General features: G+C 53.1%; 55 protein-coding genes, 3 pseudogenes and 1 other annotated feature (1 of these 59 only partly in view). Of the genes and pseudogenes, 38 read left to right on the forward strand and 20 right to left on the reverse strand.

Annotated elements, in window-relative coordinates; genetic code table 11:
- Positions 1-66 precede the first annotated feature (66 nt).
- From rsmG to U9O48_RS00050, 10 genes are all read left to right on the forward strand, one after another.
- Positions 67-690 (forward strand): 16S rRNA (guanine(527)-N(7))-methyltransferase RsmG, encoded by a 624-nt coding sequence (gene rsmG, locus U9O48_RS00005; protein ID WP_285151076.1) that lies wholly within the window; start codon positions 67-69, stop codon positions 688-690.
- A 616-nt stretch (positions 691-1,306) separates the two neighbouring features.
- On the forward strand, positions 1,307-1,687 hold the full coding sequence (gene atpI / locus U9O48_RS00010; protein ID WP_282494076.1) for a F0F1 ATP synthase subunit I: 381 nt from the start codon (positions 1,307-1,309) through the stop codon (positions 1,685-1,687).
- Between the two features lie 8 nt (positions 1,688-1,695).
- On the forward strand, positions 1,696-2,511 hold the full coding sequence (atpB, locus tag U9O48_RS00015; RefSeq protein ID WP_282494075.1) for a F0F1 ATP synthase subunit A: 816 nt from the start codon (positions 1,696-1,698) through the stop codon (positions 2,509-2,511).
- A 50-nt stretch (positions 2,512-2,561) separates the two neighbouring features.
- A complete protein-coding gene (gene atpE / locus U9O48_RS00020; protein ID WP_000429386.1) occupies positions 2,562-2,801 on the forward strand; it encodes a F0F1 ATP synthase subunit C in 240 nt (79 codons plus the stop codon).
- 47 nt (positions 2,802-2,848) lie between these two features.
- Positions 2,849-3,319, forward strand: a complete 471-nt coding sequence (gene atpF, locus U9O48_RS00025; RefSeq protein ID WP_095284091.1) for a F0F1 ATP synthase subunit B — start codon at positions 2,849-2,851, stop codon at positions 3,317-3,319.
- A gap of 14 nt (positions 3,320-3,333) precedes the next feature.
- A complete protein-coding gene (atpH, locus tag U9O48_RS00030; protein WP_282494074.1) occupies positions 3,334-3,867 on the forward strand; it encodes a F0F1 ATP synthase subunit delta in 534 nt (177 codons plus the stop codon).
- Positions 3,868-3,879: 12 nt separating this feature from the next.
- Entirely contained in the window at positions 3,880-5,421 is a 1,542-nt protein-coding gene (gene atpA / locus U9O48_RS00035; protein WP_100778298.1) for a F0F1 ATP synthase subunit alpha, read from the forward strand.
- A gap of 50 nt (positions 5,422-5,471) precedes the next feature.
- Positions 5,472-6,335, forward strand: a complete 864-nt coding sequence (atpG, locus tag U9O48_RS00040) for a F0F1 ATP synthase subunit gamma (RefSeq protein WP_095284095.1) — start codon at positions 5,472-5,474, stop codon at positions 6,333-6,335.
- A 26-nt stretch (positions 6,336-6,361) separates the two neighbouring features.
- Positions 6,362-7,744: a F0F1 ATP synthase subunit beta gene (gene atpD / locus U9O48_RS00045; RefSeq protein ID WP_095284097.1), complete on the forward strand. Its 1,383-nt coding sequence runs from the start codon at positions 6,362-6,364 to the stop codon at positions 7,742-7,744.
- 20 nt (positions 7,745-7,764) lie between these two features.
- Positions 7,765-8,184 (forward strand): F0F1 ATP synthase subunit epsilon, encoded by a 420-nt coding sequence (locus U9O48_RS00050; protein ID WP_003023809.1) that lies wholly within the window; start codon positions 7,765-7,767, stop codon positions 8,182-8,184.
- A gap of 302 nt (positions 8,185-8,486) precedes the next feature.
- Here the strand turns inward: U9O48_RS00050 and U9O48_RS00055 are convergent, their stop codons facing one another.
- Positions 8,487-10,580, reverse strand: coding sequence for a right-handed parallel beta-helix repeat-containing protein (locus U9O48_RS00055; protein ID WP_324723258.1), 2,094 nt, complete (start codon positions 10,578-10,580; stop codon positions 8,487-8,489).
- Positions 10,581-10,924: 344 nt separating this feature from the next.
- Between U9O48_RS00055 and glmU the strand changes: the two genes are divergently transcribed.
- The 7 genes from glmU (at position 10,925) to phoU (ending at position 19,210) form a co-directional block, all read left to right on the forward strand.
- A complete protein-coding gene (gene glmU / locus U9O48_RS00060; RefSeq protein WP_285151074.1) occupies positions 10,925-12,295 on the forward strand; it encodes a bifunctional UDP-N-acetylglucosamine diphosphorylase/glucosamine-1-phosphate N-acetyltransferase GlmU in 1,371 nt (456 codons plus the stop codon).
- Between the two features lie 211 nt (positions 12,296-12,506).
- Positions 12,507-14,336, forward strand: coding sequence for a glutamine--fructose-6-phosphate transaminase (isomerizing) (gene glmS / locus U9O48_RS00065; protein ID WP_285155066.1), 1,830 nt, complete (start codon positions 12,507-12,509; stop codon positions 14,334-14,336).
- Between the two features lie 300 nt (positions 14,337-14,636).
- Entirely contained in the window at positions 14,637-15,677 is a 1,041-nt protein-coding gene (gene pstS, locus U9O48_RS00070; protein WP_324723259.1) for a phosphate ABC transporter substrate-binding protein PstS, read from the forward strand.
- A 124-nt stretch (positions 15,678-15,801) separates the two neighbouring features.
- Positions 15,802-16,761 (forward strand): phosphate ABC transporter permease PstC, encoded by a 960-nt coding sequence (gene pstC, locus U9O48_RS00075; protein ID WP_282494069.1) that lies wholly within the window; start codon positions 15,802-15,804, stop codon positions 16,759-16,761.
- Complete coding sequence (gene pstA / locus U9O48_RS00080) at positions 16,761-17,651, forward strand: phosphate ABC transporter permease PstA (RefSeq protein ID WP_282494068.1); 891 nt, start codon at positions 16,761-16,763, stop codon at positions 17,649-17,651. Before pstC ends, pstA begins: the two co-directional genes overlap by 1 nt.
- 46 nt (positions 17,652-17,697) lie before the next feature.
- Positions 17,698-18,471 carry a phosphate ABC transporter ATP-binding protein PstB gene (gene pstB, locus U9O48_RS00085; protein ID WP_282494067.1) on the forward strand — a complete coding sequence of 258 codons (774 nt, stop codon included), beginning with the start codon at positions 17,698-17,700 and terminating at the stop codon, positions 18,469-18,471.
- A 13-nt stretch (positions 18,472-18,484) separates the two neighbouring features.
- Positions 18,485-19,210: a phosphate signaling complex protein PhoU gene (gene phoU, locus U9O48_RS00090; RefSeq protein ID WP_095284109.1), complete on the forward strand. Its 726-nt coding sequence runs from the start codon at positions 18,485-18,487 to the stop codon at positions 19,208-19,210.
- 57 nt (positions 19,211-19,267) lie between these two features.
- Here the strand turns inward: phoU and yieH are convergent, their stop codons facing one another.
- Positions 19,268-19,933 (reverse strand): 6-phosphogluconate phosphatase, encoded by a 666-nt coding sequence (gene yieH / locus U9O48_RS00095; protein ID WP_285151071.1) that lies wholly within the window; start codon positions 19,931-19,933, stop codon positions 19,268-19,270.
- A gap of 167 nt (positions 19,934-20,100) precedes the next feature.
- Here yieH and adeP point away from each other — a divergent pair, with 167 nt between their 5' ends.
- Positions 20,101-21,438: an adenine permease AdeP gene (adeP, locus tag U9O48_RS00100; protein ID WP_285146299.1), complete on the forward strand. Its 1,338-nt coding sequence runs from the start codon at positions 20,101-20,103 to the stop codon at positions 21,436-21,438.
- 94 nt (positions 21,439-21,532) lie between these two features.
- Here the strand turns inward: adeP and U9O48_RS00105 are convergent, their stop codons facing one another.
- The 4 genes from U9O48_RS00105 to U9O48_RS00120 form a co-directional block, all read right to left on the reverse strand.
- Complete coding sequence (locus tag U9O48_RS00105) at positions 21,533-22,099, reverse strand: NADPH-dependent FMN reductase (RefSeq protein ID WP_324723260.1); 567 nt, start codon at positions 22,097-22,099, stop codon at positions 21,533-21,535.
- A gap of 37 nt (positions 22,100-22,136) precedes the next feature.
- On the reverse strand, positions 22,137-22,883 hold the full coding sequence (locus U9O48_RS00110) for a 4'-phosphopantetheinyl transferase family protein (protein ID WP_285151070.1): 747 nt from the start codon (positions 22,881-22,883) through the stop codon (positions 22,137-22,139).
- 142 nt (positions 22,884-23,025) lie between these two features.
- A complete protein-coding gene (yidZ, locus tag U9O48_RS00115) occupies positions 23,026-23,988 on the reverse strand; it encodes an HTH-type transcriptional regulator YidZ (RefSeq protein ID WP_282494062.1) in 963 nt (320 codons plus the stop codon).
- Complete coding sequence (locus U9O48_RS00120; protein ID WP_282494061.1) at positions 23,957-25,132, reverse strand: MFS transporter; 1,176 nt, start codon at positions 25,130-25,132, stop codon at positions 23,957-23,959. The genes yidZ and U9O48_RS00120 overlap by 32 nt, the downstream gene beginning before the upstream one ends.
- A gap of 432 nt (positions 25,133-25,564) precedes the next feature.
- On the opposite strand from U9O48_RS00120, the gene U9O48_RS00125 reads away from it, so the two are divergent.
- From U9O48_RS00125 to U9O48_RS00145, 5 genes and pseudogenes are all read left to right on the forward strand, one after another.
- The gene (locus tag U9O48_RS00125; RefSeq protein ID WP_285146297.1) at positions 25,565-25,720 is read left to right on the forward strand and encodes an ash family protein; all 156 of its coding nucleotides are present in this window, start codon (positions 25,565-25,567) and stop codon (positions 25,718-25,720) included.
- A 35-nt stretch (positions 25,721-25,755) separates the two neighbouring features.
- Positions 25,756-25,944 (forward strand): annotated as a pseudogene (locus U9O48_RS00130) (hypothetical protein); the annotation flags it as partial.
- A gap of 320 nt (positions 25,945-26,264) precedes the next feature.
- A complete protein-coding gene (locus U9O48_RS00135) occupies positions 26,265-26,471 on the forward strand; it encodes a hypothetical protein (protein ID WP_324723261.1) in 207 nt (68 codons plus the stop codon).
- Positions 26,468-27,406, forward strand: coding sequence for a hypothetical protein (locus tag U9O48_RS00140; protein WP_285146295.1), 939 nt, complete (start codon positions 26,468-26,470; stop codon positions 27,404-27,406). Before U9O48_RS00135 ends, U9O48_RS00140 begins: the two co-directional genes overlap by 4 nt.
- Position 27,407: 1 nt before the next feature.
- Positions 27,408-28,016, forward strand: a complete 609-nt coding sequence (locus tag U9O48_RS00145; protein ID WP_285146294.1) for a hypothetical protein — start codon at positions 27,408-27,410, stop codon at positions 28,014-28,016.
- A 357-nt stretch (positions 28,017-28,373) separates the two neighbouring features.
- On the opposite strand, the gene U9O48_RS23305 is transcribed toward U9O48_RS00145, so the two are convergent.
- The 12 genes and pseudogenes from U9O48_RS23305 to rpmH form a co-directional block, all read right to left on the reverse strand.
- Complete coding sequence (locus U9O48_RS23305; protein WP_416382119.1) at positions 28,374-28,643, reverse strand: AAA family ATPase; 270 nt, start codon at positions 28,641-28,643, stop codon at positions 28,374-28,376.
- Positions 28,618-28,980, reverse strand: coding sequence for an AAA family ATPase (locus tag U9O48_RS23310; protein ID WP_416382120.1), 363 nt, complete (start codon positions 28,978-28,980; stop codon positions 28,618-28,620). The genes U9O48_RS23305 and U9O48_RS23310 overlap by 26 nt, the downstream gene beginning before the upstream one ends.
- The gene (locus U9O48_RS00155) at positions 28,901-29,383 is read right to left on the reverse strand and encodes a toprim domain-containing protein (protein WP_285151067.1); all 483 of its coding nucleotides are present in this window, start codon (positions 29,381-29,383) and stop codon (positions 28,901-28,903) included. The genes U9O48_RS23310 and U9O48_RS00155 overlap by 80 nt, the downstream gene beginning before the upstream one ends.
- A 534-nt stretch (positions 29,384-29,917) precedes the next feature.
- Positions 29,918-30,940 (reverse strand): RES family NAD+ phosphorylase, encoded by a 1,023-nt coding sequence (locus U9O48_RS00160; RefSeq protein ID WP_285146292.1) that lies wholly within the window; start codon positions 30,938-30,940, stop codon positions 29,918-29,920.
- Between the two features lie 2 nt (positions 30,941-30,942).
- Positions 30,943-31,875: a sce7725 family protein gene (locus tag U9O48_RS00165; RefSeq protein WP_285146290.1), complete on the reverse strand. Its 933-nt coding sequence runs from the start codon at positions 31,873-31,875 to the stop codon at positions 30,943-30,945.
- A gap of 6 nt (positions 31,876-31,881) precedes the next feature.
- Positions 31,882-32,769 (reverse strand): sce7726 family protein, encoded by an 888-nt coding sequence (locus U9O48_RS00170; protein ID WP_285146289.1) that lies wholly within the window; start codon positions 32,767-32,769, stop codon positions 31,882-31,884.
- Between the two features lie 262 nt (positions 32,770-33,031).
- Positions 33,032-34,226: pseudogene (locus U9O48_RS00175) on the reverse strand (tyrosine-type recombinase/integrase).
- Positions 34,227-34,471: 245 nt separating this feature from the next.
- A complete protein-coding gene (gene mnmE / locus U9O48_RS00180; protein WP_095284122.1) occupies positions 34,472-35,836 on the reverse strand; it encodes a tRNA uridine-5-carboxymethylaminomethyl(34) synthesis GTPase MnmE in 1,365 nt (454 codons plus the stop codon).
- Between the two features lie 102 nt (positions 35,837-35,938).
- The gene (gene yidC, locus U9O48_RS00185; RefSeq protein WP_282494060.1) at positions 35,939-37,585 is read right to left on the reverse strand and encodes a membrane protein insertase YidC; all 1,647 of its coding nucleotides are present in this window, start codon (positions 37,583-37,585) and stop codon (positions 35,939-35,941) included.
- 2 nt (positions 37,586-37,587) lie between these two features.
- Entirely contained in the window at positions 37,588-37,845 is a 258-nt protein-coding gene (gene yidD / locus U9O48_RS00190) for a membrane protein insertion efficiency factor YidD (protein ID WP_100778281.1), read from the reverse strand.
- Positions 37,809-38,168 (reverse strand): ribonuclease P protein component, encoded by a 360-nt coding sequence (gene rnpA, locus U9O48_RS00195; protein ID WP_095284128.1) that lies wholly within the window; start codon positions 38,166-38,168, stop codon positions 37,809-37,811. The genes yidD and rnpA overlap by 37 nt, the downstream gene beginning before the upstream one ends.
- A gap of 16 nt (positions 38,169-38,184) precedes the next feature.
- Positions 38,185-38,325, reverse strand: coding sequence for a 50S ribosomal protein L34 (gene rpmH, locus U9O48_RS00200; RefSeq protein ID WP_003023858.1), 141 nt, complete (start codon positions 38,323-38,325; stop codon positions 38,185-38,187).
- 599 nt (positions 38,326-38,924) lie between these two features.
- Here rpmH and dnaA point away from each other — a divergent pair.
- The 11 genes and pseudogenes from dnaA to U9O48_RS00255 all read left to right on the forward strand — a co-directional run bounded on the left by dnaA (position 38,925) and on the right by U9O48_RS00255 (position 52,247).
- Positions 38,925-40,319 carry a chromosomal replication initiator protein DnaA gene (dnaA, locus tag U9O48_RS00205; RefSeq protein ID WP_324723263.1) on the forward strand — a complete coding sequence of 465 codons (1,395 nt, stop codon included), beginning with the start codon at positions 38,925-38,927 and terminating at the stop codon, positions 40,317-40,319.
- A gap of 4 nt (positions 40,320-40,323) precedes the next feature.
- Positions 40,324-41,424 (forward strand): DNA polymerase III subunit beta, encoded by a 1,101-nt coding sequence (dnaN, locus tag U9O48_RS00210; protein WP_282494059.1) that lies wholly within the window; start codon positions 40,324-40,326, stop codon positions 41,422-41,424.
- Positions 41,424-42,497, forward strand: a complete 1,074-nt coding sequence (gene recF / locus U9O48_RS00215; protein WP_282494058.1) for a DNA replication/repair protein RecF — start codon at positions 41,424-41,426, stop codon at positions 42,495-42,497. Before dnaN ends, recF begins: the two co-directional genes overlap by 1 nt.
- Positions 42,498-42,525: 28 nt before the next feature.
- Positions 42,526-44,940, forward strand: a complete 2,415-nt coding sequence (gene gyrB, locus U9O48_RS00220; RefSeq protein ID WP_285146281.1) for a DNA topoisomerase (ATP-hydrolyzing) subunit B — start codon at positions 42,526-42,528, stop codon at positions 44,938-44,940.
- A gap of 172 nt (positions 44,941-45,112) precedes the next feature.
- On the forward strand, positions 45,113-45,925 hold the full coding sequence (gene yidA / locus U9O48_RS00225; protein ID WP_282494056.1) for a sugar-phosphatase: 813 nt from the start codon (positions 45,113-45,115) through the stop codon (positions 45,923-45,925).
- Positions 45,926-46,148: 223 nt separating this feature from the next.
- Positions 46,149-46,838, forward strand: a complete 690-nt coding sequence (gene dgoR, locus U9O48_RS00230; protein ID WP_095284130.1) for a D-galactonate utilization transcriptional regulator DgoR — start codon at positions 46,149-46,151, stop codon at positions 46,836-46,838.
- Entirely contained in the window at positions 46,835-47,713 is an 879-nt protein-coding gene (locus U9O48_RS00235) for a 2-dehydro-3-deoxygalactonokinase (protein WP_324723265.1), read from the forward strand. Before dgoR ends, U9O48_RS00235 begins: the two co-directional genes overlap by 4 nt.
- The gene (locus U9O48_RS00240) at positions 47,697-48,314 is read left to right on the forward strand and encodes a 2-dehydro-3-deoxy-6-phosphogalactonate aldolase (protein ID WP_285157746.1); all 618 of its coding nucleotides are present in this window, start codon (positions 47,697-47,699) and stop codon (positions 48,312-48,314) included. Before U9O48_RS00235 ends, U9O48_RS00240 begins: the two co-directional genes overlap by 17 nt.
- A complete protein-coding gene (dgoD, locus tag U9O48_RS00245; RefSeq protein ID WP_324723266.1) occupies positions 48,311-49,459 on the forward strand; it encodes a galactonate dehydratase in 1,149 nt (382 codons plus the stop codon). The genes U9O48_RS00240 and dgoD overlap by 4 nt, the downstream gene beginning before the upstream one ends.
- A 174-nt stretch (positions 49,460-49,633) precedes the next feature.
- Positions 49,634-50,969: pseudogene (locus U9O48_RS00250) on the forward strand (MFS transporter).
- 51 nt (positions 50,970-51,020) lie between these two features.
- Positions 51,021-52,247, forward strand: a complete 1,227-nt coding sequence (locus U9O48_RS00255; protein ID WP_324723267.1) for a DUF3748 domain-containing protein — start codon at positions 51,021-51,023, stop codon at positions 52,245-52,247.
- Here the strand turns inward: U9O48_RS00255 and U9O48_RS00260 are convergent, their stop codons facing one another.
- A complete protein-coding gene (locus U9O48_RS00260) occupies positions 52,248-52,580 on the reverse strand; it encodes a YceK/YidQ family lipoprotein (protein WP_282494051.1) in 333 nt (110 codons plus the stop codon).
- A gap of 246 nt (positions 52,581-52,826) precedes the next feature.
- Positions 52,827-52,899: a sequence feature (ROSE (Repression Of Heat Shock gene Expression) occurs in the 5'-region of heat shock genes and acts as an RNA thermometer to modulate expression.), on the forward strand.
- Here U9O48_RS00260 and ibpA point away from each other — a divergent pair.
- The 3 genes from ibpA (at position 52,893) to U9O48_RS00275 (ending at position 55,702) form a co-directional block, all read left to right on the forward strand.
- A complete protein-coding gene (ibpA, locus tag U9O48_RS00265) occupies positions 52,893-53,303 on the forward strand; it encodes a small heat shock chaperone IbpA (RefSeq protein ID WP_282494050.1) in 411 nt (136 codons plus the stop codon). It overlaps the preceding feature by 7 nt.
- A gap of 133 nt (positions 53,304-53,436) precedes the next feature.
- Positions 53,437-53,865: a small heat shock chaperone IbpB gene (ibpB, locus tag U9O48_RS00270; RefSeq protein ID WP_282494049.1), complete on the forward strand. Its 429-nt coding sequence runs from the start codon at positions 53,437-53,439 to the stop codon at positions 53,863-53,865.
- Between the two features lie 175 nt (positions 53,866-54,040).
- Positions 54,041-55,702: a putative transporter gene (locus tag U9O48_RS00275; protein ID WP_324723268.1), complete on the forward strand. Its 1,662-nt coding sequence runs from the start codon at positions 54,041-54,043 to the stop codon at positions 55,700-55,702.
- Here the strand turns inward: U9O48_RS00275 and U9O48_RS00280 are convergent.
- Positions 55,670-56,416 carry a GntR family transcriptional regulator gene (locus U9O48_RS00280; RefSeq protein ID WP_282494047.1) on the reverse strand — a complete coding sequence of 249 codons (747 nt, stop codon included), beginning with the start codon at positions 56,414-56,416 and terminating at the stop codon, positions 55,670-55,672. The two genes, U9O48_RS00275 and U9O48_RS00280, sit on opposite strands and share 33 nt — an antisense overlap.
- 221 nt (positions 56,417-56,637) lie before the next feature.
- On the opposite strand from U9O48_RS00280, the gene U9O48_RS00285 reads away from it, so the two are divergent.
- Positions 56,638-56,916: the beginning of an alpha-glucoside-specific PTS transporter subunit IIBC gene (locus U9O48_RS00285; protein ID WP_285155044.1), read on the forward strand. 1,338 nt of this gene lie beyond the right edge of the window; the window shows 279 of its 1,617 coding nt (coding positions 1-279); it begins with the start codon at positions 56,638-56,640; the stop codon falls past the right edge of the window.

Raw genomic sequence — 56,916 nt, forward strand, 5'->3', positions numbered from 1 at the left:
AGTTCGTATCGTAGGCCCGGTAAGCGCTAGCGCCACCGGGCTCATTATTTCAAACAGGTATTCACCGTGCTCAACAAACTCTCTCGTCTGCTGGATGAAGCAGGTATTTCGCTCACCGATCACCAGAAAAATCAGCTGGTGGCCTATGTCGATATGCTGAACAAATGGAACAAGGCGTACAACCTCACGTCGGTACGCGATCCCAACGAGATGCTGATTCGTCATATCCTCGACAGCATTGTGGTGGCGCCTCACCTGCAGGGTGAACGTTTTATCGATGTCGGTACTGGCCCGGGTCTGCCCGGTATTCCGTTATCCATCGTGCGCCCGGAGTGCCATTTCACGCTGCTGGACAGCCTGGGTAAGCGCGTGCGCTTCCTGCGTCAGGTCCAGCATGAGCTGAAGCTCGAGAACATTGAGCCGGTCCAGAGCAGGGTAGAGGCGTTTCCGTCCGAGCCACCGTTCAACGGCGTGATCAGCCGCGCGTTTGCCTCGCTCAACGACATGGTGAGCTGGTGTAAGCATTTGCCTGCGCAGGAAGGCCGTTTTTACGCGCTCAAAGGACTGGTTCCTGACGATGAAATCGCCCAACTCCCTGATGGATATACCGTCGAGTCCATTGTTAAACTGCGAGTACCGCAACTCGATGGTGAACGCCATTTGGTGATAATTAAGCCAAACAATTTTTAAAAATCTTATAAAAAATGCGGAATTCGTGCTGTTCTTAGAGTGTTAAAAAGCAGCACGAAGTCGGGCTTCACCCTGAACTGAATTTAACCTTGTTGTTACCGGGGATTACCCAAACGTTAAACTGAATTCGTTTGTTCACCCAAAAGATAGTCAACACTGAAAATATCAGTCTGCTAAAAGTGGAATTCAGTAACGAGATTGCGATGTTAAATATTTATTAAAAATGTCAATGAAAGGTTTTTGTCGTGTACGGGGCTGTTTTGAAAATAGTTACTGGCATTTGTGTTTAATATCATAAAGATGAATTAAACCAAATTATTGATTTGATAAATATGACCTTATCGTAAATGTGTATTTTGTGATCTTGTGCACGCTTTGTCGCCAACGTTTCTACGCGGTTTGCAGTTTTCCCGGATTACGTGGGGTTTGGCGAAAAGTTAAAAAATAGCGGTGGGGAAAATTATTTAAACATTTATTCACCTTTTCGCTACTTAATGTTTGAATTCACGGGTGCGCACCGTATAATTTGACCGCTTTTTGATGCTTGACTCTGAGCGTTAAAGGACGTTTTATACGACACGCGACATACCTCGAAGGGAGCAGGAGTAAAAACGTGATGTCTGTGTCGCTCTTGAGTCGAAACGTTGCTCGTAAGCTTCTGTTCATTCAGTTTCTGGCTGTGATAGCAAGTGGACTGCTGTTCTGCCTCAAAGACCCCTTCTGGGGCATCTCCGCAGTGTGTGGAGGTTTGGCAGTGGTTTTGCCAAACATGTTGTTTATGATTTTTGCCTGGCGTCATCAGGCGCATACACCTGCCAAAGGCCGCGTGGCCTGGTCCTTCGCTCTTGGCGAAGTGTGTAAGGTGTTGCTGACCTTCGCCTTCCTGGTGGTGGCGCTGGCTGTTTTGAAAGTGGTATTTTTGCCGCTGATCGTGACGTGGGTTTTGGTGCTGGTGGTACAAATTCTGGCGCCAGCTGTAATCAACAACAAAGGGTAAAAGGCATCATGGCTTCAGAAAATATGACGCCGCAGGATTACATAGGTCACCATCTGACGAACCTTCAGATGGACCTGCGTACATTCTCGCTGGTGGATCCGCATAACCCCCCGGCCACCTTCTGGACGCTCAACATTGACTCCATGTTCTTCTCGGTGGTGTTGGGTCTGTTGTTCCTGGCCATGTTCCGTAGCGTTGCTAAAAAGGCGACCAGCGGTGTTCCAGGGAAATTCCAGACGGCTATCGAGTTAGTCATCGGCTTCGTTCATGGCAGCGTCAAAGACATGTATCACGGTAAGAGCAAGCTGATTGCTCCGCTGGCGCTGACTGTCTTCGTCTGGGTCTTCCTGATGAACCTGATGGACCTTCTGCCTATCGACCTGCTGCCGTACATCGGTGAGCATGTTCTCGGCCTGCCGGCACTGCGTGTGGTTCCGTCTGCTGACGTGAACATCACCCTGTCCATGGCGCTGGGCGTATTCATCCTGATTCTTTTCTACAGCATCAAAATGAAAGGCGTAAGCGGCTTTGTGAAAGAGCTTACCTTGCAGCCGTTCAACCACTGGGCGTTCATTCCGGTCAACCTGATCCTGGAAGGCGTAAGCCTGCTGTCCAAACCGGTTTCACTCGGTCTGCGACTGTTCGGTAACATGTATGCGGGTGAGCTGATTTTCATTCTGATCGCGGGTCTTCTGCCGTGGTGGTCACAGTGGATTCTGAATGTGCCATGGGCCATTTTCCACATCCTGATCATTACGCTGCAAGCCTTTATCTTCATGGTTCTGACGATCGTCTATCTGTCGATGGCGTCTGAAGAGCACTGATTTTTTAACCACCACTACTACGTTTTTATTGAAACAAACTGGAGACTGTCATGGAAAACCTGAATATGGATCTGCTGTACATGGCTGCCGCTGTGATGATGGGTCTGGCGGCTATCGGTGCTGCGATCGGTATCGGCATCCTCGGGGGCAAATTCCTGGAAGGCGCTGCGCGTCAACCGGATCTGATTCCTCTGCTGCGTACTCAGTTCTTTATCGTTATGGGTCTGGTGGATGCAATCCCGATGATCGCTGTAGGTCTGGGTCTGTACGTGATGTTTGCTGTCGCGTAACTCGTTTTTAAAAACCCAAGCCACAGAAATTAAAGAGGTATTGTGCTGTGAACATGAACGCAACAATCCTCGGCCAGGCCATCGCGTTTATTCTCTTTGTCTGGTTCTGCATGAAGTATGTATGGCCGCCTTTAATGGCAGCCATCGAGAAACGTCAGAAAGAAATTGCTGACGGTCTGGCTTCCGCAGAGCGCGCTAAGAAAGATTTGGACCTTGCACAGGCCAACGCGACAGACCAGCTGAAAAAAGCGAAAGGTGAAGCTCAGGTAATCATTGAACAGGCTAACAAACGCCGTGCTCAGATCCTGGACGAAGCCAAAGCTGAAGCAGAACAGGAACGTACCAAGATCGTTGCACAAGCTCAGGCTGAAATTGATGCTGAGCGTAAACGTGCTCGTGAAGAACTGCGTAAGCAGGTTGCGATTCTGGCTGTTGCTGGCGCCGAGAAGATCATCGAACGTTCCGTGGATGAAGCTGCTAATAGCGACATCGTGGACAAACTTGTCGCTGAACTGTAAGGAGGGAGGGGCTGATGTCTGAATTTGTTACGGTAGCTCGCCCCTACGCCAAAGCAGCTTTTGACTTTGCTGTCGAACACCAAAATGTCGATCGCTGGCAGGATATGCTGGCGTTTGCCGCTGAGGTAACGAAAAACGAGCAAGTGGCTGAGATGCTTTCCGGTGCGTTAGCACCCGAAACCCTTGCTGCATCGTTTATCGCCATTTGTGGTGAGCAACTGGATGACAACGGCCAGAACCTGATTAAGGTCATGGCTGAAAATGGTCGTCTGCGAGTGCTCCCTGATGTTCTCGAGCAGTTCCAGCACTTACGTGCCCTCAGTGAAGCTACCGCCGAAGTTGAAGTAACCTCTGCGAATGAACTGAGTGAAGAACAGCTTGCGAAGATCTCCGCCGCGATGGAAAAACGTCTGTCACGCAAAGTTAAGCTGAATTGCAAAATCGATAAGTCTGTAATGGCAGGCGTAATCATCCGAGCGGGTGATATGGTCATTGATGGCAGCGTACGCGGCCGTCTTGAACGCCTTGCAGACGTCTTGCAGTCTTAAGGGGACTGGAGCATGCAACTGAATTCCACCGAAATCAGCGAACTGATCAAGCAGCGCATTGCTCAGTTCAGTGTTGTGAGCGAAGCTCATAACGAAGGTACTATTGTTTCTGTAAGTGACGGTGTTATCCGCATCCACGGCCTGGCCGATTGTATGCAGGGTGAGATGATTTCCCTGCCGGGTAACCGTTACGCTATCGCACTGAACCTGGAGCGCGACTCCGTAGGTGCTGTAGTGATGGGTCCGTACGCTGACCTTGCCGAAGGCATGAAAGTCAAATGTACTGGTCGTATTCTGGAAGTTCCAGTCGGCCGTGGCCTGCTGGGTCGCGTGGTGAACACCCTGGGTGCACCAATCGACGGTAAAGGCCCGGTTGATAACGATGGCTTCTCGCCAATCGAAGTTATCGCACCTGGCGTTATCGAACGTCAGTCCGTTGATCAGCCAGTTCAGACGGGTTATAAATCCGTTGATGCCATGATCCCAATCGGTCGTGGTCAGCGTGAACTGATCATCGGTGACCGTCAGACCGGTAAAACCGCGATGGCAATCGATGCGATCATCAACCAGCGCGATTCCGGCATCAAATGTGTGTACGTGGCTATCGGCCAGAAAGCGTCCACCATTTCTAACGTGGTTCGTAAACTGGAAGAGCATGGCGCGCTGTCAAACACCATCGTGGTGGTTGCAACCGCTTCTGAATCTGCTGCACTGCAATACCTGGCACCATATGCCGGTTGTGCAATGGGCGAATACTTCCGTGACCGCGGTGAAGATGCACTGATCGTGTACGATGACCTGTCTAAACAGGCTGTTGCTTACCGTCAGGTTTCCCTGCTGCTCCGTCGTCCACCAGGACGTGAAGCCTTCCCGGGCGACGTATTTTACCTCCACTCCCGTCTGCTGGAGCGCGCATCCCGCGTTAACGCTGAGTACGTTGAGAAGTTCACCAATGGTGAAGTTAAAGGTAAAACCGGCTCCCTGACTGCACTGCCGATTATCGAAACTCAGGCGGGTGACGTTTCTGCGTTCGTTCCGACCAACGTAATTTCCATTACCGATGGTCAGATCTTCCTCGAAACCAACCTGTTCAACTCCGGTATTCGTCCTGCGGTTAACCCAGGGATCTCCGTATCCCGTGTGGGTGGTGCTGCTCAGACTAAGATCATCAAGAAACTGTCCGGTGGTATCCGTACCGCTCTGGCACAGTATCGTGAACTGGCTGCGTTCTCTCAGTTCGCTTCCGATCTGGATGAAGCGACCCGTAAGCAGTTAAGCCATGGTCAGAAAGTGACCGAGCTGCTGAAACAGAAACAGTATGCCCCAATGTCTGTTGCACAACAGGGCCTGGTGCTGTTCGCGGCTGAACGCGGTTACCTCGAAGATGTGGAACTGGCGAAAATCGGTAGCTTTGAAGCCGCACTGCTGGCTTACGTTGACCGTGATCACGCTCCGCTGATGCAAGAGATTAACCAGTCCGGTGGCTATAACGACGAAATCGAAGGCAAGCTGAAAGCTATCCTCGATTCCTTCAAAGCAACCCAGTCCTGGTAACGTCCGGCGGCTTGTCTTAGGACAGGCCGCAAGGCATTGAGGAGAAGCTCATGGCCGGCGCAAAAGAGATACGTAGTAAGATCGCAAGCGTCCAGAACACGCAAAAGATCACTAAAGCGATGGAAATGGTCGCCGCTTCCAAAATGCGTAAATCGCAGGAGCGCATGGCGGCCAGCCGTCCTTATGCAGATACCATGCGCAAAGTGATTGGTCACCTTGCGAACGGTAATCTGGAATATAAGCATCCTTACCTGGAAGAACGCGACGTTAAACGCGTGGGCTACCTGGTGGTGTCTACCGACCGTGGTCTGTGCGGTGGCTTGAACATTAACCTGTTCAAAAAGCTGCTGGCTGAAATGAAAGTCTGGTCCGACAAAGGCGTTCAGAGCGATATCGCGATGATCGGCTCCAAGGGCGTTTCTTTCTTTAATTCAGTAGGTGGCAACATTGTCGCTCAGGTGACCGGCATGGGTGATAACCCGTCCCTGTCCGAACTGATCGGCCCGGTAAAAGTGATGTTGCAGGCCTACGATGAAGGCCGTCTGGACAGACTGTACGTTGTCAGCAACAAATTTATTAATACCATGTCTCAGGTTCCGACCCTCACTCAGCTGCTGCCATTGCCGGCATCAGAAGATGAAGAGTTAAAACATAAAGCCTGGGATTACCTGTATGAACCCGATCCGAAACCGCTGCTGGATACCCTGCTGCGTCGTTACGTTGAATCTCAGGTTTATCAGGGCGTGGTAGAAAACCTGGCCAGCGAGCAGGCCGCACGTATGGTGGCGATGAAAGCCGCGACCGACAATGGCGGCAGCCTGATTAAAGAGCTGCAGTTGGTATACAACAAAGCTCGTCAGGCCAGCATTACTCAGGAACTCACCGAAATCGTCGGTGGTGCATCCGCGGTATAACCAGGTTAATTCGTAGAGGATTCAAGATGGCTACTGGAAAAATTGTCCAGGTAATCGGCGCCGTGGTTGACGTCGAATTCCCTCAGGATGCCGTACCGCGCGTGTACGATGCTCTTGAGGTTCAGAATGGTAATGAGAGCCTGGTGCTGGAAGTTCAGCAGCAGCTCGGTGGTGGTATCGTGCGTACCATCGCCATGGGTTCTTCTGACGGTCTGCGTCGTGGTCTGGAAGTTAAAGACCTTGAGCACCCGATCGAAGTCCCGGTTGGTAAAGCAACGCTGGGTCGTATCATGAACGTGCTCGGTCAGCCGATCGACATGAAAGGCGACATCGGCGAAGAAGAGCGTTGGGCGATTCACCGCGAAGCGCCTTCCTACGAAGAGCTGTCAAGCTCTCAGGAACTGCTGGAAACCGGTATCAAAGTAATGGACCTGATCTGCCCGTTTGCAAAAGGCGGTAAAGTCGGTCTGTTCGGTGGTGCGGGTGTAGGTAAAACCGTAAACATGATGGAGCTGATCCGTAACATCGCGATCGAGCACTCCGGTTACTCCGTGTTTGCAGGTGTGGGTGAGCGTACTCGTGAGGGTAACGACTTCTACCACGAAATGACCGACTCCAACGTTCTGGATAAAGTATCCCTGGTTTACGGCCAGATGAACGAGCCACCAGGAAACCGTCTGCGTGTGGCACTGACCGGCCTGACTATGGCTGAGAAGTTCCGTGACGAAGGTCGTGACGTACTGCTGTTCGTTGATAACATCTACCGTTACACCCTGGCCGGTACTGAAGTATCTGCACTGCTGGGCCGTATGCCATCAGCGGTAGGTTATCAGCCGACTCTGGCGGAAGAGATGGGCGTTCTGCAGGAACGTATCACTTCTACCAAAACCGGTTCTATCACCTCCGTACAGGCGGTATACGTACCTGCGGATGACTTGACTGACCCATCTCCAGCCACCACCTTTGCTCACTTAGATGCAACCGTGGTACTGAGCCGTCAGATCGCGTCTCTGGGTATCTACCCGGCCGTTGACCCGCTGGACTCCACCAGCCGTCAGCTGGATCCACTGGTTGTTGGTCAGGAACACTACGACACCGCGCGTGGCGTTCAGTCCATCCTGCAGCGTTACCAGGAACTGAAAGACATCATCGCGATCCTGGGTATGGACGAACTGTCTGAAGAAGACAAACTGGTGGTAGCACGTGCGCGTAAGATTCAGCGCTTCCTGTCCCAGCCGTTCTTCGTTGCAGAAGTCTTTACCGGTTCTCCGGGTAAATTCGTATCGCTGAAAGATACCATCCGTGGCTTTAAAGGCATCATGGAAGGCGAATACGATCACCTGCCAGAGCAGGCGTTCTATATGGTTGGCACCATCGATGAAGCTGTCGAGAAAGCCAAAAAACTTTAACGCCTTTATCGGAGGGTGATATGGCAATGACTTACCACCTGGACGTCGTCAGCGCAGAGCAACAAATGTTCTCTGGTCTGGTCGAGAAAATCCAGGTAACGGGCAGTGAAGGTGAACTGGGTATTTTCCCAGGGCACGCACCGCTGCTCACCGCCATTAAGCCTGGTATGATCCGCATCGTAAAACAGTTCGGTCATGAAGAGTTTATCTATCTGTCCGGCGGCATTCTTGAAGTGCAGCCTGGTAGTGTGACCGTTCTTGCTGATACCGCTATTCGTGGACAGGATCTCGACGAAGCACGAGCTCTGGAAGCGAAGCGTAAAGCAGAAGAGCACATTAAGAGCTCTCATGGCGACGTGGATTACGCACAGGCCTCAGCTGAGCTGGCTAAAGCGATCGCAAAACTGCGCGTTATCGAGTTGACCAAAAAAGCGATGTAACACCGGCTTGAAAAACACAAAAGCCAGTCTGGTTTTCAGACTGGCTTTTTTTATGGCTGCGTTTCAGATTTTAAGGAACTGAAAAGGTGTTTTAATATTTTGTGATTTTCGTCACAAAAATATTGATCGGTTAAATGTTGAGGAGTAGACTTCTTTTTGTGATGTGTGTCACATAATTAAATCCAACAACAGGGGATACCCACATGAAACTGATCAATAAAGTCATCGCTCTCTTCAGCAACATGAACGTCTCTTTCGGTACGTTCAACCTGTAATCTGCTGTATGCCGAGTGGCGCCACGCTTACCGTGTGATAAGCGAAGCGCCATCTGGCAGCACTTCCCCGCCGTTATTCACGCTCTTCCCGTCTGCGATAAAATAGTTCGTCCCATCAATATTCCCGATCACCGCATCGTCATAGCGACCAGGCTGCGTGCGCACGGATTTGTTGGCGCTGAAAATGCCTTGTGTTGAAGCATCCCCATACGGGCTCGGACGGAAGATAAAGTTAAAGCGCTGATTGTCCACCGCCACATTGTTGGTCACCACCAGCTTGCCGGGATTGAAGTTGTCGGTAAAACCATCCAGCTGATTCCCTTCCGCCTTGCTGTTTCGCACCTCATGCGCCACCGGCTGCCCTTCTCCGCCGAGTTTAAATCCGTTGCTGGTGTTGTTGCGGGCGATTGAATTCTCGATCACCACAACCCCGTTCGCACCGTCCTCGATCTTATTGAACAGGTCGAAACCGTCGTCGATGTTGTCGTGGGAATAGCAGTTCTCCAGACGATTGCCCTCACCCACGCGCATCTTCACGGCAAAACCATCGGCGTTGATTTTGCCGGGATCGACATTGGCGTAAGACTCAGAATGTATTACCCGGTTATGGCTTGCCCATAGTGCCCGGCCCACGTTGTCCGGGGACGATATCTGAATGCCCGTATCGTCGTTTCGGTAGGCGGTCACATTCTCAATCAGGTTGTGGCTGCCCTGAATGCGCAGGCTTTTGTCGGTAATGTCGATGCCCTTGATGTGCCAGTAGCTGGCATCCACCAGCAGACCATGAATCACGGCCTTGCCGTCTGCCTGCAATGTTTTGCTTAGATCGGCATTGCCGCTGGCAGCCAGTGGGATCTCGCTGCGCGGATACTCTCCGGCTTTGAGGATAATCGTTCCGCCAGGTGCGAGCAGATCAATTGCGGAGGCTAAATCCAGCGGCGAGGCGAGCGTACCTTTCCCGTCGGCTTTGCCGTCAGGGGCGGCGTGCAGCGTCGTAGCCGTAAATCCATCCACCTTTTCAACGCTAAATGGCTGATGAATGGTTTCGCCGCTGGCGGGCGTAAAGCTCAGGCTGAAGGCGTTATTTTCCGTCAGAGTCGCTGGCAGGCCGTACATCTCTCCGGCTTTCACCGCTTTATCGTTACCGATCACCACTTCGTTCTGACGCACACTGAAAACACCGTCATGGTTCGCACGCGCCTGAACGAGGTACTTATCCGATGTACTTTTCCCTGAGGATGCCAGCTGCACCACCGTCGGGAGTGCTTTGGCCTGCCAGGGTTTTGAAGATATGGTTTCTGCGGCGGAGGTGGTCAGTGAGGCGTTCGATACGGTGATTTTGGCGTTACGCGAGGCGAAAAAGCCGACGTAATAGCGATCTTTATTTTGCACAGCGATCAGGTCCGCACGCGGTACGCTTTGGCTCACCCACGCGTCACTCCCGACGGGCGACCAGGCGGTGATAAAGCCGTCGTTAGTCCGCTGCAGTTTCAGACGGAATTCCGGCGTCTGGCTCAGGTCGATCTCTTCTTTATAGCTCTGCTTTTTGATCGCTGCGCCCGCGTTACCCCAGGGCTGGGAAATCCCTTCGCGGGTGATGGCCTGCATTTTGACCCGCTGGTGGTCCTTTTTATCCTGGGTCATGATTGCATTCATCACCAGGTTTGAGGCGGCCGGAAATTCTTCATAGCCCTCTTTCAGCGGCTGCTGGCGTGGCACGCCAATCACGTCCCGCACCAGCAGCCCTGCGCCCTCCTGCGCGGCAGGTTTTGCGCCATTCTCCGGGCCAAACTGCTCAACTTTAACGGTGGCCAGCAATTCGAAATTCTCACGAGTCGGCAGCTCGGTATAGAAAAAGGTTAACCCGTCGTGTGAGTTGGCGATCTTGCCGCCCCGGCTTTCAATGGTGATGGGTTTTGAGAGATCGGCGGTGTCCTGCGGCGTCAGTTTTTTGCCGTCGATGGTCACGTCGTTGACGCCGATTTTTTCCGGCAACACGTTAGAGGAAAAATTCAGATCGGTAGACTGCCCAAAGGCAATCGCTTTCCAGACGTGCTGCCCGGCAGCCGAGACAGCAAAGGAGCTACACATCATTAGGGCCAGAGGTATTTTATAGTTCATCTTATTCTCCTGATTGATAAGTGAGCGCCATTATCATCAAGATGAAACAGTGTTTCTTTTTTAAGTGTCACAATATTGAATAATTAAAACGCTGTTTTGCTTTAAGCGGATCTTTATTCTTGAGGCGAAAAAATCGCTAACCTGTTGTGAACCCTTGCGACTTGCCTTAAGAAAGCTATTTTCCAGAGAAAAAGTGATTTACTCTGACCGCAAAACTATCCTCAAATAGCGAATATCGCCGGATGTTGAACGTTTTACGAGCGGTCCATTTTATGACGCAAAATATGTAGAATTTTCAACGTCAAAGGGTTTTACTTCTCACTCAAATTACAGTCAGGACGCGTATGTTGAACAATACGATGAGCGTGGTCATCCTTGCCGCTGGCAAAGGCACCCGCATGTATTCCGATCTTCCTAAGGTGCTTCACACACTGGCAGGAAAGCCAATGGTGCAGCATGTCATTGATGCCGCAGGGGAACTTGGCGCAAGCAAGGTCCATCTGGTGTATGGCCACGGCGGCGATCTGCTCAAGCAAACGCTGCGCGATGACAAACTCAACTGGGTCCTTCAGGCAGAACAGCTGGGAACGGGCCATGCGATGCAGCAGGCCGCGCCGTTCTTTGCGGATGACGAAGACATTCTGATGCTCTACGGCGATGTCCCGCTGATCGCAGTAGAAACCCTGACGCGCCTGCGTGAAGCCAAACCGCAGGGCGGCATCGGTTTATTGACTGTTAAACTCGACGATCCGACAGGCTATGGCCGCATCACCCGTGAAAACGGCAAAGTGACCGGCATCGTTGAGCACAAAGATGCGACTGACGAACAGCGTCAGATTCAGGAAATCAATACCGGTATCCTGATCGCCAACGGCGCGGACATGAAACGCTGGCTGGCAAAACTGAACAACAATAATGCCCAGGGTGAATACTACATCACCGATATCATTGCTCTGGCGCACCACGAAGGAAATGAGATCGTGGCGGTTCATCCCGATCGCCTGAGCGAAGTGGAAGGCGTGAACAATCGTCTGCAGCTCTCTCGTCTTGAGCGCGTTTACCAGTCCGAGCAGGCGGAAAAACTGCTGCTGGCGGGCGTGATGCTGCGCGATCCGGCGCGTTTTGATCTGCGCGGGGCGCTGAATCATGGGCGCGATGTGGAAATCGACACTAACGTTATTATTGAAGGTCAGGTCACGCTTGGGAATCGCGTCAAAATCGGTACCGGGTGTGTGATTAAAAACAGCGTGATTGGCGATGACTGCGAAATCAGTCCGTACAGCGTGGTGGAAGATTCACATCTGGAAGCGGCCTGCACCATCGGCCCGTTCGCGCGTCTGCGTCCTGGCGCCGAGCTGCTGGAAGGTGCGCACGTGGGCAACTTCGTTGAGATGAAAAAAGCGCGTCTCGGCAAGGGCTCGAAAGCGGGTCATCTGAGCTATCTGGGCGACGCGGAAATTGGCGACAACGTGAACATCGGTGCGGGTACGATCACCTGTAACTACGATGGCGCGAACAAGTTTAAAACCATTATCGGTGATGATGTGTTTGTCGGCTCCGACACGCAGCTGGTGGCGCCGGTCACCGTCGGTAAGGGTGTGACCATCGCCGCCGGAACGACCGTGACGCGCGATGTGGCGGATAATGAGCTGGTGCTCAGCCGCGTACCGCAGGTGCATAAGCAAGGCTGGCAGCGTCCGGTGAAGAAGAAGTAACAACCAGGCGGGTGGCGCTTCGCTTACCCGCCCTACCATTTTGTCTGTCGGCATCGCCGATGGATGTGGGATGAGGGGATAACATAATCCTCCGCCCAAAGGCAGTACCTAAAAATATAACCCCACTCTCTACAAGGCTCGGGGCGCCCTAAAAGGGCAATACAGGTCAGCGACAACGCATGGCATTACGCCATTATCAGGAAATCTAACTATGTGTGGAATTGTTGGCGCAGTTGCGCAGCGTGATATTGCTGAAATCCTTCTCGAAGGTTTACGTCGTCTGGAATACCGTGGCTATGACTCTGCCGGTCTGGCAGTAGTGGATGCAGAAGGTCATATGACCCGTCTGCGCCGTCTCGGTAAAGTGCAAATGCTGGCGCAAGCCGCGGAAGAAACTCCGCTGCACGGCGGAACCGGTATCGCACACACCCGCTGGGCAACCCACGGCGAACCGTCTGAAGGCAACGCCCACCCGCATGTGTCTGAACACATTGTGGTGGTGCATAACGGCATTATCGAAAACCACGAACCGCTGCGCGAAGAGTTGAAAGCGCGTGGCTACACCTTTGTCTCTGAAACTGACACCGAAGTTATCGCTCACCTGGTTCACTGGGAGCTGGAGCAGGGCGGTACGCTGCGCGAAGCGGTGCTGCGCGCCATTCCTCAGCTACGCGGCGCGTACGGTACAGTGATCATGGATTCTCGCGATCCGAGCACTCTGCTGGCGGCACGTTCCGGTAGCCCGATGGTCATCGGTATGGGGATGGGCGAGAACTTCATCGCTTCCGATCAGCTGGCACTCCTGCCGGTCACCCGTCGTTTTATCTTCCTCGAAGAGGGCGATATCGCGGAAGTGACCCGTCGCAGCGTGACGGTCTTTGATAAATCCGGCGCGCAGGTGAAGCGTCAGGAGATCGAATCGAATCTGCAGTACGATGCGGGCGACAAAGGCGCGTACCGTCACTACATGCAGAAAGAGATCTACGAGCAGCCGAACGCCATCAAGAACACCCTGACCGGGCGCATCAGCCACGGCGAGGTGGATCTGAGCGAGCTGGGCGCGAACGCCAACGAGATGCTGGCGAAGGTCGAGCATATCCAGATTGTGGCCTGCGGCACCTCTTACAACTCAGGTATGGTTTCGCGCTACTGGTTTGAAGCCCTGGCGGGCGTGCCGTGCGATGTCGAAATCGCCTCGGAATTCCGCTACCGCAAATCTGCCGTGCGCCGTAACAGCCTGATGATCACCCTTTCCCAGTCCGGTGAAACGGCGGATACCCTGGCGGCCCTGCGTCTGTCGAAAGAGCTGGGCTATCTCGGTTCTCTGGCGATCTGTAACGTCCCTGGCTCGTCGCTAGTGCGTGAATCCGATCTGGCGCTGATGACCAAAGCGGGCACTGAAATCGGCGTGGCATCGACCAAAGCCTTCACCACTCAGCTGACCGTGCTGTTGATGCTGGTGGCGAAACTGGCGCGTCTGAAAGGCCAGGATGCGTCCATTGAGCAGGATATCGTTCACGGGCTGCAGGCGCTGCCGAGCCGTATCGAGCAGATGCTCTCCCAGGACAAGCGCATCGAAGCGCTGGCAGAAGATTTCTCTGACAAACACCACGCCCTGTTCCTTGGCCGTGGCGATCAGTACCCAATCGCGCTGGAAGGCGCACTGAAGCTGAAAGAGATCTCTTACATCCATGCGGAAGCCTACGCCGCAGGCGAGCTGAAACACGGCCCGCTGGCGCTGATTGACGCGGATATGCCGGTGATCGTGGTTGCCCCGAACAACGAACTGCTGGAAAAACTGAAATCGAATATCGAAGAAGTGCGCGCCCGTGGCGGCCAGCTGTACGTCTTCGCCGATCAGGATGCCGGGTTTGTCAGCAACGACAACATGCACATTATCGAGATGCCGCATGTTGAAGAGGTGATTGCCCCGATCTTCTACACCGTTCCGCTGCAGCTGCTGGCGTATCACGTCGCGCTGATCAAAGGCACCGACGTCGACCAGCCGCGTAACCTGGCGAAGTCCGTCACCGTAGAATAATCCCTTCAGGCTCCACCTTCGGGTGGAGCTTTTTTTATCCCTTCCCGACGTTTTTATTTATGACAATCTGTCATCTTCAGCTACTTTTTTCAGTGTCACAGAAAGAAAATTTTTCTGAAATCGCACTGTCATATAAGCGGCTAACACGATGATTATTAATGCTAATTTTGCAGATTCTTAAGTGAAACTTTCAGTGTCATAAAACTGTCATAATTCGTACATTTATCTGTCACCTGTTTGTCCTATTTTGCTCATCGTAGCCACTCAAACAATGATTTACGAAATCTTGCAGGAGACATTATGAAAGTTATGCGTACCACTGTCGCAACTGTTGTCGCCGCGACCTTATCTCTGAGCGCTTTCTCTGTATTCGCAGAAGCAAGCCTGACTGGTGCTGGTGCAACATTCCCTGCGCCGGTGTATGCCAAATGGGCTGATACTTACCAGAAAGAAACCGGTAACAAGGTTAACTATCAGGGTATCGGCTCCTCCGGTGGCGTGAAACAGATTACCGCGAACACCGTCGATTTCGGCGCATCAGACGCTCCGCTGTCTGATGACAAACTGGCGCAGGAAGGTCTGTTCCAGTTCCCGACCGTTATCGGTGGTGTTGTGCTGGCCGTGAATATCCCTGGCCTGAAATCTGGCGAACTGGTGCTGGATGGCAAAACCCTGGGTGATATCTATCTCGGCAAAATCAAAAAATGGGATGACGAAGCCATCACCAAACTGAACCCGGGCATCAAACTGCCTTCGCAGAACATCGCAGTGGTTCGTCGCGCTGACGGTTCCGGTACCTCCTTCGTCTTCACCAGCTACCTGGCGAAAGTGAACGAAGAGTGGAAATCCAAAATCGGTTCTGGCTCTACCGTTAACTGGCCGACCGGTCTGGGCGGTAAAGGTAACGACGGTATCGCCGCGTTCGTCCAGCGTCTGCCTGGCTCAATCGGCTACGTAGAGTACGCTTATGCTAAGCAGAACAACCTGGCTTACACCAAACTGATCTCTGCCGATGGCAAACCGGTTAGCCCGACTGAAGAGAACTTTGCGAACGCTGCCAAAGGCGCAGACTGGAGCAAATCCTTCGCTCAGGACCTGACCAACCAGAAAGGTGACGAGGCGTGGCCAATTACTTCCACCACCTTCATCCTGGTCCACAAAGATCAGAAGAAACCTGATCAGGGCGCAGAAGTGCTGAAGTTCTTCGACTGGGCGTACAAAAACGGCGGCAAACAGGCTAATGACCTGGATTACGCCAGCCTGCCAGACAGCGTGGTTGAGCAGATTCGTGCTGCATGGAAAACCAACGTGAAAGACAGCAGCGGTAAAGCATTGTACTGATTTAGAATTCTGACGAAAATGGCGGGTGGCGCAAGCTTACCCGCCCTACGGTTCTGACTGTAGGCCTGATAAGCGTTAGCGCCATCCGGCAATTCGTGAAACGTATTTAACAGAAGAGTGATTTATGGCTGCAACCAAGCCTGCTTTTAGCCCTCCGGGGAAACATGGTGACAAGATTTTCAGCGCGCTGGTCAGACTGGCTGCGCTGATTGTGCTATTGCTGCTGGGCGGCATTATCGTGTCACTGATTTTCTCCTCCTGGCCGAGCATCCAGAAATTCGGTTTTGCCTTCCTGTGGACCAAAGAGTGGGACGCGCCAAACGATATCTACGGTGCGCTGGTGCCGATCTACGGCACGCTGATGACCTCGTTCATCGCCCTGCTGATTGCGGTTCCTGTGAGCTTTGGTATTGCCCTGTTCCTGACGGAGCTGGCGCCAGGCTGGCTGCGACGCCCGCTGGGTATCGCGATTGAACTGCTGGCGGCGATCCCGAGTATCGTTTACGGCATGTGGGGCCTGTTTATCTTTGCGCCGCTGTTCGCGAAGTACTTCCAGGAGCCGGTGGGGAATATCCTCTCCAACATTCCGTTTGTCGGTGCGCTGTTCTCCGGTCCGGCCTTCGGGATTGGTATCCTGGCCGCAGGCGTGATCCTCGCCATCATGATTATTCCGTACATTGCGGCGGTCATGCGCGATGTCTTCGAACAAACCCCGGTGATGATGAAAGAGTCGGCCTACGGCATCGGCTGCACCACCTGGGAAGTTATCTGGCGTATCGTTCTGCCGTTCACCAAAAACGGTGTCATCGGCGGCATTATGCTGGGCTTAGGTCGTGCGCTGGGTGAGACCATGGCCGTGACCTTTATCATCGGCAACACCTACCAGCTCGACAGCATATCGCTGTACATGCCGGGCAACAGTATCACCTCAGCGCTGGCGAATGAGTTCGCCGAAGCTGAATCCGGGCTGCACGTGGCGGCACTGATGGAGCTGGGTCTGATTCTGTTTGTGATCACCTTCATTGTTCTGGCGATCTCTAAGTTTATGATCATGCGCCTCGCAAAAAGTGAGGGGGCACGCTAATGACAACTCTCGAAATGCAATCCACCGCGGAACTGGCTGAATCCCGCCGCAAAATGCAGGCGCGTCGCCGCATGAAAAACCGTCTGGCGCTGACGCTGTCGATGGCGACCATGGCGTTCGGTCTGTTCTGGCTGGTGTGGATCCTGTTTTCTACCGTGACGCGCGGTATTGACGGTATGTCCCTTGCGCTGTTCACCGAAATGACCCCACCGCCGAATACCGCTGGTGGCGGGTTAGCGAACGCCCTGGCGGGCAGCGGACTGCTGATCCTGTGGGCGACCGCCGTAGGTACACCGCTCGGCATCATGGCGGGGATTTATCTGGCGGAATATGGCCGTAAATCCTGGGTCGCAGAAGTGATTCGTTTCATCAACGACATTCTGCTCTCCGCGCCTTCTATCGTTGTCGGTCTGTTCGTCTACACCATCGTGGTGGCGCAGATGGAGCACTTTTCCGGCTGGGCGGGCGTGATTGCGCTGGCGCTGCTGCAGGTGCCTATCGTGATTCGTACCACCGAGAACATGCTGAAACTGGTCCCGGACAGCCTGCGTGAAGCGGCTTACGCACTCGGCACACCGAAATGGAAGATGATTTCGGCGATCACCCTGAAAGCGTCGGTCTCGGGGATCATGACCGGTATCCTGCTGGCGATTGCCCGTATCGCGGGTGAAACCGCGCCGCTGCTGTTCACCGCGCTCTCCAACCAGTTCTGGAGCACGGACATGATGCAGCCGATCGCCAACCTGCCGGTCACCATCTTTAAATTTGCGATGAGCCCGTTCGCGGAGTGGCAGCAGCTGGCCTGGGCCGGGGTGCTGATTATTACCCTTTGCGTACTGTTGCTGAACATTCTGGCGCGCGTCATTTTCGCGAAGCAGAAACACGGTTAATTTTGACGGCGCGGCACAACGCGGCGCCGAATGAGGAAATGAGTCAATGAGTATGGTTGATACTGCACCGGGTAAGATTAAGGTTCGTGATTTGAACTTCTACTACGGTAAATTCCATGCCCTGAAAAACATCAACCTGGATATCGCCAAGAACCAGGTCACGGCATTTATCGGCCCATCAGGCTGTGGCAAGTCCACCCTGCTGCGTACCTTTAACAAGATGTTTGAGCTGTACCCTGATCAGCGCGCGGAAGGCGAAATTCTGCTGGATGGCGACAACATTCTGACCAACACCCAGGATATCGCCCTGCTGCGTGCCAAAGTGGGGATGGTGTTCCAGAAACCGACGCCGTTCCCGATGTCGATCTACGACAACATCGCCTTTGGCGTGCGTCTCTTCGAAAAGCTCTCGCGTGCTGATATGGACGAGCGCGTGCAGTGGGCTTTGACCAAGGCCGCATTATGGAACGAAACCAAAGATAAACTGCACCAGAGCGGATACTCTCTCTCCGGTGGTCAGCAGCAGCGTCTGTGCATTGCGCGCGGTATCGCCATTCGCCCGGAAGTGCTGCTGCTGGATGAGCCGTGCTCGGCCCTCGACCCGATCTCCACCGGTCGTATCGAAGAGCTGATCACCGAGCTGAAACAGGATTACACCGTGGTGATCGTGACCCACAACATGCAGCAGGCTGCGCGTTGTTCCGACCATACGGCGTTTATGTACCTGGGCGAGTTGATTGAGTTTAGTGACACAGATGCTCTGTTCACCAGGCCCGCGAAGAAACAAACCGAAGATTATATTACTGGCCGCTACGGTTGATTTGGAGTGAATCATGGACAACCTCAATCTTAACAAACACATTTCCGGCCAGTTCAACGCAGAGCTGGAAAGTATCCGCACCCAGGTGATGACGATGGGCGGCATGGTCGAGCAGCAGCTGTCTGATGCGATCACCGCCATGCATAACCAGGACAGCGAGCTGGCGAAGCGCGTTGTCGAAGGCGACAAAAACGTCAACATGATGGAAGTGGCAATCGACGAAGCCTGCGTGCGCATCATCGCGAAACGTCAACCGACGGCCAGCGACCTGCGTCTGGTGATGGCGATCATCAAAACCATCGCCGAGCTGGAACGTATTGGCGACGTGGCGGATAAAATCTGCCGCACCGCGCTGGAGAAGTTCTCCCACCAGCACCAGCCGCTGCTGGTGAGCCTGGAATCCCTGGGCCGTCATACGGTGCAGATGCTGCATGACGTGCTGGATGCGTTCGCGCGCATGGATCTTGATGAAGCGGTACGTATTTACCGTGAAGATAAAAAGGTCGACCAGGAATATGAGGGCATCGTGCGTCAGCTGATGACCTACATGATGGAAGATCCGCGCACCATTCCAAGCGTACTCACCGCGCTGTTCTGCGCGCGCTCTATCGAGCGTATCGGCGACCGCTGCCAGAACATTTGTGAATACATCTTCTACTTCGTGAAAGGACAGGATTTCCGTCACGTAGGCGGGGATGAGCTGGACAAGCTGCTGGCGGGGAAAGACCCGAAAGAGTGATCGGTTCAGGCAGGTTTTGTAGGCCGGATAAGCGCAAGCGCCATCCGGCTTTTTTCATTAACGCGTAATATCCCACCCGCGCGCCTTCCACAGCTCCGGCAACTGCGCCAGATCGGTAAAGGTCGTCACTTTCGGATGGCTTATCGGCTGGTTATGCGGATCGGCGCAGAAGTAAAACACCTCCATCCCCGCATCAATCCCTGACTGCGCGCCGGCGCTGGAATCATCCACCAGAATGCAGTTTTCCACGTTCACGTTCATCGCTTTCGCGGCGTGGAACATCAGGGCCGGATCCGGCTTCCAGCGCTGGATATCGTAGCCGCTGAACAGTTTTTCCGGGAAATGGTGCAACATGTCCAGCTTGCCGAGGGAGTGCTGCATTTTGCTGACCGGGCCGTTGGAGACCACGCACATTGGCACCGTCATTGAATCGAGCAGCGCATTCGCTCCGGCGATCACTTCCAGCTCCGAGTCGAAAAGGCGTGCGACCTCGGCGCGGTAAACTGGTTCTAAGTCGGCTTTCGCCAGACTGACGCCGTGCTCAGCGTTGATAATGTCGATGATCTCGTACAGTTTGACGCCTTTGAAGCGTTTAAACGTCTCTTCGAGATCGAGCGTAATGCCAAATTCCTGGAACATGCTGACATACGCGCGGGAACAAATGACCTCACTGTCGACCAGCGTACCGTCGCAGTCGAAAAATACCGCTTCAATTCCGGACATGCCTTTCCCTTTTAACAAGTTTAACGTTTACGTAATGCAGTTTTGCGAGACGCAATCGTTGCCGTATAAGCAAAATCAATGAAAAAAAGTATCTCGCAAACGCGCCTATTGTCGCATTTTGGTATAGGATAGCGACGGATTTTTCCCTCCTTGTTCGGAAACTGATGATGAGCCAACAACACACTACCCAGACGTCTGGTCAGGGTCTGCTTGAGCGCGTGTTTAAACTGCGCGAGCACGGCACAACGGCACGCACCGAAGTGATCGCCGGTTTTACCACCTTCCTGACGATGGTTTATATCGTTTTTGTTAACCCTCAAATTCTGGGCGTTGCTGGCATGGATACCAGCGCCGTCTTCGTGACCACCTGTCTGATCGCCGCCCTCGGCAGCATCCTGATGGGCGTGTTCGCCAATCTTCCGGTCGCTCTGGCACCGGCAATGGGTCTGAACGCATTCTTCGCCTTCGTGGTGGTGCAGGCGATGGGCCTGCCGTGGCAAGTGGGGATGGGCGCCATCTTCTGGGGCGCGGTCGGCCTGCTGCTGCTGACCATTTTCCGCGTGCGTTACTGGATGATTGCTAATATCCCGGTGAGCCTGCGTGTGGGTATCACCAGCGGTATCGGTCTGTTCATCGGCATGATGGGCCTGAAAAACGCGGGCGTGATCGTTGCCAACCCGGAAACCCTGGTGAGCATCGGCAACCTGACCTCGCACAGCGTCCTGCTGGGCGTGCTGGGCTTCTTCATCATCGCTATTCTGGCGTCCCGTAACATTCACGCTGCGGTGCTGGTCTCGATTATCGTGACCACCCTGCTGGGCTGGATGCTGGGCGATGTGCATTACAGCGGCATTGTCTCTGCACCACCAAGTGTGACCACCGTGATTGGCCACGTCGATCTGGCGGGTTCGTTTAACCTTGGCCTGGCAGGCGTGATCTTCTCCTTCATGCTGGTAAACCTGTTCGACTCCTCCGGTACCCTTATCGGTGTGACCGATAAAGCGGGTCTGGCAGATGAGAAAGGTAAATTCCCGCGCATGAAGCAGGCGCTGTATGTGGACAGCATCTCGTCGGTAGCCGGTTCTTTCATCGGTACTTCTTCCGTCACGGCGTATATCGAGTCCTCTTCCGGCGTCTCCGTCGGTGGCCGCACCGGTCTGACCGCTGTGGTCGTGGGCCTGCTGTTCCTGCTGGTGATCTTCCTTTCTCCGCTGGCGGGTATGGTTCCACCGTACGCGGCTGCAGGCGCGCTGATCTACGTCGGCGTGCTGATGACCTCGAGTCTGGCGCGCGTGAAGTGGGAAGATTTAACCGAAGCGGTTCCAGCGTTTATTACCGCCGTGATGATGCCGTTCAGCTTCTCCATCACCGAAGGTATCGCCCTGGGCTTTATCTCCTACTGCGTGATGAAAATCGGTACCGGTCGTTTCCGCGAACTGAGCCCATGCGTGATCGTGGTGGCACTGCTGTTCGTGCTGAAGATTGTATTTATCGACGCGAAATAAACAGCAAGGCCTTCCCGAATGGGAAGGCCTTTAGTGTTTGCGCCCTCTCCCCGTGGGAGAGGGTTGGGGTGAGGGCATCAGACCGCACTCACCCCTAGGCTTTAACTCGCTGAATATATTCGCCAAACGCGGTCAACTGACCGGTCAGATGATCCAGCGTGCTTTGATCGACCACTTCGCCCGTCTGGATATCGACTTTGTTCTGAATCACCCCGCCCATAAATTCCGGCTTGTTCATCACCATCGCATCCAGGAACACCAGAATCTGACGCAGATGATACTGGCAGCGTGCGCCGCCAATCGCGCCCATCGAGCTGGTCTGGATCAGCACCGGCTTGCCGGACAGCGGCTGTTCCGGCAAACGGGAGAGCCAGTCGATCGCATTCTTCAGGCCACCTGGCACCGAATAGTTGTATTCCGGAGTCACAATCACCACGCCATCGGCCTGGCGGATCTGCTCGGCCAGCGCTTCGACACTTTGCGGGAACCCTTCTTCCTGCTGAACATCGGCGTCGTACAGAGGGATATCGCCAATCGACGGCAGCGCGGTCACGTCCATCCCAGCCGGTGCCAGCTTAGGCAGCGTGCGGGCAACCATCCCGTTAAATGAACCTTTGCGCAGGCTTCCCAGTAACGTAACAACTTTCAACGTATCAGACATGATTACTCCTTTTTCATCATGATGGCCCATCAGCGGGTCAGTTAAGGGTAAGAGCTTTTTCTGCCGGTAAACTGGTTAATCTCATCAGGCGCGCGGCGGGCTCGTTGGCGCGCGCGGGGACATCAGGAAGGCTACGCCATCCGTCGCGGCTGTCAAATTCCCAGATTTTCAAGCGCTCAATGGCGGGCGTGACGGCAATCGACCAGATCAGCACGTCTTCGGCGTCGCTGAGGGCTTCCACCCGTGCGGCTTTAGTCGCCCGCAGACGGCCTGAGCCCGGCAGCAACTGGAGCAGGCTGGCATCGTCCACGGCACAACCCGAGAGCTTCTGAATGCTCTGACGCAGGGTGATGAGCTGTGCTTTGGCTTCGTTAGGGTCGTTTTGATTACGCACCCACAGCTTTTCGTTGCTCGAGAGCGGGTAGTCGTCGTGGGCGTGAGGGCCGTGGAAACCGCGAGTCGCGCGCTGGAGTTCCATATCCAGTCCACAATCGCCTTCCGTTGTGAGGGCCACGCCGACGATGTTTCCGGTGTAGGCGATGGAAAAACGCGGCAGTTCAGGGTCAGCAAAAACCGGGCGGCCTTCAGGCTGGGTGATCATTTCTGGCAGTTCGGTCGTGCCGTAGAGCATAAACAGCAGCTCGGAGAGTAAGGCCCGGGAGGCCAGAAAGCGCGAGCGTCGGTGATCGGGAAGCTTGCGCACTTCGTTGTGACAGGATGAGGAGAGTCTGACTGACACCAGTCGTCCTTCGGTCAGGATCCCTCTTGCAAAATGCGTTGCCATTTTTCGCTCCATGATAATGGTCAGTGACAGGTTAAACGGTTACATGATTATCGCTTAACTTCGCATCTGTTTTAATCGGTAAATCCACGAATGAGAAGCCTGGGGACCGAACTTTACATTTTTAGAGGAAAAAATTGGATCTCTAACGCAGGGAATCGCAGTACAACGCCTTAATCGTCTCTTTCAGCCAGATGATTTTCGGGTTGTGGCTGTTCCGTTTATGCCAGATCAGAGTGAAGGGAACGTTGAGCTTTTCGGCCAGCGCTTCGTCGATGGGGATAGGGCGGCGCACCAGCTTGCGCTGGTGGAGTTGATTGTAGTGATGACAGTAGTGCGGCGCGGTGGCGATATAGTTGTGGTCCGGCTGCGCGGCCATAAACATCGACTGCTCAAAGCCCGGCAGGCTCAGGGCAATGTTGCGCTCGAGCCCCATCTCCCTCAGCACTTCGTCCAGCGCCCAGGTATCGCTGCGCTCCCAGAAGATGCTGATGTGGGGATAGCGCAAAAATGTCTCGAGATTCCACTCTTCGTTTAGCGCCGGGTGATCCTCGCGTAAATAGACACAAGGCCGGTCGCTGAAGAGGATTTCGTGGTCGATAAACCACGGGAGCAGCTTCAACAGTTCGCGCGAGCGTGGATGGGTTTCGCGCCCGGTAAAACCGATGTCCACTTCGCCGCGGGTGATGGCATCCAGCGAGTCGTAATCCCAGTGGCGCATTCTCACCGTCGCCTGCGGATAGCGCTGATTCACCTGATCTAACAGGGCGTTAAAGCGGATCAGCATCAGCGGCGTTTCCGCCGCCAGCTCGAATTTCAGCCCGCTGAGGGAATCGTGATGCGGTTTATCGAGGATCTGATTGCCGATCTGCATCCAGTCCGTCAGGTTTTGCTCAAGACTGACGGTCAGCGGCGTCGGCAGCAGACCCAGCGGGGTTTTCACAAACAGCGGGTCGTCGAACCAGTCGCGCAGTTTCGCCAGCGATTTACTCACCGCCGATGGCGTGACGTTCATCCGTTTCGCGGCTTTGGTGACGCTGCGTTCCTGCAGCAACAGCTGCAGGCACAGTAACAGGTTAAGATCGAGGCTGCTGATGGGCTTCTTCATAGTGCGCTGCGGGCTGTATCGCCATGATTAACAGGATGCAGACCATGCTACAGCCAATCAGAATCCCGATCAGCATATTCAGCGCATTAAGACCGATCACCGCCGCCAGCCAAATCCACAGGGACGAGCCGCACACCTGAGCAATGCCGAGCGCGGAGCTGGCCACACCGGCGCGCAGGGAGAACGGCCCCAGCGCCTGACTCATTGCCACGCCAAATCCCACTGAGAACCCGGCGCAGATCAGGGTGATACCCGCCAGCATAATGGCGTGAGAACTCGCCGTCGCCAGCACAACGCCCGCAATCAGGAACAGGATCTGCGAGGTCATCATCAGCGTACGCTGGCTAAACACATTGAGGGCAAACGGCGTCGAGAACGACACCGCCATGCTCACCATCGCGGTCAACGCCATCACCGTGGAGTACTCCCCGCGATCAAACCCCATGGTTTCCATCAGTAAAACAGGGGAAACGTTTACATAGGTGAGGATGACCACGACGCTCAGGGTGGTGATCAGCAGACGGCTGATGAAAAAGCGGTTCAGGAGTTTCTCAGCCGGGTGAATCGTCGCGGCATTCCCCGCGTGATGCGAACCAGGATGCGTCTCTTTCAGTACCGTGATCGAGAGGATAAAGACCAGCAGGCCCATTGCCGCCATCGTCCAGAACAGGCTCTGCCACGGCAGCTTGAGCATAATCAGATAACCGATCACCGGAGCCAGCACCGGAATAATGCAGGTGATGCCGTTGAGCATGGAGAGCACTTTCGCGCGGCGCTGGGCGCTGAGGGTATCGCGCAAAATAGCAAACGCCACCACATAACAGCCGCCCGCCCCGATGCCCTGAATGAAGCGTCCGGTCAGGAACAGCGTGCTGTCCTGCGCCATCGAGCACAGCACCGACGCCAGCGCAAAGATCACCGCCCCGGTAATCGCCACAGGCTGCCGCCCGGCTTTGTCGGCAATCTTACCGGCAAATACCATCGACGATGCCATTCCCGCCAGATAAGCCGAAAATGCGATATGCAGTTGCGCTTCGCTGGCCCCCAGATCGCGTGCGATGTGCGGCAGGCCGACCAGATACATATCAATGCCCGACGGATAAAGCAGAACCAGTGCAAAACTACAGAACAGAAAACGCGCCATAAATCCCCCATGTAAGGCAGGCTGGAAGCATAGGGGGAGAACGGGGAAGATGCGAGTTGCCATTTGGACAAAGGTGATTTCCTGATAGGAAATCACCTTGATGCAGATGCTGGAAAGTTGTGCTAACTCGTTAATCTGTCAGCGATACGTTGCCTTCAAAACATGGCTATGGGCACATTCAAGTACACAAAAACCAAAAAGGTGGTGGAACCACGGTTGAACAGAATGAGAACCGAACCATCACTCTATGAGGACTTAGGGCATTTCAGCTTTTATTACGGTGTTCCCGAAACGGCAATAGTTTTTGCCAATGAATTTCGCCTTATTAATAACTGAGAATAAGATTTTATACGGCTCGCATAAACCCTCTGTTATGAGGAGATAAGCATAGTTTTTGCGTTATGACTTGCGCGGCCTGCGCTCGCCCCTTCAATGGTGGCCCTGGCAGGGGCTTCGAAAGAAGCGCCGGGTCGTGATAACCGGTACGCCAACCCTGTCTGGGTCACCACCAGTGAGCCTGGCGTATCCGGTGGTGGCGTAAACCTGCTTATCACGAAGCGGAGCGCAGCGGATGTGTCCTTTTCCTGAATCTCTCGTTGCACCAGCCTCCGCCGGAGGTATCTATGAAAATCACCGTAGAACAACCCTCAGCCAGAGAACTGGTCGATCGCTCGCGAGTCCTGGTGCATGTAATGCTCGAGCATCCTGACGATATCGGCCCGAATTATGCGTTGCTTCTCATCCTTGCCGCCCAGCTACAACTGTTAAGAGATGCTTTTGAAGAAGATGAGGTGAGACGGCTTAGAGACGAAAATTTCCTCAATAATTTTTACAGCGACCCTAGCATCAGGGATAGATGTTGTGGTGTGTTTTGGCACAATTCGGAATCCAGCGATACATTCATTATCTGAATCCTTCAAGTTCCCCCATTTATTGTCTACTAAGTAAAAAGAAAGCGGGGGGATGTGTTTTGCAATCTAAGGCTACAATAATATATTGATTTTATTAGACTATATTATAAATTTAGTTCTCAAATTTGCTCTGGCTAATAAGTGTTGTATGTTTTAATTGAAAACTGATAGATAGTATTTTACTATAAATTGGTAAATAACTTTTTATATAAAGGATTATGATGAAACAAGAGCATGTACTAATACATTTTTCTACGAAAAAGCCTTTTTCTAATAAACCTGAAATGCCAGAAGGTGCAGTTTATAATAAGGAAAAGGGTTATTGGATTAGAAATGGGGAACCTTTAGTGTCATATAATTCAGAATATGGAACTAGGGCTACCAAGAAGTGTGATGTTGAAACTGGAGAGGATCAAAAAGGAGAATGAAAAATTATGTATTGATTCTATCAAGCATGTATGATTTTTCCACGGATTTGGTTGTTCAGCGCCTGGAAAATAATGGCGATGCTTTTATTAGACTAAACAAAGAGCAATTAAGTGATTATGAGATTTTTTTAGATCCCGTAAATACAATCCTAAGGGTGAAAGGTGAATATGTTGATGTGGAGACATCTAATGTAAAATCAGTTTGGTTTCGACAACCTGTTTTTCTAAGAAATACTCCAGGGCGGAGTATTGATATAAATGAGCAGCTTTCATTATCGCAATGGAATGCTTTTCTTAGGGGATTAATGGTTTTTGATAAGGCGTATTGGATGAATTGGCCACAAGCAACATATGCTGCTGAATCTAAGCCATATCAGCTAATGATTGCAAAAAAGATGGGTTTTTCTGTACCTCAAACGATTATTAGTAACTCTCTTGGTTTTGAAAGACTCCCTTCAACGAATTTTATTATAAAGTCGATGGATACCGTTTTACTTAAAGAAAATGATGATTGCTATTTTACATACACATCGAAAGCTAATCCTGAGGACTTTTCTTTAGACAAAACCAAACAGGCACCGATAACATTTCAAGAATATATTGAGGATAAGTTAGATATTAGAGTTACTATTGTTGGCTCCAAAGTATATGCCGTTGCAATAAAATCTAATGGTAATGCTATCTCTGATGATTGGAGAACTGTAAAAAAAGAAGATCTTGAATATGTCGATATTGAACTTCCTGTTATGATTAAAAAACTTTGCATAGAGTATGTTAAGTTTCTTGGGTTAAATTATGGTGCCATTGATTTTATCAAAACAAAAGACGAATATATATTTATTGAAATAAATCCAACTGGAGAGTGGGGATGGCTTTCTAATGATAAAAGAGAAATTGATTACGCTATTGCAAAGAAATTATCTGAGGCTAATTAAAATGATCTCTAGGATTATTGAGGAGGTTTTCCCATTTCTTTACTTTTACTATATTGCGAACAAAAAAACAGTTAGTGTGTATGATATCACCTTTTCAAATTTTGAGTTTTACTCAGGATTATCGGATGAAAAAATAGTCGTGAGACTTGAAAGCGAGCATAATAGAGCCAAGGAGATAGATGATAAGACTTTTAAATTCACATTAGCATTAAGTATATCATTAAGTATTATAAGTGCCGGTGCTAGTGGAGTTGTTAAATTTCTTCCTGAAAGTCCCTTGAGTCCATATATATCGTTTGTGTTTTTTCTTTCTTCTTTTTATATGCTATGTGGTGGCCTTATCTCATTGGGTTCATTAAAAACCCTACCAAAATTTGGGTATGGAACGTATTTTGAGATCAACAAAAGTAGAGAATCCTTAATTAAAGCCATCGTTGGTCAAGAAAAGGTTAATATAATACGGCATATAAGAAATGAGCTTTCTTATATGAGTTTACGAAATGGTTTTTTACTAATCCTCTTTGCTCTTATTTTGTGTTTATTTATATTGGCTACCAGTTTTTTTGTGAGTCACTTACGATTTGAACCGTTGACATATTACTGTCTATGAATAGTTAATATAATTCTAGTGATTGAGTTTAACTTCCTCACCATTTACAAATATTAATCCTTCACGAATAAGTTTCTCCAGCCAACGCGAAAATTTCTTCTCGACGTTAATTCCCTTAACCCGTAGATCGTCGCGCAAGAGCGTGCGGGTACAAGGCTTATTCTGGCTGATGCGTTGGTTAATACAGCGCCATAACGCCGTATGGTTGCGGGTGATATGAGGAACGTCGGGTGGTATACCACTACTCAGTAAGTCATCGGCTGGTTACCGGGGCTCGTCGTTCAGTATTAGCGAGGTCACTGGTTCGCCATCACTATCGGTATAGATAACGACTTCCTCAAGATCGTAGGCGGTGACCTACGGCATCTCCGCATGTTTCATCTTTGTACAACTCAAGGTGATAGCGTTGCGACGTCCCTCACGCCTAACGTTAAACTCGGCATCCAGCGCGGCCTGAAAAGCACTTGAACCGCGTGCGCCTCGTTCCTGATCCTTACCTGAGTGATGAACGATCATCATAGCTGCGCGCGTATGATACCGAATGGCGTCGCAACCCTGGATAAATGCGCCCCTATCCCGCGCGGTGTTTTCATCTGAGTTCCTAGGCGCGGATCCGCCGCGATACACTGGTTCCTCCTTCTCCGAAGATAAACAGCACAGCCCCTTGATTGATTCGCCTTCCGCCCCATGACGTACCGCTGGCAATATGGCACGCCAGCGATACTGCCAGAAAGGATTTAAAAGAGCCGCCGGGGCCGTAAATACTGCACAGCGCCCCGGCGGGAATAAGTCCTTTAACCTGATAATCCTGACTGGTGTTAAACCCTTGAGCCCCGGCGCAGCGGAAGGGAGGTGGTAAGAGTAGAGTCTGATGCTGCCATGACTTACGACCTGAGATTTGCAGGAAGTTGCTGGTTGAACACAATCCGGGAAATGGATTCACCGTAGTGACGGTAAAATTCATCCCAGTCGCTCAATGTGGTGTCTACAGGGAGAACCACACAGCCCTTCACTACTTCCGCAGCGGCGGTTGCATTCAGCAGCCCGGTATTTTTCTCCTGACTGCAATCATTATCGCCAGCCAGGATAAGGTGGCATTCAGGCCACTGCCCCCGGAAAGCGATGGCCACATTTTTCAGGTTGTGCGCCGACAGGGCAGCAACGACAGGAAAATGGCGAAGGCATGAGACCGCAAGCGCGGTTGCATATCCTTCGGTAATGATGATGCCTTCCGGTGGTTTGTTGTCCGGTGCCCAGGGTTCCGGTCTACCGTTGCGGCTCGCCTGATGTACCGGGCAAAAAAAATCCTTCAAATGGCTACCGGGCAGCAAGTACTTTTTCCCTCCTGGTAAGTGAATTACTGACATCTGTTTGACTGTCAGCCTGTTTGTTGCAGTGAATTTTCAGGCAGTAGCTGGGTTGAAGATGATCTGTGTGCTGGCGTCACTTTTAAGAGCGTAAGCGAGTGAAAGTGACGCTGCGTTTTGCACATTCAGCAGGAAGTACGGACGCAAAGCCTTCGGCAATGCCGTCCGACTTCTCTACAGCGTTCTGTCTGTCGCTACGCTTGCAACAGGGTAGCGATAAAGGGTGTGGTCACCTGTATCGAGACAGGAGGTCAGTTTCAGACCACGCTTCGTTCCCTGGATGACCGGGGGCTGACCGCCAAAGGCGCTTCTTACAGGTCGCAGTTCGTCTTAGAACAGGAAGCTTTTAGGGGGGCTGCTATGAGTTGGGATAGGGTAGATCTGGGGGAGGGGGAAAGCTGCGGGAAACTGTTTTTGGGAATTGAAAATTCTAAATTACAACAAAGTTAATCGTTACAATGGCAGAAAAATTGTAATGCCAATAATAAATTTAAATTAATATTACTGGCATCATTTTTTTAAAATCCATTGTAACTACTTTGCTTGTACTTCAACACTTACGCGAGAAACGTCATATTGTGATGTTGAAATAGGGGTTGCTAACGTTGGATCGAACAAGGCTAAGTTTATTCCCTCACTAACAGAACTTCTGTAAATTACACCATGAAAACCAATTTTTTTAATGAATTCGCATAAATATTGACTGGGGATATAATCAATAGCAGCACTTCGAGGTAACACAGGACGAGTTAATTCCTCTCCTAATTTTTCTAGAAAAGGTATATCTGCCCGCATTTTTCCTATTTCTTGTGCATCAGATAAGACAAAGGGAGAAACATGTTTTCTCGGCTCTCTTAAATCGACAATGATTAATTCTTCTGGTATTTCAAATTTAGCTACTGTTGCTATTTCACCTGTATGTGGTCTAATCTCAGAGACCGCTGTATTCGGCATAGATCCTAAATATAAATATGGAATGCCTGTGGGGTTCGCTCGTCCATGACTAGCATACCGACTTGGAGGTGCTCCCATATCTTCAATTTTATATGGAGTATCTGTTTGGTTTATCCTTGCTCTGAACCATATTCGTGGGATATCAAATGCCTTTAAATGGTTAAGTAATTCCTGTAATCTTTGAGTATCAATTTTCTCATCAAGGAAGTATCTGTTTTTGTGAAGGATCTCATCTCGTAATGTATCCCATTGCGCAAGGCCAGTGCTTTTGTAATTTTCGGAGGGAGAGAAGTTCTTTCGTACTATATCTCCGTCATCGAGAATTTCTCCCAATAACTCTTTAGCATGAGCATTGTCCATTGTTGGATGGGAAAATAAACACCAATCTTCTTTTAGCCATTCAACAAGGTTTTTTCCTTCAGGATTTATTTCATAGATATTTATCAGCAGTTCAAAATAATCCAACAAGAGTTTAGGGTCAATAATATCAACATCTTGACTGTTACAAAAAGAACAGTTTCCTTTTTGTGGCGTCAATGTAGGGATTATATTATTTCGCAATCCGTTATCATTGAAACATTCAGCACAACACATTCTAATCATTTTTAGCTCCTAAAATAATTAGCTAATGTTTCAACATGATGTCTCATTGAGAGTTTTTTGACTGTTCCCAATCCAGGAAAATGGCCTTTTGCATGCAAAGCTCGAAATTCTAAAATAGCTGAGGTCTCCAATACAGGAGAATTATCCTCGTTTATTGTTATAATGAGTTTTTCAAGTGCCTGTCCGAATTTCCCTGCAGGATCTGTTGGTGTATCTCTTGTTGTTGAAACAAAGTGGTAAATATACATGACATTTTCTTTTTTAGATTCTAAGAACGTGAGATGTATTGCTACCGCATATGCCGGGCCACCTCCTTCAGTATAGTCATCCCCAACGATTAAAAAATCGCCAAATCCATCCATTCCTTCTTCCCCGAAGGTTATATGAAGGTCAGAAAACTCTTCAATAGGAGGGTAATCAGCATTTTTTCTCTTTTTAAAACCATCGCGAATTAATATTCTGTCGCAGTCATTAAAATGTTTTCTATAAAGTTTACCGCAGTAGAGTTCTAAGAATATATGTTTAAATACTCGACCATTTGTTTTTTCTGATAAAGAGCGAGGCTCAGAAAATCCAGAGTGGATGAAACAAGGTTGATGTTCGGCATGTTCATCAAGCAACTCTATTATATCTTCTTCATCCATCCCTTCATTTAATAGTATCCCTGCAAAAATGTTTTCATGTCCATGAAAACTATCTTTCAATAATTGAGAGATATTATGCCCATTTGTTGAATGGTCACCATATGAAGGATTTACTATTACAATAGCTTTACCTTTAGCTTCACAGATCGCTTTTAGTGTTTTTTCTAATCCATTCAGGGTTTCTTTAACTGGTTCAATAATTGGAATGAAACCAGCCTGAGCCATTGTCTCTGCTGTCTCACGAATCGCTATTAATTCAAACTGCTTACCTCTAAAATATGGATAGTACATAAGTTTTTAAACCCATTTAAATGCTTCATTAAGAGGTTTATTCAACGTCTCAACTAAGCGATCTCGATCCTTACTACGTAACTGAACCATTAGGGCTATACTTTGCAATGCACTTGGTAAGTTTGCAATTAAAGTACTTAATGGAGCAAGATTACGCGTCCTTTTTAAAGTTTTTATCATGCAGTTCTGTACATCAATTGGATTTAGTTTGGTGAAGATACCTCTTATTGCATTACGCATCAATGTGTTGGGTAAATAGGGAATGTCAATATTTAATTCATTAAGGATATCAATAGCTTCGCTAAGTCTTAGTGAATCAAAAATAGTTGCAGTGCAAATATAATCAGTATTCTCTTTTGCTTCCCGTACGATACTAATTCTATTCCATCGAACCAAACTCATCACCCCTACGTCTTCTGATGTTTTTTCCAGGATATCTTGGATATGTGCAGTCCCTGCAATAACGTAGATCTTACTGAATGCTTTTCTATAGTTTTCAATTTGACTCTCGAGTCTGGCAAGCGAATCTCTATCTGACTTTATTTCATATACAGTTCCACAACCGTTAAGAATAACCATATCTGCTTTGCTAGAGCCAATTCTAAATTCAGTAAGCATACTGGCGGTACGCAAAGAATGACGGCCTAATAATACATTTCGAATTAACGCAGAACGATAGACATACTCATTTCTCAAACCTGAGCGTCTGAGCAAAGAAAATGCTGTATCAAAGGCATCACCAATAGTTACATTATCTGCGTCATAAAATTCGAAAAGAGATGCCTCAGACAGTAACCTTGAAAAAAGAGGTGACTGACCTTTTTTTGCTATCTCGGAAATCACTGACGAAGAAAACATCCTTGATAGCGCTGAGAGTTGCGTAGGATTTAGCACATCGATCCTCACAATGTTTATACTTAATGGTAACTATTTCTCATATTATTAGTTACTTTCAGTGGGTTATATAACAATTATGATGATAACTTATTAGATAACTTTTGTCACATTATTGTTCCTTTTTATTTGTAACTGACCAATTGTAATTAATTGAATTATATAGTTTATTTCTATTTTGGTGGCTTTATGCAGCATGTTGAAGTAGCAAAAGTTGGGTACTTAACTATTTAAATCAATTTGTAATAATGCCACATTTTTCCTATTTGACCTCATAAGCCTTCCCAAACTTACCGATAACCATCTTTCGCTCCTCCTCAATCTGCGCATCAACAAAGTCCGCCCAGGACTGAAGCATCTCCCGGCGCTGATTCAGGTACTCTGCACGGTTGTAGACATCGCGAACGCCGCCGATCTTATGTGCCCGGTATTTTCCACCCAGTCTGAGTTGTAGCCCTGCTCATGTAGCAATTTGCTAGCAGTACGCCGGAAGTCATGAATAACTAAATCCCTGACGTTCAGAGCCAGCGTACGCACCGCACAGTTCAGCGTTGTTTTGGAGATCGGGCGTCGGTGGTCGTTTCGGCTGGGGAAGACGTATGGGGTATCTCCGGCCAGAAATTTTAGCTCTTCGAACATCGCCAGCGCCTGCTTTGACAGCGGAACAATATGCGGTTTATCCATCTTCATTCTTTCGCCGGGGATACGCCATTTCAGCGCGTTGAAGTTAACTTCACTCCATGTCGCTTCAATCATCTCCGATTTACGCACCATGCAGATGATCAGCAGGTGCAGAGCCAGCTTGTGGCGTCAGTTTATGTTAGAGGTGTAGATCCACCGTAACAGGATGCCGATCCCTTCTGCGGTTAGCGCCTCGTCACGGCTCGTTACTTGAACGATATAACGAGTTTCGATAGCGGCTGCCGGATTGAAATCGTATAGGCCAGTATGCATTAAGAACTTTTCGCGCCAGCAGCGCGACGTGATCGGAACCCCGTTGCTTGATGCGGTCGAGTACGACCTGAATGTGGGCAGTTGTGAGCTCATCCTGTCCCAACTTCCCGATGATGGGGATGATGTCCTTCTCGATAACACGAGTGATGTTGCGCGGGTCGCAGTTACTTTCTCAACGATATCGATCATCCAGCGTTTGGCGAATGTTTTGACTGTCGTCGGGTCTTTCTGTTTAAGCTTTTCTTCCTGTTTTTTCTGCGCAGGATTGATGTCATAGGCAACCATTGAGCGGCACTTTCACGCCAAAGCCGCTCTTTAGCAAGTGAGAAAGCCGAGTATTCGCCCAGTGTGATCTTTTGCGATTAGTTGTCAAAGCAGTAGCGGAAACGCCAGATTATTTATCCTGTGGGAAGAACTTCAATCACCAGCCCGTCATGATCGGCAAGTTGCCATGGGAGGTTTCTGGGAGCAAGTGTACGTAGTTTGGTATCTGAAAGTGCCATATCTCACATCTACATTGTGTCCATGAGAAGGAATGTTTGAGCGTTTTTTTTACCGGTTTTTATGTCCATTTGATGTGATTTTTAGCACGAAAAATAAACAATGGCACACGGGGAATTTAGAGATGGGCACAATTCAGGACACAAAAATCGCGAATGAACCTGCACGACTATGGACGAGTATGGGAAGTAAAAACCCGCATTAACTGCGGGTTAGTGAACGTTCACGGACGAGGATGGACTAAAACTTATTTCCCGATACAGAAGCTCGAGAAAATCCGGCCTAACAAATCATCAGAGGTAAATTCGCCGGTAATCTCGCTCAGGCTTTGCTGTGCCAGGCGCAGCTCTTCCGCCAGCAGTTCACCCGCCCAGGCGCCGAGCAGCTGTGCTTTGCCCTGATCGAGGTGATTGGCGGCCTGTTCCAGCGCCTGCAGGTGGCGACGGCGCGCCAGGAAGCCGCCTTCCATGCTCGTATCAAAGCCCATGCTCTGCTTGAGATGGTTACGCAGGTCATCCACGCCTTCACCGGTACGGGCCGACAGGCGGATGAGTGAGTGACCGTTCACATCGCTCAGACCCAGCGTTTCGCCTGTTTTATCGGCTTTGTTACGCACCACGGTGATCGGCAGTTTAGCCGGCAGGCGGGCGATAAAGTCTGGCCAGATCTCTGCGGGGTCGACCGCGTCGGTGGTGGTGCCGTCGACCATAAACAGCACGCGGTCGGCCTGCTCGATCTCCTGCCACGCGCGTTCGATACCGATGCGCTCCACTTCGTCGCTGGCGTCGCGCAGGCCGGCGGTGTCGATGATGTGCAGCGGCATGCCGTCGATGTGAATATGCTCACGCAGCACGTCGCGGGTGGTCCCGGCGATATCGGTGACGATCGCCGCTTCGCGGCCCGCCAGGGCGTTTAGCAGGCTCGATTTCCCGGCGTTTGGACGACCGGCGATAACTACCTTCATCCCTTCGCGCAGCAGGCTACCCTGGCGCGCTTCGGCGCGCACGGCGTCGAGATCGGACATCACGCTGTTGAGCTGCGCTTCGATTTTACCGTCAGAGAGGAAGTCGATCTCTTCATCGGGGAAGTCGATTGCCGCTTCGACGTAGATTCGCAGGTGAGTGAGTGCTTCCACAAGATGATTCACGCGCGCGGAAAACGCTCCCTGCAGGGAGTTCAGGGCGGAACGCGCCGCCTGTTCGGAACTGGCGTCGATCAGGTCGGCAATGGCTTCGGCCTGTGCCAGATCGAGCTTGTCGTTGAGGAACGCGCGCTCGGAGAACTCGCCCGGCTTCGCAATACGCAGGCCTGGCAAAGTCAGAATACGTTTTAACAGCAGATCGAGGATCACCGGGCCGCCGTGGCCCTGCAGCTCCAGCACGTCTTCGCCGGTAAAAGAGTTCGGGCCGGGGAACCAGAGCGCGATGCCCTGATCCAGCGCGGTACCGTCGGCGTCTTTAAACGGCAGATAGTCGGCGTAGCGCGGCTTTGGCAGTTTGCCCAGCACGGCTTCGGCCACCTCGCGCGCCTTGAGGCCGGAGATGCGCAGAATGCCTACACCACCGCGTCCCGGTGGGGTTGCCTGGGCGACGATAGTGTCGTTATGGCTCATGGGATGTCTCTTTTTAAAATGTAAAAAGGCGGTCAGATGACCGCCCTTTTTTTACTGTTCCTTCCGCTGGGTGGCGCTTCGCTTACCCGGCCTACTACCGAATCAGGATTTTTTCTTTTCGCGGCTATGCAGGCCACGTTTTTCCAGACCACGGTAGATCAGCTGCTGCTGGATGATGGTCACCAGGTTGCTGACGATATAGTACAGCACCAGACCTGACGGGAACCACAGGAAGAACACGGTGAAGATGACCGGCATGAAGGTCATGATCTTCTGCTGCATCGGGTCGGTCACAGTGGTCGGCGACATCTTCTGAATGAAGAACATCGTTACGCCCATCAGGATCGGCAGGATGTAGTACGGGTCCTGTGCGGACAAGTCATGGATCCACAGAGCGAATGGCGCATGGCGCAGCTCAACGGAACCCATCAGCATGTAGTACAACGCAAGGAAGATTGGCATCTGAATCAGCAGCGGGAAGCAACCACCCAGTGGGTTTACTTTCTCTGCTTTATACAGGGCCATCATTTCCTGGCTCTGACGCTGCTTATCATCGCCCAGCCGCTCACGCATCGCCGCAATCTTCGGCTGCAGCATACGCATCTTCGCCATGGAGGTGTACTGCGCTTTAGTCAGCGGGTACATGATGCCACGAACGATGAAGGTGATAACGATGATGGAGAAGCCCCAGTTACCCAGGAAGCTGTGGATAAATTTCAGCAGCTTAAACAGCGGCTGAGAGATGAACCACAACCAACCGTAATCAACGGTCAGATCCAGGTGCGGCGCCACGGCTGCCATCTTGTCCTGAATCTCAGGACCGACCCACAGGGTGCTTGCCAGCTGACCGGTTTGACCTGGCTGAACCAGAACCGGCTCAGATTTGTAGCCGATGGCCGCAATGCCATTGCCCAGATTCGCGGTATAGAAGTTGTTGGTACCGTTGTTATTTGGCACCCACGCCGTCGCGAAATACTGCTGCAGCATCGCAACCCAACCGCCTTTAGCGCTGACGTTCAGGTTTTCGTTATCGGCGATGGTGTCGAATTTGTATTTCTCGTACTTAGCATCTGGCGTGGAGTACGCCGCGCCACGGAAGGTGTGCAGCGCAAAGTTGCTGCTTCCGGTGTCACGGTGAGACGGCAGATTGATGGACTGCTTCAGCTGACCAAACGTGGACACTTCCAGTGGTTTCTCACCGGCGTTCTGCACGTTATAGCCCACGTTCACCGCATACTCACCGCGTTTCAGGGTGAAGGTTTTGGTGAAGGTGTTGCCCGCGGCGTCAGTGTAAGTCATCGGGATTGACAGTTCGTTCTGACCATCAGCCAGCACGAAGGTGTCGCTTTCGACGTTATACAGTGGACGAGCGCCATTCGCCGGGTTGTCCGGGCCATCACGACCGGTCAGACCGCTCTGAGCCTGATACAGGAACTCAGGCGTCGTTTCCAGCAGCTGGAACGGCTCGTTTGACTTCAGCTCTTTCGGGTAAGTCAGCAGCAGTGCTTGCTCAATATCGCCACCACGGGTGTTGATAGTCAGCTCCAGCACATCGGTTTTCACCGTAATCTGCTTCCCTTGGCCACTGGCCGGTACGCCCTGGTCGGCGGCGCTACCCGCTGCGGTGGTCGTTGTCTGCGTGGTCTGTTGCGGCTGTGGTTGAGGATTTTTATCCTGCTCCCATGCCTGCCAGATCATGAAAGACACGAACAACAAAGCGATGACTAAAAGATTGCGTTGCGAATCCATCGTTAGTGTTCTCTGGTATCAAATGGTCCGGGTGGGACGGGGTCGTCACCACCAGGGTGTAAAGGGTGGCATTTTAATACGCGTTTCACCGTCAACCAACTGCCTTTTATCACTCCAAACCTGCGCAATGCCTCAATTCCGTAGCTGGAACAGGTTGGAGTGAAACGACAATGCGGCCCGAGCAGCGGACTGATCAGGCGCTGATAGACCCGAATGCAGGCTATCAGGACCCTTGAGCCAGGCGACAATGGCGGCGCCATAGTTTTTCCAACGCTTCCGAGAGAGCACGGTTATCGAGGTCGGCAACCCCTTTTTTAGCCACCACCACGAAATCCATTGAAGGCAGTTCATGTTGACGTAAACGGAAGCTTTCACGCGTCAGACGTTTAATCCGATTGCGTTCATGCGCGCGCTTGACGTTTTTCTTGGCGACAGTGAGACCGATGCGGGGATGCCCCAGCGAATTTTGGCGGCCGAGGATGGTGATTTGCGGCGTGCCAGCCCGTTGTGGCTGCTGGAAGACGAAAGTGAAATGAGTGGGAGTTAACAAACGTAACTCCCTGGGAAATGCTAGCTTAACCACCAGGGGTTAGCTTTTATTACTTAGAAACGGTCAGACGAGAACGGCCTTTAGCACGACGACGTGCCAGAACCTGACGACCATTTTTATTAGCCATACGAGCACGGAAGCCGTGAGAACGGTTGCGCTTCAGTACAGACGGTTGAAAAGTGCGTTTCATGGCGATTTCTACCTAAACTTGAATAAATTCACTGACTTTCGCGTATACCCGAACGATTATCGAACGACTAACGCCTCAGCGTGGGTGATTAAAGAGGCCGGATTGTAATAATTGTACACTCCGGAGTCAATTCTCTTTCCTTATTTCCCGCGTATTTCCGCACGATATCGCGTGGAAAATGAGCAGCGTCCCGCGCGGAAGTCGAGCATCACGCGCCGGGTGGTGGATTATACGACCTCCCAACCAAAGCGCAAGGATCGTCCAGGATCTTCAATAGATCTTTTAAGCAAAAAATTGTCTGTGCTCATTAATTTTTCCAATATGCGGCCTAAATCGTGGGGCACTCCTGACAGGATCGTTTACACTTACCCGGTTTCGGATCTTCCTGTGGATAAATCGGGAAGAATCTGTGAGAAACAGAAGATCTCTGGCTCAGTTTAGGCTATGATCCGCGGTCCTGATCGGGATCCAATGGGGTCTGGTCAGGTAAAATTGCAGATAGCAATTCGCACGTCACCCTTTGCACAGGGTCTTGTCGACGTGTGCCAACAATCACGAATATTCAGTATCTTTCTTTTATTGTTCGAGTGGAGTCCGCCGTGTCACTTTCGCTTTGGCAGCAATGTCTTGCCCGATTGCAGGATGAGTTACCAGCCACAGAATTCAGTATGTGGATCCGCCCGTTGCAGGCGGAACTGAGCGATAACACGCTGGCTTTGTATGCGCCAAACCGTTTCGTGCTCGATTGGGTAAGGGATAAATACCTAAATAATATCAATGGATTGCTCAATGATTTCTGCGGCACTGATGCCCCGCTGCTGCGTTTTGAAGTCGGTACCAAACCGGTTACGCAAACCGTCAGAGAGACGGTAAACGTCGCGGCTCCGGCCCAGATCCACGTCCCGACACCGCGTATCATTCAGCCCGCTCGTTCTGGCTGGGACAACGTTCCCGCTCCGGCTGAACCGACCTACCGCTCCAACGTTAACGTGAAGCACACCTTCGATAACTTCGTTGAGGGTAAATCGAACCAGCTGGCCCGTGCGGCGGCCCGTCAGGTTGCGGACAACCCGGGCGGCGCCTATAACCCGCTGTTCCTGTATGGCGGCACTGGTCTGGGTAAAACTCACCTGCTGCACGCGGTGGGTAACGGCATTGTGGCGCGCAAGCCCAATGCGAAAGTGGTGTATATGCACTCCGAGCGCTTCGTTCAGGACATGGTAAAAGCCCTGCAAAACAACGCGATCGAAGAGTTTAAACGCTACTACCGCTCCGTTGATGCGTTGCTGATCGATGACATCCAGTTCTTTGCCAATAAAGAACGATCCCAGGAAGAGTTTTTCCACACCTTCAACGCCCTGCTCGAAGGCAATCAACAGATCATTTTAACCTCGGATCGTTACCCGAAAGAGATCAACGGTGTTGAGGATCGTCTGAAATCCCGCTTCGGCTGGGGCCTGACCGTGGCGATCGAGCCACCGGAGCTGGAAACCCGCGTCGCGATCCTGATGAAGAAAGCCGATGAGAACGACATTCGCCTGCCGGGTGAAGTGGCGTTCTTTATTGCCAAGCGTCTACGCTCAAACGTGCGTGAGCTCGAAGGCGCGCTGAACCGCGTGATCGCCAACGCCAACTTTACTGGCCGGGCGATTACTATCGATTTTGTGCGTGAAGCGCTGCGCGATCTGCTGGCGTTGCAGGAAAAACTGGTCACGATCGACAATATTCAGAAGACCGTGGCCGAGTACTACAAAATCAAAGTGGCAGATTTGTTGTCTAAACGTCGTTCCCGCTCGGTGGCGAGACCGCGTCAGATGGCGATGGCGCTGGCGAAGGAATTAACCAACCACAGTCTGCCGGAAATCGGTGATGCGTTTGGTGGCCGTGACCATACGACCGTGCTGCACGCTTGTCGCAAGATTGAGCAGTTACGCGAAGAAAGCCACGACATAAAAGAAGATTTCTCCAATTTAATCAGAACATTATCATCGTGATGCTATGAAATTTACCGTTGAACGTGAACATTTATTAAAACCGCTGCAACAGGTGAGTGGCCCGTTAGGTGGCCGCCCGACACTGCCTATTCTTGGAAACCTGCTGCTTCAGGTCGCTGACGGTACGCTGTCGCTGACCGGGACAGACCTCGAAATGGAAATGGTCGCGCGCGTGTCGCTTTCTCAACCGCATGATGCGGGTGCTACCACCGTTCCGGCGCGTAAGTTCTTTGATATCTGCCGTGGGCTGCCGGAAGGCGCGGAAATAGCTGTCCAGCTGGAAGGCGACCGTATTCTGGTGCGCTCTGGCCGTAGCCGTTTCTCGCTCTCAACGCTGCCTGCTGCCGACTTCCCGAACCTGGACGACTGGCAGAGTGAAGTCGAATTCACCCTGCCGCAGGCGACGATGAAACGCCTGATTGAAGCGACCCAGTTCTCGATGGCGCATCAGGACGTTCGCTACTATTTAAACGGCATGCTGTTCGAAACCGAAGGTGAAGAGCTGCGTACCGTGGCGACAGACGGCCACCGTCTGGCAGTCTGTTCCATGCCAATTGGCGTGACGCTGCCAAACCATTCGGTGATCGTCCCGCGTAAAGGCGTGATTGAGCTGATGCGTATGCTCGACGGCGGTGATACTCCGCTGCGCGTGCAGATCGGCAGCAACAACATCCGCGCTCACGTCGGCGATTTTATCTTCACCTCGAAGCTGGTTGACGGTCGTTTCCCGGATTATCGCCGCGTATTGCCGAAGAACCCGGACAAAACGCTGGAAGCGGGCTGCGATATCCTCAAACAGGCCTTTGCCCGTGCGGCGATCCTCTCTAACGAGAAGTTCCGCGGCGTGCGCCTGTACGTGAGTGAAAACCAGATCAAAATCACCGCCAACAACCCGGAGCAGGAAGAGGCAGAAGAAATTCTGGACGTCACCTACGCCGGGACCGAAATGGAAATCGGCTTCAACGTCAGCTACGTGCTGGATGTGCTTAATGCACTGAAATGCGAAAACGTACGCATTCTGCTGACCGATTCTGTTTCCAGCGTACAGATTGAAGATGCCGCGTCACAGTCGGCTGCTTATGTTGTCATGCCAATGAGACTGTAATGTCGCTCACCCGCTTGCTGATCCGCGACTTTCGCAACATCGAAAGCGCGGATCTCGCTCTATCCCCCGGCTTTAATTTCCTGGTTGGCGCTAATGGCAGCGGCAAAACCAGCGTGCTGGAAGCCATCTACACGCTCGGTCACGGCCGCGCGTTTCGCAGCCTGCAGATTGGTCGCGTTATTCGTCATGAGCAGGATGCATTTGTGCTGCACGGACGACTGCAGGGCAGCGAGCGTGAAACCTCGATTGGCCTGACGAAAGACAAGCTGGGCGACAGCAAAGTGCGTATCGACGGCACCGACGGCCACAAAGTGGCCGAACTGGCGCTGCTGATGCCCATGCAGCTGATCACGCCGGAAGGGTTTACGCTCCTCAACGGCGGCCCCAAATACCGCAGAGCTTTCCTCGACTGGGGATGCTTTCACAACGAAGCGGGTTTCTTTACCGCCTGGAGCAACCTGAAACGGCTGCTCAAACAGCGCAACGCCGCGCTGCGCCAGGTCACCCGCTATGCCCAGCTGCGCCCGTGGGATATGGAATTGATTCCGCTTGCGGAACAAATCAGCCGCTGGCGTGCCGAATACAGCGCCGGTATCGCCGCAGACATGGCTGATACCTGCAAACAGTTTTTGCCCGAGTTCTCTCTGACTTTCTCCTTCCAGCGCGGCTGGGAGAAAGAGACGGAGTATGCCGAAGTGCTGGAGAGAAACTTCGAGCGCGACCGCATGCTGACCTACACCGCACACGGCCCGCACAAAGCGGATTTCCGCATTCGTGCCGACGGCGCGCCGGTGGAAGACACCCTGTCGCGCGGGCAGCTCAAGCTTTTGATGTGCGCACTGCGCCTGGCGCAGGGCGAGTTTTTAACTCGCGAGAGTGGGCGACGTTGCCTGTATCTATTAGATGATTTTGCCTCGGAACTCGACGACGCGCGGCGCGCGCTGCTTGCCAGCCGCTTAAAAGCCACGCAGTCGCAGGTTTTCGTCAGCGCCATTAGCGCTGAACACGTTATGGACATGTCGGACAAAAATTCGAAGATGTTCACCGTGGAAAAGGGTAAAATAACGGATTAACCCAAGATTAAATGAGCGAGAAACGTTGATGTCGAATTCTTATGACTCCTCCAGTATCAAAGTCCTGAAAGGGCTGGATGCGGTGCGTAAGCGCCCAGGTATGTATATCGGCGATACCGATGACGGCACCGGTCTGCACCACATGGTATTCGAGGTTGTGGATAACGCTATCGACGAAGCGCTCGCGGGTCACTGTAAAGATATTATCGTCACCATCCACGGCGATAACTCCGTTTCCGTACAGGATGATGGCCGTGGTATCCCGACCGGCATTCACCCGGAAGAGGGCGTATCCGCCGCGGAAGTGATCATGACCGTCCTGCACGCAGGCGGCAAATTCGATGACAACTCCTATAAAGTCTCCGGCGGCCTGCACGGCGTGGGCGTTTCCGTTGTGAACGCCCTCTCGCAGAAGCTGGAGCTGGTCATCTACCGCGAAGGCAAAATTCATCACCAGGTTTACACCCACGGCGTGCCGCAGGCCCCGCTGGCTGTGACTGGCGAAACGGAAAAAACCGGGACCACCGTGCGTTTCTGGCCGAGCCACGAAACCTTCTCCAACGTGACCGATTTCGAATATGAGATCCTGGCAAAACGTCTGCGCGAGCTGTCGTTCCTGAACTCCGGCGTCTCCATCCGCCTGCGCGACAAGCGCGACGGTAAAGAAGATCATTTCCACTATGAAGGCGGCATCAAGGCGTTTGTTGAGTACCTCAACAAGAACAAAACCCCGATCCACCCGAACATCTTCTACTTCTCCACCGAAAAAGACGGTATCGGCGTGGAAGTGGCGCTGCAGTGGAACGATGGTTTCCAGGAAAACATCTACTGCTTTACCAACAACATTCCACAGCGCGACGGCGGTACCCACCTGGTCGGCTTCCGTACGGCGATGACCCGTACCCTGAACGCCTACATGGATAAAGAAGGCTACAGCAAAAAAGCGAAAGTCAGCGCCACCGGTGACGATGCCCGTGAAGGCCTGATTGCTGTGGTTTCCGTGAAAGTGCCGGACCCGAAATTCTCCTCTCAGACCAAAGACAAACTGGTCTCTTCCGAGGTGAAATCCGCGGTTGAGCAGCAGATGAACGAACTGCTGAGCGAATACCTGCTGGAAAACCCGTCAGACGCGAAAATCGTCGTCGGCAAAATTATCGATGCGGCGCGTGCCCGTGAAGCGGCGCGTAAAGCCCGTGAAATGACCCGCCGTAAAGGTGCGCTGGATCTGGCCGGTCTGCCGGGCAAACTGGCGGACTGCCAGGAACGCGATCCGGCTCGCTCCGAACTGTACCTGGTGGAAGGGGACTCCGCGGGCGGTTCTGCGAAGCAGGGCCGTAACCGTAAGAACCAGGCGATTCTGCCGCTGAAAGGTAAAATCCTCAACGTTGAGAAGGCGCGCTTCGACAAGATGCTCTCCTCTCAGGAAGTGGCGACGCTGATCACCGCGCTCGGCTGCGGCATCGGTCGCGACGAGTACAACCCGGACAAACTGCGCTATCACAGCATCATCATCATGACCGATGCGGACGTCGATGGTTCTCACATCCGTACCCTGCTGCTGACCTTCTTCTACCGTCAGATGCCAGAGATCGTTGAGCGCGGCCACATCTACATTGCCCAGCCACCGCTGTACAAAGTGAAGAAAGGCAAGCAAGAACAGTACATTAAAGACGACGAAGCGATGGACCAGTATCAGATCTCCATCGCACTGGATGGCGCAACCCTGCATGCGAATGCCCACGCTCCGGCGCTGGCGGGTGAGCCACTGGAAAAACTGGTCTCTGAGTACAATGCAACGCAGAAAATGATCGGTCGTATGGAGCGTCGCTTCCCGCGCACGCTGCTGAAAGAGCTGGTTTATCAGCCGACGCTGGCTGAAGCCGATCTCAGCGACGAACAGACCGTGACCCGCTGGGTGAACGCCCTGGTGACCGAGCTGAACGAAAGCGAGCAGCACGGCAGCATGTGGCAGTTTGACGTTCGCGAGAACGCCGAGCAGCACCTGTTCGAGCCAATCATTCGCGTACGTACGCACGGCGTGGACACAGACTATCCGCTGGATCACGAGTTTGTGACCGGTGGTGAATACCGTCGTCTGTGCACCCTGGGCGAGAAACTGCGCGGCCTGATCGAAGAAGACGCGTTTATCGAACGTGGCGAACGTCGTCAGCCGGTGGCCAGCTTCGAGCAGGCGCTGGACTGGCTGGTGAAAGAGTCCCGTCGTGGTCTCTCCATTCAGCGTTATAAAGGTCTGGGCGAAATGAACCCGGATCAGCTGTGGGAAACCACCATGGATCCGGAAAGCCGTCGCATGCTGCGCGTGACCGTGAAAGATGCGATTGCCGCTGACCAGCTGTTCACTACCCTGATGGGCGACGCCGTTGAGCCGCGCCGCGCCTTCATCGAAGAGAACGCCTTGAAAGCAGCGAATATCGACATTTAATTCAGGCAGTCGGTTTTGCAGGCCCGGTGAGCGTAGCGCCGCCGGGCTTTTCTTTGCCCGCAAAAGAGGAATCCCCCTCTAAACCCCATCCCCCTTTATCCACGACTCTTTTACTGTTTTCTGTGCGGAATCGCGTTAGCATGAGGACAGACTCATTTAAATCGGGGATCTCATGGCCATCAAACTCATTGCAATCGATATGGACGGCACGCTGCTGCTGCCAGACCACACCATCTCTCCTGCCGTTAAAAACGCGATTGCCGCCGCCCGCGCGAAAGGCGTGAACGTGGTGCTGACCACGGGTCGTCCGTATGCCGGTGTGCACAGCTATCTGAAAGAGCTGCACATGGAACAGCCGGGCGATTACTGCATCACCTACAACGGTGCGCTGGTGCAGAACGCCAGCGATGGCAGCACCGTCGCGCAAACGGCGCTGAGCTATGACGATTACCTGTATCTGGAAAAACTGTCCCGCGAAGTGGGTTCTCACTTCCACGCCCTCGATCGCAACACGCTCTACACGGCGAACCGCGACATCAGCTACTACACGGTGCATGAATCCTTTGTGGCGACCATCCCGCTGGTGTTCTGCGAGCCGGAAAATATGGACCCTGCCACGCAGTTCCTGAAAGTGATGATGATCGATGAGCCCGCGATTCTGGACCAGGCTATCGCCCGCATCCCGGCGGACGTGAAAGAGAAATACACCGTGCTGAAAAGTGCGCCGTACTTCCTCGAAATCCTCGACAAACGCGTCAATAAAGGCACCGGCGTGAAATCGCTGGCCGATACGCTGGGCATTAAGCCGGAAGAGATCATGACCTTAGGCGATCAGGAAAACGACATCGCCATGATCGAATACGCAGGCATGGGCGTGGCGATGGAAAACGCGATCCCGTCCGTGAAAGAGGTGGCTAACTTCGTCACCAAATCGAACCTTGAAGACGGCGTGGCCTACGCTATCGAGAAGTTTGTGCTGAATTAATCACTGCTCATCCATCAGCCTCGGTTATCTACCGGGGCTTTTTTTTGCCTGTTGTTCGCTGCATTGTTCTTTTTGTGATCTGGATTGTAGTGCAACACAATATGATTGTACTACGATGCGTTCATGGAATTGACGAAAGGCCTCACGTTTGTACTGCAAAAGTGAGGCGAAACTCAGCGGTCGCGGTAAAGTAGTGATGGATAAAACGAAATCAGGACTCTCCATGACTCTCAATAAAACCGACCGCATCGTCATTACGCTGGGCAATCAAATTGTCAGCGGAAAATACGTACCGGGTTCGCCGCTGCCCGCCGAGGCAGAGCTGTGCGAGGAGTTTGAAACCTCGCGCAACATCATCCGCGAAGTCTTTCGCTCGCTGATGGCGAAACGGCTGATCGAAATGAAGCGTTATCGCGGGGCCTTTGTCGCGCCGCGTAACCAGTGGAACTACCTCGATACCGACGTTCTGCAGTGGGTGCTGGAGAACGACTACGACCCGCGGCTCATCGGGGCGATGAGCGAGGTGCGTAACCTGGTGGAACCGGCCATTGCCCGCTGGGCAGCGGAACGGGCGACATCGGGTGACCTGGCGCAGATTGAAGCGGCGCTCAACGACATGATCGCCAACAACCAGGACCGGGATGCCTTTAACGAAGCGGATATCCGCTACCACGAGGCGGTGCTGGAGTCGGTACATAACCCGGTTTTACAGCAGCTTAGCGTGGCCATCAGCTCGCTACAGCGCGCAGTATTTGAACGGACCTGGATGGGTGATGAGGCCAACATGCCCCAGACGCTCCAGGAACATAAAGCGCTGTTCGATGCGATACGGCATCAGGACAGCAATGCGGCAGAGCAGGCGGCGCTCCATATGATCGCCAGCTCGACACGAAGGTTAAAGGAAATCACATGACATCTCGCTACATCGCCATCGACTGGGGATCGACCAATCTGCGCGCCTGGCTGTATGAAGGCGACAGATGCCTGGAGAGCAGGCAGTCCGAAGCAGGCGTCACGCGGCTGAACGGCAAATCCCCGCAGGCGGTGTTAGCAGAAGTCACAGAAAACTGGCGCGAAGGCACCACCCCGGTGGTGATGGCAGGAATGGTCGGCAGTAACGTGGGCTGGAAGGTTGCCCCTTATTTGCCGGTTCCTGCTCATTTCGACGCCATTGGTCAGAAGTTAACGTCCGTTGGCGACAATATCTGGATCATTCCAGGGCTGTGTGTCTCCCGTGACGATAACCACAACGTGATGCGCGGCGAAGAGACACAGCTGCTCGGCGCGCGCACCCTTTCTCCTTCTTCTGTCTATGTCATGCCCGGAACGCACTGCAAATGGGTGCAGGCCGACGCGCAGCAAATCCACGATTTTCGTACCGTGATGACGGGTGAGTTGCATCACCTGCTGCTGCGTCATTCGCTGGTGGGCGCGGGCCTGCCAGAACAGGAATCGTCTCCTGAGGCCTTTGCTGCCGGGCTGACGCGCGGTCTCGCCTCGCCTGCCGTTCTGCCACAACTTTTTGAAGTTCGCGCCTCACACGTGCTGGGAAATCTCCCGCGTCAACAGGTCAGCGAATTTCTCTCCGGTCTGCTGATTGGTGCCGAAGTCGCCACCCTGGGCGAACAGTTCGCCGGGCAGCAGGCCATCACCCTTGTCGCGGGTTCAGCATTAGCCGCTCGCTACCAGCAGGCGTTCCGCGCCTTTGGTCGTGAAGCGGCAGTGGTTGAAGGCGACGTGGCATTTCAGGCAGGAATAAGGAGCATCGCTCATGCAGTGGCAAACTAATCTCCCTCTCATCGCGATTTTACGCGGCATCACGCCGGACGAAGCGCTGGCGCACGTCGGTGCCGTCATCGACGCCGGATTTGACGCGGTGGAAATCCCGCTCAACTCGCCGGAGTGGGAAAAAAGCATCCCGGCGGTCGTCGATGCGTATGGCGATAAAGCGCTGATTGGCGCAGGTACGGTGTTGAAACCCGAGCAGGTCGATCAGCTCGCCAACATGGGCTGCAAGCTTATCGTCACGCCCAACATTCAGCCGGACGTGATCCGCCGCGCAGTGAGCTACGGCATGACCGTCTGCCCAGGCTGTGCGACAGCGACAGAAGCCTTTACCGCGCTGGACGCAGGCGCTCAGGCGCTGAAAATTTTCCCGTCGTCGGCCTTCGGCCCGGATTACATCAAAGCGCTGAAAGCGGTGCTTCCGGCTGACGTCCCGGTCTTTGCCGTCGGCGGTGTGACGCCAGAAAACATGGCGCAGTGGATTAACGCTGGCTGCGCCGGGGCGGGTCTGGGCAGCGATCTGTATCGTGCCGGGCAGTCCGTTGAACGTACCGCAGCGCAGGCCGCCGCGTTCGTTAAAGCGTACCGGGAGGCGACGAAATGAAAATTACGAAAGTCACCACCTACCGTTTACCCCCGCGCTGGATGTTTTTGAAAATTGAAACCGATGAAGGCATCGTTGGCTGGGGCGAGCCGGTGATTGAAGGCCGCGCGCGCACCGTGGAAGCGGCAGTGCATGAGCTGAGCGAACTCCTGATCGGCCAGGACCCGGCACGTATCAACGATCTGTGGCAGGTAATGTACCGCGGCAGTTTCTACCGCGGCGGCCCGATTCTGATGAGCGCTATCGCCGGTATCGACCAGGCGCTGTGGGATATCAAAGGCAAAGTGCTGAACGCGCCGGTGTGGCAGCTGATGGGCGGCCTGGTGCGCGACAAAATCAAAGCCTACAGCTGGGTCGGCGGTGACCGTCCGGCTGAGGTCATCGAGGGGATCAAAACCCTGCGTAAAATCGGCTTTGATACCTTCAAGCTTAACGGCTGTGAAGAGATGGGCGTGATTGATAACTCCCGCGCGGTGGATAACGCCGTCAATACCGTGGCGCAAATCCGCGAAGCCTTCGGCAATGAGATTGAGTTTGGCCTCGATTTCCACGGTCGCGTCAGCGCGCCGATGGCGAAAGTGCTGATCAAAGAGCTGGAGCCTTACCGTCCGCTGTTCATCGAAGAGCCGGTGCTGGCGGAGCAGGCTGAGTACTATCCGAAGCTGGCAGCACAAACCCATATTCCGATCGCGGCGGGCGAACGTATGTTCTCGCGCTTCGAGTTCAAACGGGTGCTGGAAGCGGGCGGTCTGGCGATTCTGCAGCCGGATCTGTCCCACGCGGGTGGCATCACCGAGTGCTACAAAATCGCGGGGATGGCCGAAGCCTACGACGTGGCGCTGGCACCGCACTGTCCGCTCGGACCGATCGCGCTGGCTGCCTGTCTGCATATTGACTTTGTTTCCCGCAACGCGGTGTTGCAGGAGCAGAGCATGGGCATCCACTACAACAAAGGCGCAGAGCTGCTCGACTTTGTGAAAAACAAAGAAGACTTCAACATGGAAGGCGGCCACTTCAAACCGTTAACCAAACCGGGCCTGGGCGTGGAGATTGACGAAGCCAAAGTCATCGAAATGAGCAAGCAGGCGCCGGACTGGCGCAATCCGCTGTGGCGATATGAGGACGGTTCCGTCGCCGAGTGGTAAATGCTCGTCATATTTCGCGCTGCGCGTGCGTTGGCTGCGATTGCGCACCCCAGTCACTTACTTATGTAAGCTCCTGGGGATTTGCAATCTTGCCGCCTTCTCGCAACACGAACTATTTAGAGCATTAAAAAGCTAAAACAATATTTTTCACACACCCTCTGTAACTTACAGGGCATGGTGACGTGTATCGCTATGCCCAAAATCTGGAGACAGATTAATGGATATTTCTGTGACTACCGCAAAAACAGGCCGTCGTCGTTACCTGACGCTGCTGATGATTTTTATTACCGTAGTGATTTGCTACGTCGACCGCGCCAACCTGGCCGTGGCCTCCGCGCATATTCAGAAAGAGTTTGGCATTTCGAAAACGGAGATGGGCTACATCTTCTCGGCGTTTGCCTGGATGTACACTATTTGCCAGATCCCTGGCGGACGCGTGCTGGACCGCCTGGGCTCCCGCACCACCTATTTCATTGCCATTTTCGGCTGGTCCGTTGCGACGCTGTTACAGGGTTTTGCCACCGGTCTGCTGTCGCTGATTGGTCTGCGCGCCATTACCGGCGTCTTCGAAGCGCCCGCTTTCCCGACCAATAACCGCATGGTCACGAGCTGGTTCCCGGAGCAAGAACGCGCCTCGGCGGTGGGGTTCTACACCTCCGGGCAGTTCGTCGGCCTGGCGTTCCTGACGCCGCTACTGATCTGGATCCAGGAGATGTTGAGCTGGCACTGGGTGTTTATCATCACCGGTGGGATCGGCATCATCTGGGCGCTGATCTGGCATAAAGTTTACCAGGCCCCGCGCAAAACCAAGGGTATCACTCAGGCGGAGCTGGATTACATTGAACAGGGCGGCGGTCTGGTGGACGGCGATGCACAGATCGAAAACAAGGTCCGCGCGCCGCTGACCAAAGCTGACTGGAAACTGGTGTTCCATCGCAAGCTGGTGGGCGTTTACCTGGGTCAGTTCGCGATTGCCTCCACCCTGTGGTTCTTCCTGACCTGGTTCCCGAACTACCTGACTCAGGAAAAAGGCATCACCGCGCTGAAAGCCGGTTTCATGACCACGGTGCCGTTCCTGGCGGCATTTGTCGGCGTGCTGTTGTCCGGCTGGATTGCCGACAGGTTAGTGCGCAAAGGCTACTCAATTGGTTTCTCGCGCAAGCTGCCGATTATTTTCGGCCTGCTGATCTCCACCTGCATCATGGGCGCGAACTACACCAATGACCCGGTGTGGATCACCGTGCTGATGGCGGTCGCCTTCTTCGGCAACGGTTTTGCGTCGATCACCTGGTCGCTGGTCTCCTCGCTGGCACCGATGCGCCTGATTGGCCTCACCGGCGGCGTGTTTAACTTTGCCGGTGGTCTGGGCGGTATCACGGTGCCGCTGGTGATTGGCTATCTGGCGCAGGCGCACGGCTTTGCGCCCGCCCTGACCTACATCTCCGTCATCACCCTGATTGGTGCGCTCTCCTACATCCTGCTGGTGGGCGATGTTAAACGAGTAGGCTAAATCTTCGCGATGCTTTACCCTGATGCGATATCCGCGCATCAGGGTCTTTTCATGAAACAAATCACCTACGCTCCCCGCCATCATCAGCTTACGAACATCAACACCTGGACGCCTGACAGCCAGTGGCTGGCGTATGACGTGCGCCCATCCGGCGCGTCTTTTACCGGCGAGACGATCGAGCGAGTCAATGTGAAAACGGGCGAAACCGAGGTGATCTATCGCGCTGAACAGGGCGCGCACGTCGGCGTGGTGACCGTTCATCCCACGGATGACCAATACGTCTTCATTCATGGCCCGGAAAACCCGGATGCAAGCTGGCAGTATGATTTTCACCACCGTCGCGGCGTGATAGCGCAAAACGGCCAGGTGAAAAATCTCGATGCGATGGACATCACCGCACCCTTTACCCCCGGCGCGCTGCGCGGCGGAAGCCACGTTCACGTTTTTAGTCCCAACGGACAGTTCGTCAGCTTTACCTATAACGACCATGTCCTGCATGAGCGCGACGTGGCGCTGGATCTGCGCAATGTCGGCGTCGCCGCGCCGTTTGGCCCGGTCACCCCGCAGGGCAACCATCCGCGCGAATATGCGGGAACATTCTGGAGCGTGCTGATCAGCCGCACGACCCCGACGCCACGCCCAGGCAGCGATGAGATCAATCGCGCCTACGAAGAGGGCTGGGTGGGAAACAACCGGATAGCCTTTATCGGCGACACGCTGTCTGAGCGGGGCGAAAAAGTGCCGGAGCTGTTTATCGTTGATTTGCCTAAAGATGAGGCAGGCTGGAAGCGCGCAGGCGACGCGCCGCTGGAAGGCACAGTGGAAAACATGCCCGCGCCGCCCGCAGGCGTGGTGCAGCGCCGTTTAACCTTCACCCATGAAAATCGTTATCCGGGGCTGGTCAACGTGCCGCGCCACTGGGTGCGCAGCAACCCTCAGGGCAGCGAGATCGCGTTTCTGATGCGCGATGATAACGGTATTGTGCAGCTGTGGCTGATTGCGCCAGAGGGCGGCGAACCGCGCCAGCTGACGCATAACCAGAGCGATATTCAGTCGGCGTTTAACTGGCATCCGTCGGGCGACGCGCTCGGTTTTGTGCTGGATAATCGCATTGCCTGCTGCGATGCGCGCAGCGGAGAAGTGAGGTTTCTGACGTCCGATCACGGCAATCCGCCGTCGGGCGATGCCGTGGTGTTCTCACCGGATGGCCGTTATGTGGCGTGGATGGAAGAGACAGTCGGTTTCCGTCAGCTTTGGATGACTGAAACCGGAGAGTAATCAGGGGGCAGACATCTCGGCGGGCGGGATAACGGCGTTGGTCATCTTCGTCTGCTGCTCGCTTTTTTCGACGCGTGACCGCACTGAGCTATCGGTGCGGAACAGATCCCACGGCACCAGCAGCGTGTCCATCACCGCCGTGAACGGCAGATCCAGAATCACCAGGGATTTGGTGCCCCAGTTGGTCTCGTCATCCGAGATCATATTCGCGCTGGCGCGCGTGCCCGGATATGTTCCTTCTTTACCGCCGGTGTGAGACATCACGCTCGAACACCCGCAAAGTAAAACCACTACGCTGCATGTTGTCAGCTTTATCAGAACATTTTTCATCATCAGTCAATCAATGTTAATGGCACGACATAACGGCAATATCGAGTTATAGCGAGCCATGTACGAAAAGAATAGCTGGAAAGCGCTGCTCTGTGGCAGGCATCGCAATTTCACTCTTTGTGCTGTAGTCCCAGTCTATGCGAGTCCTCGCAAAGTGCAAAAAAATCTCGCATTTAACCTCTTGAAAAGACCGAAACCAAACCCATTTTAGAGAGGTAGCCGAAGAACGAACACGCCTGATGGGTGTTTGGTGGCACAACGGCCTGTCCATGGTGGAAGGCAAACATTACTCGCTGATTTCAGGAGCTTTGATCTATGCGTAATTTCGATTTTTCCCCGCTGTACCGTTCTGCAATTGGTTTCGATCGCCTGTTCAACCATTTAGAAAATAACTCAAGCCAGAGTAACGGCTACCCTCCATACAACGTTGAGCTGGTTGACGAAAACCACTACCGCATCGCGATTGCCGTCGCCGGTTTTGCCGAGAGCGAACTGGAAATCACCGCGCAGGACAACCTGCTGGTGGTGAAAGGGGCGCATACCGCCGAGCAGAAAGAGCGTACCTATCTCTACCAGGGCATTGCTGAGCGCAACTTTGAGCGCAAATTCCAGCTTGCCGAGAACATCCACGTTCACGGTGCGAACCTGGTCAACGGCCTGCTGTTTATCGATTTGGAACGTGTGATTCCGGAAGAGAAAAAACCGCGCCGTATCGAGATCAACTAATTAAGCGGGTCGCCTGTGCGGCCCACCCAGAGTGGCTTGCCGAAACGGGAGCCGGTGCGAATCCGTCAGGATTTGCAGGAACAACTGCGCACTAAAAACAGTGCTTAACTCGCTTCTCAGAAGGAGATTAACGATGCGTAACTACGATTTATCCCCCCTGCTGCGTCAGTGGATTGGTTTTGACAAACTGGCTAACGCCCTGCAAAGCACGGCTGAACAACAGAGTTTTCCGCCGTACAACATCGAAAAGAGCGATGACAACCACTACCGCATCACGCTCGCGCTGGCCGGGTTCCGTCAGGACGATCTCGACATCCAGCTCGAAGGCACGCGCCTGACCGTGAAAGGGACGCCGGAAAAACCGCAAACCGAGACCCAGTGGCTGCATCAGGGCCTGGTGACTCAGCCGTTTAGCCTGAGCTTTACCCTGGCCGACCATATGGAAGTTTCCGGTGCGACCTTTACCAACGGGCTGTTGCACATCGACCTGACGCGCAACGTCCCGGAAGCGCTGGCCCCGCAGAAAATTGCGATCAGCGAGCGTCCGGCGTTGAATAGCTAATACGCTGTGTTGCTCTTCTCCCTCTCCCTGTGGGAGAGGGCACCAGACCGCACAAAGCCCGACCTCTCCAAAGCCCCGCTTCGGCGGGGCTTTTTTGTGCGCCATCACCCATACATTCCCCGCAACCTCTGCGAGAATCCCCTTAATCACTAAGGATATGCGCAGGGAAAAGGTCATGAGTGATATCGCGTTAACGGTTAGCGTGTTGGCCCTGGTTGCGGTGGTTGGGCTGGGGATTGGCAATATCAAAATCCGCGGTGTCGGATTTGGCATTGGCGGGGTGCTGTTCGGCGGGATTTTTGTCGGCCATTTCGCCGATCAGCTTGGGCTGACCCTCAGTGCGGAAATGCTGCACTTCATCCAGGAATTCGGCCTGATCCTCTTCGTCTACACCATCGGTATTCAGGTCGGCCCTGGGTTTTTCGCCTCGCTTCGCGTCTCCGGCCTGCGCCTGAATCTCTTTGCCCTCGGCATTGTGGTGATGGGCGGTCTCGTTACTGCCATTCTGCACAAACTCTTTGAAATTCCGCTTCCGGTGGTGCTGGGGATCTTCTCCGGCGCGGTCACCAACACCCCTGCGCTGGGGGCCGGGCAGCAAATCCTGCGCGATCTGGGCATTGCGCCAGACGTCGTCGATCAAATGGGGATGAGCTATGCGATGGCCTACCCGTTCGGGATTTGCGGTATTCTGCTGACCATGTGGCTGGTGCGCGTGCTGTTTCGCATCAACGTCGATGACGAGGCGAAAAAGCATGAATCGACGATGACCAACGGCCACATGCTGATCAAAACCATCAACATCCGCGTCGAAAACCCCAATCTGAACCAGATGGCGATTCAGGATGTGCCGATCCTGAACAGCGCCAACATCATCTGCTCGCGCCTGAAACGCGATGAGATGCTGATGGTGCCCTCGCCCGGCACCGTGATTCAGCTCGGCGATTTACTGCATCTGGTCGGCCAGCCCGGCGATCTGCACAGCGCCCAGCTGGTGATCGGTCAGGAGGTGGATACGTCGCTCTCCACGCGCGGCACCGACATGCGCGTCGAACGCGTGGTGGTCACCAACGAGCAGGTTCTGGGCAAGAAAATCCGCGATCTGCAGGTGAAAGAGCGCTACGACGTGGTGATCTCGCGCCTTAATCGCGCGGGCGTTGAGCTGGTCGCCAGCCCGGATGCCAGCCTGCAGTTTGGCGATATCCTCAATCTGGTGGGCCGCCCGTCGTCCATCGATGCCGTCGCCGATATGGTCGGCAACGCGCAGCAAAAATTGCAGCAGGTGCAGATGCTGCCAGTGTTTATCGGCATTGGGCTCGGCGTGCTGCTCGGCTCTATTCCCCTGTACGTGCCCGGTTTCCCGGTGGCGCTGAAGCTCGGTCTGGCGGGCGGGCCGCTGATCATGGCGCTGATTCTGGGGCGGATCGGCTGTATCGGGAAGCTGTACTGGTTCATGCCACCGAGCGCGAACCTGGCCCTGCGCGAGCTGGGGATCGTGCTGTTCCTGTCGGTGGTGGGGCTGAAATCCGGCGGAGACTTTATCCACACCCTGACCCAGGGCGAGGGGATAAGCTGGATTGGCTACGGGATTGTCATCACCGCGGTGCCGCTGCTGACGGTCGGGATACTGGCGCGGATGTTCGCGAAGATGAACTACCTGACCCTGTGCGGGATGCTGGCCGGGTCGATGACCGATCCACCCGCGCTGGCCTTCGCCAATAACCTGCACGCCACCAGCGGCGCGGCGGCGCTTTCGTACGCCACCGTTTATCCGCTGGTGATGTTCCTGCGCATCATCACCCCGCAGCTACTGGCCGTGCTGTTCTGGGGGATAGGCTAACAGCTCGTCCGGGTGGATGCGCCGCAGATGGTAGTCCACCTGATAATCGCTGGTATTACGGAACATCACCGAATAATTGAGGAACTCGCCGCTGTCGCTGTAGGAAAGGGAGGTAATGCGCAGCAGCGGCGTCTGTTCCGGTAAGTTCATCAGGTTTGCCATCTGGCGGTCCGCCAGCACCGGCGTCAGGCTCTCGTAATTCCCGCTGATGGTGATCCCGCACTCCTTCTCGATGTAATCAAACTTCGACCCCTCAAGATGCGCCAGCGACAGGTTGCGAAACAGCTTCACGGGCATAAAGCTGTCCTCCAGCATCAGCGGTTTTCCCTCGACGTAACGCACCCGGCGCGAAAAGTAGATCCGTTCATCTATCTGGATGCGCAGCTGGCTGGCGATAGCGGGCGGGGCGGGCATCACTTCAAACTGCAACACCTTGCTCTGCACCTCTTTGCCCTGCTGGCGTAGCACTTCCACCAGCCCGGTCAGATTGGTGGTTTCGTGGTGAACGTCCTTGCGCGCGACGAAGGTGCCGCTGCCGTGACGGCGCACCACCAGCCCCCAGCCGACCAGCAGATCGATAGCCTTGCGGATCGTCATGCGCGCCACGCCGAACTCCTGCGCCAGCGCCTTTTCGCCAGGCAGCGGGCTGCCGACGTTGTAATCGGACGAATTGAGCCGCAACCGGAGTCTGTCGGCTATGGATTTGTAGATCACCTGTAGACCTCTCTGCGCTGATTCATGCGGGCATCGCGTCTTAACATGTCCATATTTTGAACTGAAAGTAGACCTGAGTGAGCAAATTAAAACCATGAATGCGATCACGGAACGCAGCGGGACGCGGTGTTAGCCGCTGAGTAAATTCTTATCCTCAGTTCAGGCCAGCACAAAACCAATAAGGCCAAACCCCCTACAGGTTGTTACATGAGGATTTAAAGATGCTCAGTCAAATACAACGTTTTGGCGGCGCCATGTTTACCCCGGTGCTGTTGTTCCCTTTCGCAGGCATGGTGGTCGGAATCGCCATCATGCTGCGCAATCCGCTTTTTGTGGGCGAGGCGTTAACGGCACCCGATCATCTGTTTGCGCAAATCGTCCACATCATTGAAGAGGGCGGCTGGGCGGTCTTTCGCAATATGCCGCTAATTTTCGCCGTCGGTTTACCGATTGGTCTGGCCAAACAGGCACAGGGCCGGGCCTGCCTGGCGGTACTGATT

This window comes from Lelliottia sp. JS-SCA-14, assembly GCF_035593345.1.
Lineage (GTDB): Bacteria > Pseudomonadota > Gammaproteobacteria > Enterobacterales > Enterobacteriaceae > Enterobacter > Enterobacter wanjuensis.

What these genes read in the sequence shown, in the direction of transcription:
- atpI (WP_282494076.1), top strand. Translation starts at nt 1,307, where the DNA reads ATGTCTGTGTCGCTCTTGAGTCGAAACGTTGCTCGTAAGCTTCTGTTC.
- atpB (WP_282494075.1), top strand. Translation starts at nt 1,696, where the DNA reads ATGGCTTCAGAAAATATGACGCCGCAGGATTACATAGGTCACCATCTG.
- atpE (WP_000429386.1), top strand. Translation starts at nt 2,562, where the DNA reads ATGGAAAACCTGAATATGGATCTGCTGTACATGGCTGCCGCTGTGATG.
- atpH (WP_282494074.1), top strand. Translation starts at nt 3,334, where the DNA reads ATGTCTGAATTTGTTACGGTAGCTCGCCCCTACGCCAAAGCAGCTTTT.
- atpA (WP_100778298.1), top strand. Translation starts at nt 3,880, where the DNA reads ATGCAACTGAATTCCACCGAAATCAGCGAACTGATCAAGCAGCGCATT.
- atpG (WP_095284095.1), top strand. Translation starts at nt 5,472, where the DNA reads ATGGCCGGCGCAAAAGAGATACGTAGTAAGATCGCAAGCGTCCAGAAC.
- atpD (WP_095284097.1), top strand. Translation starts at nt 6,362, where the DNA reads ATGGCTACTGGAAAAATTGTCCAGGTAATCGGCGCCGTGGTTGACGTC.
- U9O48_RS00050 (WP_003023809.1), top strand. Translation starts at nt 7,765, where the DNA reads ATGGCAATGACTTACCACCTGGACGTCGTCAGCGCAGAGCAACAAATG.
- U9O48_RS00055 (WP_324723258.1), bottom strand. Translation starts at nt 10,580, where the DNA reads ATGAACTATAAAATACCTCTGGCCCTAATGATGTGTAGCTCCTTTGCT.
- glmU (WP_285151074.1), top strand. Translation starts at nt 10,925, where the DNA reads ATGTTGAACAATACGATGAGCGTGGTCATCCTTGCCGCTGGCAAAGGC.
- glmS (WP_285155066.1), top strand. Translation starts at nt 12,507, where the DNA reads ATGTGTGGAATTGTTGGCGCAGTTGCGCAGCGTGATATTGCTGAAATC.
- pstS (WP_324723259.1), top strand. Translation starts at nt 14,637, where the DNA reads ATGAAAGTTATGCGTACCACTGTCGCAACTGTTGTCGCCGCGACCTTA.
- pstC (WP_282494069.1), top strand. Translation starts at nt 15,802, where the DNA reads ATGGCTGCAACCAAGCCTGCTTTTAGCCCTCCGGGGAAACATGGTGAC.
- pstA (WP_282494068.1), top strand. Translation starts at nt 16,761, where the DNA reads ATGACAACTCTCGAAATGCAATCCACCGCGGAACTGGCTGAATCCCGC.
- pstB (WP_282494067.1), top strand. Translation starts at nt 17,698, where the DNA reads ATGAGTATGGTTGATACTGCACCGGGTAAGATTAAGGTTCGTGATTTG.
- phoU (WP_095284109.1), top strand. Translation starts at nt 18,485, where the DNA reads ATGGACAACCTCAATCTTAACAAACACATTTCCGGCCAGTTCAACGCA.
- yieH (WP_285151071.1), bottom strand. Translation starts at nt 19,933, where the DNA reads ATGTCCGGAATTGAAGCGGTATTTTTCGACTGCGACGGTACGCTGGTC.
- adeP (WP_285146299.1), top strand. Translation starts at nt 20,101, where the DNA reads ATGAGCCAACAACACACTACCCAGACGTCTGGTCAGGGTCTGCTTGAG.
- U9O48_RS00105 (WP_324723260.1), bottom strand. Translation starts at nt 22,099, where the DNA reads ATGTCTGATACGTTGAAAGTTGTTACGTTACTGGGAAGCCTGCGCAAA.
- U9O48_RS00110 (WP_285151070.1), bottom strand. Translation starts at nt 22,883, where the DNA reads ATGGCAACGCATTTTGCAAGAGGGATCCTGACCGAAGGACGACTGGTG.
- yidZ (WP_282494062.1), bottom strand. Translation starts at nt 23,988, where the DNA reads ATGAAGAAGCCCATCAGCAGCCTCGATCTTAACCTGTTACTGTGCCTG.
- U9O48_RS00120 (WP_282494061.1), bottom strand. Translation starts at nt 25,132, where the DNA reads ATGGCGCGTTTTCTGTTCTGTAGTTTTGCACTGGTTCTGCTTTATCCG.
- U9O48_RS00125 (WP_285146297.1), top strand. Translation starts at nt 25,565, where the DNA reads ATGGTGGCCCTGGCAGGGGCTTCGAAAGAAGCGCCGGGTCGTGATAAC.
- U9O48_RS00135 (WP_324723261.1), top strand. Translation starts at nt 26,265, where the DNA reads ATGAAACAAGAGCATGTACTAATACATTTTTCTACGAAAAAGCCTTTT.
- U9O48_RS00140 (WP_285146295.1), top strand. Translation starts at nt 26,468, where the DNA reads ATGAAAAATTATGTATTGATTCTATCAAGCATGTATGATTTTTCCACG.
- U9O48_RS00145 (WP_285146294.1), top strand. Translation starts at nt 27,408, where the DNA reads ATGATCTCTAGGATTATTGAGGAGGTTTTCCCATTTCTTTACTTTTAC.
- U9O48_RS23310 (WP_416382120.1), bottom strand. Translation starts at nt 28,980, where the DNA reads ATGAATTTTACCGTCACTACGGTGAATCCATTTCCCGGATTGTGTTCA.
- U9O48_RS00155 (WP_285151067.1), bottom strand. Translation starts at nt 29,383, where the DNA reads ATGTCAGTAATTCACTTACCAGGAGGGAAAAAGTACTTGCTGCCCGGT.
- U9O48_RS00160 (WP_285146292.1), bottom strand. Translation starts at nt 30,940, where the DNA reads ATGATTAGAATGTGTTGTGCTGAATGTTTCAATGATAACGGATTGCGA.
- U9O48_RS00165 (WP_285146290.1), bottom strand. Translation starts at nt 31,875, where the DNA reads ATGTACTATCCATATTTTAGAGGTAAGCAGTTTGAATTAATAGCGATT.
- mnmE (WP_095284122.1), bottom strand. Translation starts at nt 35,836, where the DNA reads ATGAGCCATAACGACACTATCGTCGCCCAGGCAACCCCACCGGGACGC.
- yidC (WP_282494060.1), bottom strand. Translation starts at nt 37,585, where the DNA reads ATGGATTCGCAACGCAATCTTTTAGTCATCGCTTTGTTGTTCGTGTCT.
- yidD (WP_100778281.1), bottom strand. Translation starts at nt 37,845, where the DNA reads ATGGCGCCGCCATTGTCGCCTGGCTCAAGGGTCCTGATAGCCTGCATT.
- rpmH (WP_003023858.1), bottom strand. Translation starts at nt 38,325, where the DNA reads ATGAAACGCACTTTTCAACCGTCTGTACTGAAGCGCAACCGTTCTCAC.
- dnaN (WP_282494059.1), top strand. Translation starts at nt 40,324, where the DNA reads ATGAAATTTACCGTTGAACGTGAACATTTATTAAAACCGCTGCAACAG.
- recF (WP_282494058.1), top strand. Translation starts at nt 41,424, where the DNA reads ATGTCGCTCACCCGCTTGCTGATCCGCGACTTTCGCAACATCGAAAGC.
- gyrB (WP_285146281.1), top strand. Translation starts at nt 42,526, where the DNA reads ATGTCGAATTCTTATGACTCCTCCAGTATCAAAGTCCTGAAAGGGCTG.
- yidA (WP_282494056.1), top strand. Translation starts at nt 45,113, where the DNA reads ATGGCCATCAAACTCATTGCAATCGATATGGACGGCACGCTGCTGCTG.
- dgoR (WP_095284130.1), top strand. Translation starts at nt 46,149, where the DNA reads ATGACTCTCAATAAAACCGACCGCATCGTCATTACGCTGGGCAATCAA.
- U9O48_RS00235 (WP_324723265.1), top strand. Translation starts at nt 46,835, where the DNA reads ATGACATCTCGCTACATCGCCATCGACTGGGGATCGACCAATCTGCGC.
- U9O48_RS00240 (WP_285157746.1), top strand. Translation starts at nt 47,697, where the DNA reads ATGCAGTGGCAAACTAATCTCCCTCTCATCGCGATTTTACGCGGCATC.
- dgoD (WP_324723266.1), top strand. Translation starts at nt 48,311, where the DNA reads ATGAAAATTACGAAAGTCACCACCTACCGTTTACCCCCGCGCTGGATG.
- U9O48_RS00255 (WP_324723267.1), top strand. Translation starts at nt 51,021, where the DNA reads ATGAAACAAATCACCTACGCTCCCCGCCATCATCAGCTTACGAACATC.
- U9O48_RS00260 (WP_282494051.1), bottom strand. Translation starts at nt 52,580, where the DNA reads ATGATGAAAAATGTTCTGATAAAGCTGACAACATGCAGCGTAGTGGTT.
- ibpA (WP_282494050.1), top strand. Translation starts at nt 52,893, where the DNA reads ATGCGTAATTTCGATTTTTCCCCGCTGTACCGTTCTGCAATTGGTTTC.
- ibpB (WP_282494049.1), top strand. Translation starts at nt 53,437, where the DNA reads ATGCGTAACTACGATTTATCCCCCCTGCTGCGTCAGTGGATTGGTTTT.
- U9O48_RS00275 (WP_324723268.1), top strand. Translation starts at nt 54,041, where the DNA reads ATGAGTGATATCGCGTTAACGGTTAGCGTGTTGGCCCTGGTTGCGGTG.